This window comes from Aeromonas genomosp. paramedia, from assembly GCF_023093515.1.
GTDB lineage: Bacteria > Pseudomonadota > Gammaproteobacteria > Enterobacterales > Aeromonadaceae > Aeromonas.
The window spans coordinates 1-57,671 of record NZ_JAAROG010000009.1; the positions used below are offsets into that span (position 1 = coordinate 1).

Below are 57,671 nucleotides of genomic sequence, written 5' to 3' on the forward strand. Positions count from 1 at the left end.
AAGGCCATCACCCACAACGGCGAGACCCTGATCTGGCAGGAGGTGCCGGGCAGCAACGGCCACAGCTTCCAGGGGGTGACCGCGAGCGGCACCCTGGTGCTGAGCGTGACCCTGCCGAGCGTGCCGGGCAGCATAGCGGCCCACAGCTCGGCGACCCTGGATTATCAGATCACCGTACACACCAACCTGGATCACGGCGCCGACGACAGGCTCAACCTGACCCTGCCGGTGCAGGTGACCGACAGCGACGGCTCGGTGATCACCGGCAACACCACGGCAGTGATCACCGATGCGGCCAATCCGAGCCTTGGCATCGACAGCGGCATCAGCCTGCAGGAAGGAGGCGCCAGCCACTCCCTGGATGGCCAGCTGCCGGTCAATGTGGGCAGCGATCGCCTGGTTTCCCTCAATTTCGAGGCAAGCCAGCCTGCCCTGGATGGTCTCACCAGCGGCGGCAAACCGACCAGCTATCAGGTCAATGGCAACCAGATCACCCTGCTGGATGCCGGCGGCAAGACCATTCTGACCGTGACACTGGATCTGGATGGCAAGTACCATGTGAAGCTCGATGGCGTGCTGGATCAACCGGTGGGCACCAACAGCGTCAACCTGGGGCTGCAGGTAGTGGGCAGCGACTTTGACGGCGACAAGAGCAACCTCGGCACCCTCAATATCCAGATCACCGACGGCGCCTTGCCCCAGGTCGACCCCGTTTCCCTCACCCTGACGGAAGACAGCGACTGGACGGTCGGTCAGACCCTGACCGGGGATCTCGATATCACCGCCGGCACCGATCCTCTGGTTAATATCAGCTTCGATGCCAGCCAGCCGGGCCTGCAGGGGCTCACCAGCGGCGGGCAACCCGTTGTCATCAACATCAGCGGCAACAGCATCAGCGGCGCGGTCAACGGCCAGAATGTGTTTACCCTGACGCTGGATCAGAAAGGTCACTACATCTTTACCCTGAACCAGCCGCTGGATCAGGGCAGTGCGGACAGCCTGCTGAAGGCGGGCTTCACCCTCACCGACAGCGATGGGGATACCGTGTCCTCTTCCCTGAGCGTCACCATCGGCGACGGCGCCAACCCGGTGATCAGCGCCGTGACCGGCACCGCCATGACGGAAGCCAATCAAGGGGCCAAGGATGTGGTCAGCCACATGAGCTTCACCGTGAGCCACGGCTCCGATGCGCTCGATGCAAGCAGCCTGAAATTCGACATTTCGGCCATCCAGCAGAGCCTGGATGGCAAATACAGCAGCCACGGCAGCCCGGTGACCTTCACCCTGGATGCCAATGGGGATCTGGTGGGCACCAGTGCGGACGGCCGCGAGGTGCTGCGCGCCGAGCTGGGTCTGGTGGACAACAACGGCAACTGGAGCGTCACGGCCAAGGTTGTCCTGAGCGCCGAGCTGGATCACCAGGGTAGCGAGTCTCTGGATCTGCCGCTCACAGTGACCCTGACCGACAAGGACGGGGACAGGGTCTCCACCGACTTGCCACTCACCATCAAGGATGGCAATGCGCCCGGCTTCGTGGCTGGCCCCGGCGTCAATCTGGATGAGCGTGGGCTCGATGGCAGCAATACCCTGACCGGCACCGGCCACTTTACCGTGGACGCGGGCTCGGATCGGGTGAGTGAGGTCTCCTTTGCGGATGTGAACGAGCAGCCGGCCCTGACTGCCCTGGGCCAGAGCGTGAAATACGAACTGGTGGATGGCGATGCCGCCATCCCGGGCAACCAGATCCTCAGGGGCTATGTGGAAGTGAACGGGGTGCGGGTCGAGGTGCTGCAGGTGGAGATCAGCGGCAAGCTCGACAACGCCGCCAGCAACGGCTTTGACTACAAGGTGACCCTGTTCGAGGGGGTACACCAGGCCAATGGCAGCAGCACCGAGCTGCCGTTCAAGATCAATGTCGTCGACAGCGACAAGGGTTCCGGTAACAACGACACTACCTCTGGCACCCTCAATATCAGCATCGCGGAAGGGGACAAGCCGACCCTCAGCCTCACCGGGGTGACCCTGACCGAGGGGCGCTTCGATGGCGCCGCGAGCAACCAGACCGCGGACGATCAGCAGGCCACCGGCACCCTGACCATCAAGGCGGATTCGGATCCCGTGGTGGACGTGCGCCTGACCCTCTCCGGCCAGGTCGTGGATGGGAGTGGCAAGGCCATCACCCACAACGGCGAGACCCTGATCTGGCAGGAGGTGCCGGGCAGCAACGGCCACAGCTTCCAGGGGGTGACCGCGAGCGGCACCCTGGTGCTGAGCGTCACCCTGCCAAGTGTGCCGGGCCGCATTGAGGCGCATACCGACGCGACCCTGGATTACAAGGTCACTGTGCACACCAACCTGGATCACGGCGCCGACGACAAGCTCAACCTGACCCTGCCGGTGCGGGTGACCGACAGCGACGGCTCGGTGATCACCGGCAACACCACGGCAGTGATCAACGATGCGGCTAATCCGGTGATCACCTCCATCGGAAGCGTTACCGTCAAGGAGTCGGATCTCAATGGTGGCAGTGGCCAGCACGTCGGCACCAGCCCGTCCGGGACGGGGGAGATCGCCGTCGGCCAGGTGACGATCGCCGCCGGGAGCGACCGGGTTGCCGCCCTGCAACTGGATGTGGCCCGCTTCAATGCCTTGAACACGCTCAGCTCTGGGGGCAAGGCAGTGACCCTCAGCGCCGACAGCCAGCCGGGTGTCTATCTCGGCAAGGACAGCGGGGGCAAGCTCATCTTCAAGCTGACCCTGGATGTCTCCGGCCGCTATACCTTCGAGCTGACCGGCAACCTGGACCACAGTGCCCAGGGCACGGATATGCTGGATATCCAGCTGCCGTTGCAGGCCCTGGACAGCGATGGGGATCTCAGCGCCGAGGTGATAGGGCACGTGAGCGTGCAGGATGATATTCCGTTTGCAGAACCTTATGTTAGCAAGCTCCAGAATGAAGGAGAGAGAGTGATCGGCGATCTGCTGGCCACCGCTAATGAAGGTGCGGACGATGCCGTGGTCAGGTCGGTCACCATCAATGGCACCGAGCACCCCATCGCCCCCAAGGGCGACACCACCATCACGGTCACAGACAGCACTGGGCAGACCATAGGCACTCTGGTGATCAATGCCGAGGGTAACTTCACTTTCACCGCCAAGGCGGGCATCGATCACAGCAACAATACCCTGGTGCAGAAGGTCGACTTCCACCTGGTGGATGGCGATGGCGACACTGCTGATAGTGTGCTGACCCTGACCATCAAGGACGAGGCGGGCAAGCTCAGCGTCAGCGCCGTCACCGGTGCCGAGGATGCGGGGGCCAGTGACCCCACTCATGGCATTCCCATCACCATGAATCTGGACATAGGCGACTACGATCGGGGCGAGTTTGTCGAGAAATTGCTTATCCAGGCGCCAGCCAATGTTCATGGCACCTTCTACTACAACGGAGTGGCGCTCACAACGGTGACTCAGGGTGGCAAGACCTGGTACCAGGTGCCGCCAGCGGCGATGCAAGCCGTTGTCGGTACCAACGACAAGTTCGAACTCAAGGGCGTGACCTTTGTGCCCGATCACGACTACTCGAGCTACAACGATGGCGGCAATCCGCTGCGCTTCCCGGTGCAGCTTCAGGTCGGCGTCACCGAGGGGAGCAAACCCTCGGTGCTGACCGGCAACCTGGATATCACTGTGCAGGGCATTGCCGACAAGCCGCTCTGGGATGGGGCAAGCACCAACCAGCACTACAGCATCAACGAGGATGGCAGTGGTGTTGCCCTCAATGTGCAGGCCAACCTGACGGATAGCGATGGCTCCGAGACGTTGAGCTACCAGATCACGTGGGCGTCCGGCGAGGGCAGCCTGACCCTGAACGGCAAGGTGCTCACACCCGATGCAAACGGCCTGGTGACCGTCTCTGCGGGGGAGATCAACAAGGTCACCGTGGTGCCCGGCAAGGACTACAGCGGCGACATCAAGCTCATAGTGATCCCGGTCAGCACCGAGAAGACCCCTGTCGTGACCGATAAGGTGACAGCCCTCGGCGATCCCATCGAACTGGTGATCAACGTCAACCCGCAGGCGGATGACGCCAAGCTGACGGTGCGTGACATCCAGGGCAAGGAAGACAACTTGCTGGATCTGGGCAGCAAGATAGTGCTCGCCCATCTGGGGGATACCGCAGATGGCTCCGAGCAGATGTTCGTGCGCATCAGCGGCCTGCCCGCCGGTGCCACCCTCTGGCTCGGCGGCGTGGCGGTCACCCCGGATGCGAACGGTTATTACGAGGTGCCCTATGCCCGCATCGGCGAGCTCAAGCTGGAGCCGCCGAAGGACAGCAACGTCGACTTCGATCTCGGTATCCAGGGGGTGGTGAAAGATACCGCCACCCTGACCGATGCCAACGGCCAGACCCACACAGTGGTCAACGAGAAGGTGACCGGCAGCCAGAACCTGCATGTGGATCTGGTGGGGGTGGTGGATGAGCCTCACTTCAATCTGGACAGCACCGGCTGGAGCCAGGATGGCAAGGGCTATGTCACCACCATAGGAGAAGATGGCAAGGCACCGCTGGACTTCAAACTGGTGTCGGGAGAGACGACGGGCGATGGCTCCGAAACCCTCAACCTGGTGCTGGAAGGCTTGCCGGAAGGAGCCAAGGTGTTTGATGGCAACGGCAAGGAGCTGACCCTGACCTACGCAGGTAAGGATGCCCACGGCAAACCCGTCTATCAGGTCGACGTCTCGAGTCTGGGCAACCTGCAGATCCAGCCGCCCCCCAACAGCACCGCCGACATCCACCTCATCGGCCACGTGGTGGTGACCGAAAACGACGGGGATCACAAGAGCTTCGATGTGCCGCTCACCATCAAGGTGGAGCCGGTGATCGACGCCGGTGACTATGCCAAGACCAGCCAGGGTCTGGAGGATCAGTTCACCGTCCTCGACTGGCAGCCTGACCTGACCGACGGCACCGAAAAAGTGACTCACCTCAGTCTCTCCGGCATAGAGCCAGGTTATGAGATCTGGATCCGCGTAGGTGGGGTTGAGACCCAGCTCACCGTGAACGGCGGCAAGGTGGAGTTGAGTGATGCGGATCTGAAGAGCCTGCTCGGCGGCGGTCAGCTGCTGGTGAAGGGACCGGAGGACAGCGACAGGGACACCACTATCCAGAGCCATGTGACCGTGACCCAGGTCGATGTGGATTCCAGCGTCACGGCCCAGAAGGTGATCGACGGCACCCTGCACGTGGATATCCAGGCAGTTGTGGAGCCTGATGGTCAGTTACAGGTAGACAACCCTGTCTTGTTGGGTTTCCTCGATCAGCCGGTAGATCTGGTAGGGGCTTTCAGTTTTGAAGATCTCGACCCCAGCAGCAGTGAGCGGATCGACTATCTGGTGATCAGCGGCCTGCCTGAGGGATTCGTTGTCAGTGGTGGTATCAGTGATGGTAAGGGCAACTGGACTGTTCCGGCTGGCAATCTGGGCAATTACAGTTTGCAGGCGCCAGATGGCTTTACTGGCCGGGTTAATTTCACGGTCAGTGCTCGGATTCTGGACTACAGCGATGACGGAGATATCAGTGCCCCCGTGGTTCGCGAAATGCCCGTATCGGCAATCTTCATCTTTGCCAATGCGACCGATGAAAAAGCCGCTCAAATCATATTCCAACCTGCTGCCGTAGTCGGGGTTGAGGATCATGCTGTCGATCTCGGGGCTCAGCTCAAATCGCAGATTGTGATTGCGAGCCAGGACAGTAGCCACGATGAAGTGAGTATTGTCATCACAGGGCTCCCGCCGGGAGTCACTTTGCAGGGGCTCAATTTCGACTTCGTCAATGGCGAATACCTGATCAAACTGCCGACCAGTCTGAGTGGTCTGGAGAATTTGATGCTGGGGTTACCCACGGATTACGCCGGCACACTCAATCTGAACGTGCGAGTCGTTAATACCGATACTACCAGCGGCGATACCAAGCTGGTCGAGAAGCTAGTCACTCTCTCCATTACTCCGGAAGTGGATATCAACGGTGGCCAGGATGGTCAGCCCGAACTGACGCTGCAGGTCAAGGATGTGAACGGTCAGCCCAGCAACCTGGAAGACACCAAGATCCACCTCGATCTCTCGGTCAGGCTCGCGGACATCAGCCCCTCGGTGGCCAATGGCGGCCTGGAGACGGTGGAGAAGGTGACCCTGACCGTCGATGCCAAGTATGGCCATTTCCTCGATGCCAACAAAAATCCCGTCCAGTCCCTGGTGGTGGATGCCAACGGCCTCAAGGATCTGGTGTTCGTGCCCAAGCAGCACTTCAGCGGTCAGGTCCCCCTGGGGATCAAGGTGGACATTCTGGACACCGCCACCACGGGGATGGATCGCGGCAGCTGGAGCGGCAATGCCAGCTTCGAGGTGCTGCCGGTCAACGATCCGGCCCAGCTCACGGTGAAGGATGTGAACGGCAACGAGGATGGCAGCGTCAACCTCGGCGGGCTGGGCGCGACCCTGATCGACAATGATGGCTCCGAGCAGATAGTGGCGCTGCAGATCAAGGGCGTGCCGGACGGCTTCACCCTGTCTGCCCCTGCGGTCAACAACGGCGGCGGCGTCTGGCAGGTGCCGGTGGGCACAGATTTCTCCAAGCTGACCCTGATCCCGCCGGCAGACTTCAGCGGCAGCGTGGAGCTCACCCTGAGCGCCTTCACCCTGGACAAGGGGCTGACCCTGCCTCTCGAGACCAAGGGCAGCTTCACCGTCACCGTCAACCCGGTGGGGGATCCCATCATCGCCGACATTCAAGACAAGGCGAGCGGCACGGAGGGGGATGTGATCACCCTGAACCTGGGGCTGGAGTCCAAGGACACCCAGGCCACCGGCGGCAGCGCCACCAATGTTAACGAGAACGGCCCGGAGCAGGTGCGAGTCACCATCGAGGGGGTACCCGATGGCGCCGAAATTCGCCTGCCAAACGGGGTCAATGGCACTGTGGTGGATCTGGGCGGCGGTGTCTGGCAGGTCACCACGGAGGGCACCAAGCTGGGTGCCGTGGAGCTGGTGACCAAGGATGCCAATGGCACCCTGGATCTCAAGGTGACGGCCCAGAGCCTGGACAACGGCGCCCTCGGCCCAGAGGTCAACGGCACCATCCAGGTGGAGGTGAGCCCGGTCAACGACGCCCCCATCAACGTGCTGCCAGCGGATCCCCAGGTGGCCCAGGAGGACAAGCCCTTCGTCATCCAGGGTCTGCAGGTGAAGGATGTGGACGCGGGTAGCGGCACCATGGAGGTGCGTCTGTCGGTGGAACACGGCACCCTCAACCTGCCGGCAGGGAGCGGCGTGACCGTGACCGGCAACGGCACCGGATCTCTGGTGCTGACCGGCTCCCTGGCGGATCTCAATGCTCTGCTCTCCGGTGGTGTGACCTATCAGGGCAATCCGGACTATCACGGCAACGACAACCTGACCATGGTCACCAATGACAATGGCAACACCGGCAGCGGCGGTGCCCTGAGTGACACCGACGTGCTCCCCATCGAGGTGCAGCCGGTCAACGACGCCCCCGTCAACGTGCTGCCGGACACCCCTCAGGTGGCGCAGGAGGATACTCCCTTCGTCATCAAGGGTCTGCAGGTACAAGACGTGGATGCGGGCAGCAGCCCCATGGAGGTGCGTCTGTCGGTCCTGCACGGCACCCTGGTGCTGGCGGACGGCAGCGGGGTGACAGTGGTCGGCAGCGGCAGCAATACCCTGGTGCTGAGCGGATCGCAAGATGCCATCAATGCCCTGCTGGCGGGGGGCGTGACCTATCAGGGCGAGCAGGACTTCAATGGTCAGGATGCCCTGACCATGGTGACCAATGATCAGGGCAACACCGGCAGCGGTGGCGCCCTGGCCGACACCGACGTGCTGCCCATCGAGGTGGAGGCGGTCAACGATGCCCCTGTGACCCAGGTGCCGGGGGCCATGCAGGTGAAGGAGGATGGTTCACTGTCCCTCTCCGGGATCAGCGTGAAGGACGTGGATGCGGGCACGGCCCCCATGTCCATGGTGCTGCGGGTCGAGCACGGCGTGCTGACCCTGCTCGGGGCGGCGGGCGCCGTCTCGGTGCAGGGGGCGGGTACCAGCGAGATCACCCTGGTGGGCTCCCTTGATGATCTTAACAACCTCATCAATGGCAACCTGCATTACGAGCCGGCCAAGGACTTCTGGGGACAGGACAACCTGACCATCACCACCTCGGATCAGGGCAATACCGGGTCGGGCGGTGTCCTGACCGACAGCGCCCAGATTGGCATCCAGGTGACCGCGGAGGCAGACGATCCCCAGCTCAGCCTGGGTACCCACGACATCCATACCCTGCAAGGAGCCTGGGTGCCGCTCAACCTGAGCGCCAGCGTGGTCAACCCGGCGCCGGGAGAACTCTCCATCCGCATCCAGAATCTGGGGGGGGCCCAGGTGGTGGACGAGCACGGCCAGAGTGTGGGCCATGCGGACAGCAACGGCGACTGGCTGCTGCCGGGGGATCAGTCCGTGCCCCTCTACCTCAGCGGTCTGACGGCGGGGGATCATGCCCTGACCCTGAGTGCGGAATCCAGCACGGGTGGCAGCACCCTGAGATCGGCCGAGGAGACTCTCAATATCCACAGCCAGAGCGGCCATGATCTGCTGGGCTCGGATCAGAGCGACTGGCTGTTCGGCTCTACCGGTGACGATCGTATACTGGGTGGCCTGGGGGATGACATGCTCAGGGGCGGTCAGGGCAACGACATCCTGACCGGTGGCGCGGGCAGCGATCTCTTCGTGTGGGGCAGCGGCGATGAGGGGACGGCGGCCTTGCCGGCCATCGACACCGTCACCGACTTCCACCCGGAGGAGGGGGACAAGATAGATCTGGCGGATCTGCTCAAGGGGGTGACCGACAACAGCGTGGATGGCTTGCTGGGCCACCTCTCTGCGTCTGTGACCACGGGCAGCGCGGGCCTGAGCGATGTGAACCTCTCGGTCTCTCCGGCGGGGGATGGTCAGGTGACCCAGCAGATCACCCTGAAGGACGTGGATCTGAGCGGCTGGAACCTGAGCGGCTCCTCCTCTCACGACATACTGCAGTCCATGCTGGATCAGCACAGCCTGATCATCCAGCACCCCTGAGTCTGAGGGAGACAGCACCATAGAAAAGAGCCGGCAATTGCCGGCTCTTCTTTTGCCAGGTTTTTACCCGTCGGCCCCTTTGATGAACGGGCCGTCCGGCCGGATGTTGGAAGAAGATCAGGCCAGTGCCTGGGCCAGCAGATGGATCGGGTGCTTGCAGCGGCAGGTCGGAGTGCTCATCTCGACAAGTCTCTGCCTATGCCCCTGTCTGCTGCCCGCTATACCAACGCCTGGGCCAACAGGTGGCTGGGGTGTTCGCAGCGAGATAGGGACGTGCTCATCTCAAGCCAAGGCTTTGGCCAGCAGGTGGATCGGATGCTCGCAGCGAAACGCCGTGCTCATCTCTATCTGCCACTTGCAGGTCTCGCAGTCGGTGATCACCAGATCGGGCTCCAGCCGGTTTATCTGATCGAACAGCCCTTCGCCTATGGTCTGGCTGGTTTCGTAGTTCTCCGACTTGAAGCCATAGGTGCCGGCGATGCCGCAGCACTGGGACTCCAGTACCGTCACCTTGACCCCGGGAATGGCACGCAAGAGTTCCAGGGTGTAGATGACGCCCCCCATCTTCTCCATGTGGCAGGGAGTGTGGTAGGCGATGTGCAGATTGAGCGGCTTCATCGCCGGCTTGTTGCCCTGGTAGAACTCGTTCCAGATAAAGCGCGTCACCAGCGAGATGCGATCCCGCACCTTGTGGTTGTCCTGCTCCAGCAGGTGGGGGTATTCGTCGCGCAGGGTAAAGCCGCAGGTGGAGGAGGTGGCCAGCAGCGGCATCTCGTTGCCGAGCAGGGAGTTCTCCATCTGCTGGATGTTGAAGGCCGCCTGGCGCTTGGCCTTGTCCATGAAGCCGTTGGCGATGAGCGGCACGCCGCAGCACTTCTCCCGCGCAAGCAATTGGACGCCGATGTTCATGGCGTTGAGCACCTGCACCAGCTCCTTGCCAAGCTGCGGGTGGTTGTAGTTCACGTAGCAGCCGTGGAAGTAGGCTATCTGGCGCGCATAGCTGGCCTGGGTGGCCTTCTGCTTCTTGTACCAGCCGCGGAAGGTGCCCTGGGAGTACTTGGGCAGATCGCGGTGGGAGGAGACCCCCAGCGCCTTGTCCAGCACCAGCTTCATCGGCTTGAGGCCGGTGGTGAAGTTGACCACAGGGGCCATCAGGGTGGACATGCTGCCCATGAGATCCGTGTGGGAGAGCACGAACTCGCGTACTCCCGGTTTGAAGCCGCTGTACTGGTGCTTGGCTTTGGCGATGATGTCGCCGATGCGCACCCCGCTCGGGCAGGCCACCTCACAGCGCTTGCAGTTGGTGCAGTGCTTGAGGGCGCTGTCAAAGAGCTCCGGGCTCTTGATCCGCAGCCGCTCCCCATCCGGGCCCGCCTGTTTGGGGCCGGGATAGGCGGGGTTGGCCTTGGCCACCGGGCAGTAGGCGGTACAGACGGTGCATTTGATGCACTGATCGAAGGTTTGGTTGGCATGATCCAGTAGCATGATTTACTCCTCCCGGGCCGGATAAAAAGCGCAAGGGACGCGGCAATGGGATTGTCGAGCGGGCAGTTGGCTGCCCGCAGTCAGGAAGTGAAGGGGAGGCATCTCAGCCCTCCGCCAGAATATGGCCGGCGGCCTGCCAGCCGGTGGCGACGGCGACCCCGGAGCCCGAGCCCTCTTTGACGGGGTCGTAGTGGGCCAGCACGCTGCCGGCGCCATAGAGGTTGGCAAGGGGCTTGCCGCCGCGCAGCACCCGCAGCTGGTCGTCGGTCTTGACCCCAAAGCCCATGAAGGGGTGGTGGTCGAACAGGCGGCGACCGGCCCAGGCATCGCGCTCGGGCAGGCTCAGGACGTCGGCGTCGAAGATGGGCTCGCGAATGCCCCCGAGGCGGGACTCCAGCCCGCGGCTGAAGAAGCTGCCGGAGGCGAGCACGAAGTGGTCCGCCTCGAACAGCTGATCGTCGCCATTCTGGCTGTGTACGCCTACCACCCTGTCGCCCTCGTAGCGGGCCCCCAGCACCCGCTCGCTGGTGAGGAAGGTGCCGCCGAGGGCCAGGAAGCGGCGCTTGAGGGCCTCCTGCATTCGCATCCCGATGAGGGACGGCGGCATGGTGGCCACCTCCTTGATGGTGCAGCCGGTGCGCTGCTCCAGCTCTGCCAGACGGGGGCCGACCAGCCCCAGGGACAGGCAGGCGGGCAGCACTATATGGCGGCAGCCCGGCTCGCCGCACTCCTGCACCATGCGGCCTATCTCGCGGGCCAGATCCGTCAGCAGGTCCTGCTTGTCGTGCTGCTGTTTGTCAAACAGGCGGGCGATGTCCGCGGAGCGAAATTCGTGGGGATTGCGGCTGAACGCGGCGAGCTGGGGCAGGCGAATTTCACCGGTCAGGATGCGGCTGTGGGCGAAGCGCGAGTGGGTTGCCAGATTGGCTGCCGCCAGCGCCGGGTGGAAGTCGCGAAAGCCCTCGAGGGTGGCCAGCAGCAGGACGTCCGGTGCGGGTGCCTCCGTGACGCAGGCGCAGGTCTCGGGGGAGAGCCAGGTCGATTTCAGGGTGCCTATGGGGGTCAGGCGCTGGTGGTTGCGCTCCTGGCGAAACAGGGGCAAGCCCTGCAGGGCGCAGTGGCGCTGCAGATCCGCGAGGCTCGCCTCTATGCTGGCAAGGCCCACCTTGCTGTAGGGGTGATCCGGATGGGCGGCCATAAAGGCGGGCAGGGCGGCGCGGGGATCTCCCTCGCTTTCGAGCAGATCCACCGAGCCGGAGGAGAAGTGCAGGGCGCTCTGGCCCGAGGCCATCAGTAGCGCCTTCTGGCCCGCCTCGGCCAGGCGCAGGGCCGCCGACAGGCCTGCCATGCCGCCGCCTATCACGATAGTGTCAAATTTCATGGCTGCACTCCTTGGCTGGATGGGCTGGACGGGGTCCGGGCGAGGGGGAAGGGGGGCTCCGCCACCAGGTGGGGCGCCGTCCACTCCCCCAGACCAAAGAGCCCTTCGTAGATCCAGTAGGTAAACTCGGCTTCGCGCAAGGCATCGCCCCAGAGCACGGGGCGGGTCCCCTTGTAGCGCTCCTCGAGGAACTGGCGCAGCATGACACAGGTCTCACGGCCATCGGCCTTGCCGTACTCCTGCATCAGGCCGGCGGCGCGGTAGGCGCACAGCTCCCCCTGACAGGGACCCATGCCGAGGCGGGTGCGGCGGCGCAGATCCACCAGATTGTCCACGTCGAGATCCCGCAGGGCGTATTCGATTTCGCCAGCGGTGACCATCTCGCACTCGCAGATGAGGGCGTTGGCCTTGGGGTTGTCCCTGAAGAAGGCGATGACCCGCTCGCCATGGCGGTACTGGGCCGAGCCTTCCACCGGCACCGAGAGACCGGGGGCGGAGACCTTTTCCGGATCCCGCGAGCCGGGCAGATTGAGTTCGGCGGTGCGGCAGGGCCTGCTATTGCCGAGCTTGCTGGCGACGAGATCCGTGGCCCATTCGGCCATCAGGCGGTAGGTCATCAGCTTGCCGCCGGTGATGGTGTTGAAGCCCTTGAGGCCATCACGCTCGGCATGATCCAGCAGCACTATGCCGCGACTGATGTTGCGGCCGCTCTCGTCGCCGTCCACCGCCACCAGGGGGCGCACCCCGGCGTAGGCGCGCAGCAATCGGGTGCGGGCCATGATGGGGGCCAGTTTTATCCCCTCGCGCAGCAGCACCTCCACCTCGTCGGGCTCGACGGTGAGCTGGTCAATCTTGTGGTAATCGATGCGACTCGACGTGGTGCCGATGAGGGAGATGGTGTCGCCCGGCACCAGGATGTCCGCGTCCGCCGGTTTGCGGGCGCGGTTGAGCACCAGCTGGTTGATGCGGTAATCCATGATGAGCAGGGAGCCCTTGGCCGGGAACATGCGGATGCCGAGGTCGGCGTATTCGCAGATCTGCTGGCCCCAGATGCCGGCGGCGTTGATCACCTCCTGGCACTCCACCTCGAACGCCTCGCCGGTGCGGGTGTTGATGGCCTTGACCCCGTGCACCCTATCCTGAGTGCGGAGCAGCCCCAGCACCTTGCTGTGGGTGAAGATGCGGGCGCCGTGTTCCTTGGCGTCCAAGACGTTTGCGGCGGCCAGGCGGAACGGGTCGACGGTGCCGTCCGGCACATGGATGGCGCCTATCATCGCCGGGTTGGCGTTGGGTTCGAGCCGCAGCGCCTCGCGGGGATCCAGCTGGCGGGTGTCGATACCGGCCTGGGCACAGGCCTCCATGAAGGTGTTTTGGAAATTGATGTCATCTTCCGGCAGGGTGACGAAGAGGCCGCCGGTCGCCTCCACGCAGTGGCTGGCGATCCGCTTGAGGATGCGGTTCTCCTGAATGCACTCGCGGGCGGACTCCGGATCCGTCACCGCGTAGCGGGCCCCCGAATGGAGCAGGCCGTGGTTGCGCCCCGTGGTGCCAGCGGCGATGTCGTCCCGCTCCAGCAGGATGCAGTCGATGCCGCGCAGCGCGCAGTCGCGCATGATGCCGGCCCCGGTGGCGCCACCCCCTATGATGACGACTTCTGTGGTGATTCTTTTCATTCTTGCCCGTCTCATCTCTTCCAGATGAGGCCAGTGTGGCGCCTGTCTGGCTGAAAATGTTTGATATGGGCCAAATTAATGTTCGTAAACGCTCATTGTGTGTGAGGTGATGAGCGAAATGTGATGAGGGTCACGTCACCGCTGAGGCGGGCAGGGGGCTGCGCGAGAAGAGGAGGGGAAGGCCAGCCCGCGGGCTGGCCGGATGGCGGCGTGTGGGGAGGGTCAGCCGCAGCACTTCTTGAACTTCTTGCCGCTGCCACAGGGGCAGGGATCGTTGCGACCCGCTTTGGGCTGCGCCGGATCCTGCTCGCCGTCGGTGTAGACCCAGCGCCCCTGGTGGCGCACGAAGCGGGAGCGCTCGTGCAGACAGTGGCGCTCATCCCCCTCCCAAAACCAGGCCTTGAACTCCACCATGCCGGTCTCATCCGCAGGGCCGCCCTGGGCGGACAGGATCTCCAGCCCCGCCCAGCGGGTGTCGGTCGATGAGAGGTCGGCCGCGGTCAGCCCGTTCAGATAGTCCGGGTGCCAGCTGTAGACCAGGTACTCTCCCAAGCCCAGCACGAAGGCGCTGTAGCGGGAGCGCATCAGCTGCTCGGTGGTGGCGGCGGCCTGGCCGGCGTGAAGCGCGCCGCAGCATTGGGCGAGGGAAAGAGAGGAACCGCAAGGACATTGGCTCATGGGTCAGTTCATCGGGTCGATAATAGAAGGTGGCGGGATTGTAGCGAAGGCACTCCCCCTTCGGCCAGCACTCCATGGCTGAGAGAGCAGGAACGAAGCACCCACAATAAATGGCTAAAGGAAGTACAAGATGACGCTAAAGCAGAAAATTCTGTTGCTGGGGGCCATCCCCGTGCTGCTGATGGCCCTGGTGGTCAACCTCAGCAACTACCTGGTGGCCAGGAGCGACCTGGAGTCCGAGCTGGTGGTGGCGAGAGACAAGGCGGTCAAGGAGCGCAAGGCCCTGCTCAGCAGCTACCTGATGCTCGCCAAGACGGCCATCGAGAAAGAGTATGCCGCGCCGGACAGCCCGGAGGCCCGTGCCCGGGTGAAGGAGCTGCTGCGCCCCTTGCGTTATGGCAGTGACGGTTACTTCTTCGTCTACGACTTCCAGGGCAATACCCTGCTGCTGCCCACTCGCCCCGAGGTGGAGGGCAAGAACCGCTGGCAGGACAAGGATACCAAGGGCACCTTCCTCATTCAGGAGATCGTCAAGGCGGCCCGTGAGGGGGATGGCTACTCGGAGTACTGGACCAACAAGCCCTCCATCGGGCGGGATGCGCCCAAGCTCTCCTTCAACCTGGTGCTCGACAAGTACCAGTGGGTGGTGGGGACCGGCTTCTACATAGATGACATCGACACCGAGCTGGCGGCCCTGCGCAGCGAGCGCGAGGAGAACATGCACGGCTCACTGCAGAGCAGCGTGCTGCTCATTCTGGTGATCCTGGGGGTGACCCTGGCGGTGACAGTGGTGCTCGGCAACCGGGTCACCCGGCCGCTGGCGGATGCGGTCGCAGCCCTCAATGACATCGCCGACGGGGAGGGGGATCTGACCCGGCGCCTCAAGGTGCAGAGTCATGACGAGGTGGGTCAGCTGGCCAGCGCCTTCAACCGCTTCGTGGAGCGGATCCAGTCGGTGGTGAGCCAGGTCGGGGAGACCAGCCATCAGCTGCTGGGGGCCGTGGATCGCCTGCACAGCTTAAGCGAGCACGCCGACCGGCAGATGCAAGGCCACGGCAAGGAGACGGATCAGGTGGTCACCGCGGTGACCGAGATGAGCTCCACCGCCCAGGAAGTGGCGGCCAGCGCCTCCAACGCGGCCACGGCCACCAGCGACGCGGCGCGGGAATCCGATGCAGCCCGCGAGGTGGTGGGCAGCGCCATCGGCAGCATCAACCGTCTGGTGGAGGAGGTGCACACCGCCTCCGGTGTCATCGAGCAGCTGGCCCAGGAGACCGGCAAGATAGGATCCGTGGTGGAGGTGATTCGCGGCATCGCCGATCAGACCAACCTGCTGGCGCTCAATGCCGCCATCGAGGCGGCCCGGGCCGGTGAGCAGGGGCGCGGCTTTGCGGTGGTGGCGGACGAGGTCCGTTCGCTCGCCGGTCGCACCCAGCAGAGCACCAAGGAGATCAACGAGATGCTGCAGCGGCTGCAGGGCGGCGTGCGTCAGGCGGTGGAGGTGATGCAGGCGAGCGAATCGCGCAGCCAGGAGACGGTGCAGGAGGCGAGCCACATCGCCAGCTCCCTCGACAGCATGGTGACGGCGGTCAGCACCATCAACGACATGAACATCCAGATAGCGACCGCCGCCGAGGAGCAGCACGCGGTCTCCGAGGAGATCAACAAGAACCTGGTGGCCATACAGCAGATCGTCAGCGAGCTGACCGAGGCCGCCGGGGAGTCCAACACCACCACCCGGGCCCTGGCCGGTACGGGTGACAAATTGCGTCAACTCGTCTCCCGCTTCCGTTACTAGTCACATTTTTGCCGTCTGGACGTCATTTCCAGACGGCAAATTTGGGGATCGGCGCAGAATGTGGGAAAATCGCGCCATTCGTTCCTTTCGTTAGCCCCTACCCTATGAATGAGATCGTGAAAGGCAGTATCGATTTGATCCGTCAGCTCAACTACGGTCTGGTCTACGCCAGCCTGGAAGAGCACAAGGAACTGTCCCGTACCGATCTGTCCCGTTTGACCGGCCTCTCACCGGCCAGCATCACCAAGATCACCCGCGAACTGCTCGATGGCGGTCTGGTGGTCACCTGTGGCGAGAGCTCGGTGGGCCGTGGCCGTCGTCAGACCTTGCTGCGCATCAACGAGCGCCGCTTCCAGTTTCTCTCCATGCGTCTTGGCCGCGGTTACGTGGACATGGCCCTGTTCGATCTCGCCGGCCACTCCCTGGCGCGTCATCGCCACCTGTTCAGCGAGTCGGAACGCGACGATCTGCTGGCCAGCCTGGTGCGGGCCATCGAGGTTTTCCTGCCGAAGAAGGCCCTGCGGCTGGCCTGTATCGCCCTCTGCCTGCCCGGGCAGGTGGAGCGCCACTCCGGCATGGTCAAGCACTTCCCCTTCTATGATCTGCGCAACTGGCCGCTCGGGCCCAGCCTGCAAGAGGCCTTCGAGGTGCCCGTGCTGGTGAGCGGCGACGTGCGCACCTGGATCCAGGCCGAGCGGGAGTGGGGCGCCGCCAGGAACTGCGCCGATGCGGTGCTGGTGTTCGTCCATAACGACATAGGGGTGGGCATGGTGGTCAACGGCCAGCTCATCGAGAGCGAGTCGGCCCTGCTCGGAGATCTCAGCCACCTGCAGCTGGAACCCTATGGCCAGCGCTGCTACTGCGGCGGCTTCGGCTGCGCCTGTACGCTGGTGACCAACCAGGCCCTGGAGGCCCAGTACCGGGACCTGCGCGAGCGGATGCAGGAGCACGATCTGCCGGCGAGCGTCAATATCCGTGAGCTGTGCGAGCTGGCGCTGGCGGGCAACAGCCTGTGCCAGGACATACTGCATCAGGCGGCGGGCCGGCTCTCCCGGGTGCTGGCCAACCTCATCTGCCTGCTCAACCCGGGCAAGCTGCTGCTGGGGGGGGAGATCACCCGGGCCGATCGGCTGCTGTTCCCCATGCTGCACCAGTCCCTGGCGAGCCAATTGCCGGCGGAATACCTGGTGCGGCTGCAGATAGAGTCCACCCATTTTTACGAAGATCCCACCAAGCCCACCTCGGTGCAGGTGCACAAGGCCCTGCGCGATGGCAGCCTGCTGCTCGATCTGTTGCGAGGTGACAGGGAGGCATGAAGCTGGGGTTGCAAGGACGCATCCTGCTCATGCTCTGCCTGGTCAGCCTGCTGCAACTGGTGCTGCTGAGCGGGGCCAGCTACTACTATGTCGCCGAGCAGCGCTACTGGGAGGTGGGGGATCAGGCCCTGGACGTGGCGCGGCTGGTGGCCCGTGAGCCCGGCGTCATCGCCGGGGTGAAGCGGGTCGATCGGGCGCGGCTCAACGTGCTGGTGGAGCGGATGCGGGCCGAGGTCGGTGCCAGCTACATCGTCATCGGCGATGAGGAGGCGCGCCGCCTGGTGCACCCCAATGCGGACAGGATAGGCAAACCCATGATGGGGGACGATCCTGCCCGTGCCTTGCAGGGGGAGTTCTACATCTCCCGCGCCCAGGGCTCCCTCGGGGTCTCGGTGCGCGGCAAGGGGCCCATCCGGGATGAGATGGGCAGGGTCATCGGCGTGGTCTCGGTCGGTTATCTGGTGCGGGACATAGAGGCGGACCTGCAGGGTTTCCTGCGTTTCGGCCTCGCCATGACCCTCCTCATCGTGCTGCTCAACAGCGCCGCCGCGGCCTGGCTGGCCAAGCGCTACAAGCGGGCCCTGCTGGGGTTTGAGCCCGAGCAGATAGGGCGCCTCTATGCGGAGCTCGACTGCACCCTGCGCACGGTGCGCGAGGGGATACTCACCATAGACGAGCAAGGCAGGCTCACCTCCCTCAATCCCAACGGCATCCGGCTGCTGCGCCTCGATGAGCGGGCCGCGCAGGCCGCCATAGGCCAGCCCGTCACCCGCTTGCTGCCCGGCAGCCGCATGCTCTCCCTCATCCAGGATCCCCGGCCCCAGTATGACGAGGAGATAGTGCTCAACGGCCAGTCCCTCATCGTCAACCGGTTGCCCCTGGTGCAGGAGGGCAGACTGATTGGCGCCGTCTCGAGTTTTCGGCGCAAGGACGAGCTGGCCGAGCTCAGTGCCCAGCTCTCCCAGGTGCAGGCCTACAGCGATCTGCTGCGGGTGCAGACCCACGAACACAACAACCAGCTCGGCACCATAGCCGGTCTCATCGAGCTGGGGGCCACCCGGGAGGCGCTCGCCTTCATCGGCCGGGAGGCGGCCACCGAGCAGACCCTGCTGAGCTTTTTGATGGGGGCCATCGCCAAGCCCAAGGTGGCGGGTCTGCTGCTTGGCAAGTACCACAGGGCCCACGAGCTGGGACTGGTGCTGGAGGTGGACCCGGATTCCCGCCTGCACGACATCCCCGCCCGGGTCAGCGGCTCCCAGCTGGTGACCCTGCTTGGCAACCTCATCGACAACGCCTTCGAGGCGACCCGCCGCCATGGCGCCCCCTATCAGCCGATCCGGGTCTCTTTGAGCGATCTCGGCCAGGATCTCATCCTGGAGGTGGAGGACGGGGCCGGTGGGGTGGATCCCGCCCTGGCGGACACCTTGTTCGAGCGCGGGGTGAGCAGCAAGGCGGAGCCCGGCCACGGCATCGGCCTCGCCCTGGTGCGCAGGACCCTGGATGCCCTGCAGGGGACCATCACCATCGAAGCCACGGCGCAGGGAAGTTGCGTCGTCTGTTACATTCCCAAGGAGGTGTGAGTGATCAAGATCCTGATCGTCGAGGATGATCCGGCCATTGCCGAGATCCACCGTCGCTTCGTGCAGCGGCTGGCGGGGTTCGAGGTGCTGGGGGTGGCGCTCACCCTGTTCGATGCGAGAGAGCAGATAGCCATCCTCAAGCCTGATCTGGTGTTGCTGGACGTGTGGCTGCCGGACGGGGAGGGCTTCTCCCTGCTGCGGGAGCTGCGCCAGTGCGGGGCCCACCTCGACGTGATCCTGCTCACCGCCGCCCGTGAGGCCGCAGCCCTGCAGGAGGCGATGCGCCTCGGGGTGGTGGATTTCATCTTGAAACCCGTGGTGTTCGAGCGACTGCGCGACACCCTCGATAAATATTGCCAGAGCCGCGCCGCCCTGGCCGCCCTGGCGGACATCGATCAGCAGGCGGTGGATGCGCTCTTTGGCACCCCGCTGCAACAGGTGGCGGCGGGCGGCCTGCCCAAGGGAATAGACGCCCTCACCCTGCAAAGGGTGCTGGCGGCCCTCGATCAGCAGGGGGCCAGCGCCGAGGAGATAGGCAACCGGGTCGGGGTGAGCCGCACCACGGCGCGCCGCTACCTGGAGTTTCTGGTGGGCCAGCAGCTTGTGAGCCCCGAGCTCGAATACGGCACCGTCGGGCGGCCGGAGCGGCGCTATCGCCAGCGGTGAGTGGCCGGTTCCAACCCAAAAAAAAAGAGCGCCTGTTGGCGCTCTTTTTGTGATGACTGGGATCAGGTCGGGTCGGATTGCAGGGTCGCCACCGGCGTGCGACGGGCCTGCCACCACTGCCAGAGCGGCAGCAACAGCATCACCAGGGTGACCAGGGTGAAGCCCAGGGTGATGGGGCGCTCCCACAGGAAGCTCAGGGAGCCGTCGTTGATCACCAGGGCCCGGCGCAGGTTGTCCTCCAGCATGCCCCCCAGGATGAAGCCGAGCAGCATGGGGGCCATGGGGAAGTCCAGCAGGCGCAGCCCTATAGCCACCAGGGCCACCAGCACCATCACATAGATGTCCATGGTGTTGAAGGAGACCAGGTAGACCCCGATGAGCGAGAACAGCAGCACCATGGGGATGAGCACGGGGCGCGGCACCTGCAGTACCTTGGCCAGGTAGGGAATGAGCGGCAGGTTGAGGATCAAGAGCACCACGTTGCCCAGATACATGGAGATGATCACCGACCAGAACACGTCCGGGTGCTCCATGAAGAGGCGCGGGCCAGGCTGGATACCGTAGGCGATGAGGGCCCCCAGCATCAGGGCCGTGGTGCCGGAGCCCGGGATCCCCAGGGTCAGCAGCGGCACGAATGCCCCGCTGGAGGCGGCGTTGTTGGCCGCTTCCGGCGCGGCTATGCCGGTCAGGCTGCCCTTGCCAAACTCGTCCCGCTTGCCCTTGCGGGCGAAGTTGCGCTCGGCGCCATAGGCCATGAAGGAGGCGATGGTGGCGCCGGCCCCCGGCAGCACGCCGATGAGGAACCCCAGCACAGAGGAGCGGGCGATGGGGGGGGCTATCTCCTTGACCTCGTCCCGGCTCAGCTTGAGGGAGCCGAGCTGCTGCAGCTTGCTCGCCTCCTCCTTGCTGGTGTCCTTGCCCGGGCGCAGCACCGTCATCAGGATCTCCGCCAGGGCGAAAGTGGCCATGGCCAGCAGCAGGAAGGAGAAGCCATCCCGCAGGTCCGGCAGGCCGAAGGTGAATCTGTCCACCCCGACGCTGCGGTCGATGCCGACGGTGGAGATCATGATGCCAAACAGCGCCATGATCAGCGCCTTGAGCACCTGGCCCTTGCCGGCAAAGGCGGCCACCGCGGAGAGCCCGAGCACCATGAGGGCGAAGTAGTCCGCCGACTGGAAGGCGAGGGAGACCTTGGCGAGCAGGGGGGCCGCCACCATCAGGAAGATGGCCGACAGGGTGCCGCCGACGAAGGAGGCGTAGGCGGCGATGGCCAGCGCCTTGCCTGCGAACCCCTTGCAGGCCAGCGGATAGCCGTCGATGGCGGTGATCATGCTGGCGGAGCAGCCCGGGGTGTTGATCAGGATGGAGGCGGTGGAGCCGCCAAACATGGAGCCGTAATAGACCCCGGCCATCAGTATGATGCCGGAGGCCGGGTCCAGCCCGTAGGTGATGGGGATCATCAGGGCGATGGCGGTGACGGGCCCGAGGCCCGGCAGCATGCCGATGAAGGTGCCGACGAAGCAGCCGACCACCACCATGAAGAGGTTGATGGGCATCATGGCGGTGCCGAGCCCTTGCAGGATTCCGTCTAACATGGGTTCTCCTTATCCCAGCAACTGGGTGAACAGCCGACCCGGCTCGAGATAGACATTGAGCCCCTTGGTCAGCAGGGCCCAGAAAATGAGGGTGAAGGGGATGCTCACCTTGCAGGCGAAGGCGAGGCTCTGCTCGCCCATCAGCAGGATGCCGCCGATGAGGAACAGGATGGTGGCGATGAGGAAGCCGAGCCAGCCGAGGGCTAGGCCATAGACCAGCATCAGCCCCAGCAGGGCGAACACCAACCGCCAGTTGCCGGACTCCTTGCCCAGTCGCTCCCCTCCCGGGGAACAGATCAGGATCAGGGAGAGCAGGACCCCGACACCCGCCAGGGCATAGGGCAGGGTGCTGGCGGTAAAGGGTTCATATTCGTCCCCCGGGTAACCGGGGATCTGGGTGGCGTGATAGCCATAGGCGAGGGAGAGCAGCAAAAACAGCAGCCCCCCGAACCTTTCCTTGGTCAGTCGCATGATGACTCCGATGGGCGGGCCTGGCCCGCCACGGGCTGAAGGTTACTTGATGAAGCCGAGCTCGCGCATCAGGCCGCCAATTTGCTGCTCCTGACTGTTGAGGAAGGCAGTGAACTCGGGGCCGGCCTGATACTGGTTGATCCAGCTGTTGCGCGCGCGCACCACTTCCCACTCCGGCTTGTCGTACATCTGCTTGAGCAGGGCGGCGAACTCGGCGGACTGCTCGGGGCTGACGTCGGGGGAGGCGAAGTAGCCGCGCCAGTTGGCAAAGACGGTGGGGTTGCCCTGTTCGCTGAAGGTGGGCACCTGGCTCGCATCCGGCATCCGCTCGGGGGCGGTGACGCCGAGGATCCGCATCTGGCCGGACTTGACCGCCTCCATCGCCTCGCCAAAGCCGGTGGAGAGCACCTGGGTTTCCCCCGCCAGTACCGCCGCCATGGCGCTGCCACCGGCGTCATAGGCCACGTAGCGCAGCTTGCCGGCATCGGCCCCTGCATTCTTGAAGGTCATGGCGGCCACCAGGTGATCCAGGCTGCCGCGGGCGGAGCCGCCGGCGATCTTCACCTTGGCGGGATTGGCTTCATAGGCGGCCAGCAACTGGGCCCAGTTCTGATAGGGGGAGTCCAGCGGCACCGCCAGCGCCTGATAGTCGGCGATGATGGCGGCAACCGGGGTGAGATCCCGGAAGGATTGCGGCAGCTCCTTGGAGAGGGACTTGACGATGATGGGGGTGGAGTTGACCAGCAGCGTCTTGTCGGACTGGGCCGAGGTCTCGATCAGGTGGGCGATGGCCTTGGCGCCGCCACCGGCCGAGATGTTCTGGTAGGAGGCGGTGGTGATGAGGCCGGACTTGGTCAGGGCCTCGCCGGTGCCACGGGCCGTGTTGTCCCAGCCGCCGCCGGCGCCGCCCGGGATCAGGAAGTGGACTTCGTCTATCTTGGCCTGGACGCCGAGGCTGGCCCCCAGCAGGCAGCAGAGCAGGGTGCGCTTGAAGGTTCCTTGCAACATGGTGTTCTCCTTGTGATTGTTGCAAGGAGGTTAATTAATCGTGTCTGATTGGAAAACAATCTGGCCGTAATGGCTATTAAGGCTGTTCTACCCATTCTGTTCATTCTGGTCATGGGAAGAAGGGCGCTTTTTGCCTAAGAAGAGGCGGGGCTCGCCTCTGCTGAAGAGGGAGCCCCGCCTGCAACTGGCATTGGTCCTGGCTGCCTATGATTTCTCTGCCGCCGAGACTTTCTCGCCCATCTTCTCCTGCTGCTTGAGGGTCTCGGTGGCCTGCTCCTTGAGCTGCAACTGCTCCATCACCAGCTTGTAGGCGATGTAGTACTTGTAGATGTTGCCCACATAGGTCACGGTCTCCGGGCCTATCTTCTCGGCCGCCACGTACTCGACGTTGTGGAACCAGACATTGGGATCCAGCCCCCGCTTCTTGGCCTCGGCCCGCAGCCGCGCTACCCGGGCGGGACCGGCGTTGTAGGAGGCAAACGAGAACAGGGCCTTGTCGAGGGCCGTCATGGGCTCGTCGGCGTAGTAGTGATCTATCATCCAGCGCATGTATTTGACGCCGCCGTGGATGTTGGGCTCGAGCTGGCGTATGTCCCCCACCTTGAGCCCTTTCCCGGTGGCGGGCATGATCTGCATGATGCCGATGGCGCCGACATGACTACGCGCCTTGTGGTTGAGGGCCGACTCCTGATAGCCCTGGGCCGCGATCAGCAGCCAGTCCACGTCGTATTTGTTGCCGTATTCACGAAACAGCTCCACCACCTGCAGGAACTTCTTGCGCTCGGCCTCGGCGGCGCTCTTGATGAACTTGTTCTGCTTGAGGTAGCGGGCCAGGATGGCCTCGCCGGTGGCCTTGCCCCGCAGCGCCTTGATCTGCTCGTTGAGCATGGCGAGCAGCTGGGTGCTCTCCTTGCGTACCGCCCAGGCGATGATGCCGCCGTCGCGGAACACGGGCTCTTCGTGGATCCGGATAGCCGGGAAGATCTTCTGCCAGAAGCGGGCCTTGTGCTCATCCATGACGATGAAGGGGAGCAGGCCGGCATTGACCATCTCCACCAGATCTTCGTCCTCCAGCACCTCGGAGGCGGGCTGGATGTCGATGAGGGGTTCCCCCGCCTCCTTGCGTGCCTGGTTGTAGGCCATCAGGCTCTCGAAGTAGCTGGAGGAGGGCCTGACATAGATGCTCTTGCCCCCGAGATCGGCGGCGCTCTCCACCTTGGGGGAGTCCGGCCCCGAGATGAGCAGCTCGCGCACGTTCTCGATGAGGGGGGCGCTGAACTCCACCCCCTGCTGCCTGCGCTTGTCCGTGATGGTGAGGTTGGCGGCGGCGATGTCCCCCTTGCCGTCGATGAGGGCCTTCAGCAGGTTTTCCCGGGCGACCGGAATGAAGACGAAGTTCAGCTTGAGGTGGCGCTTGATGGCCTTGTCCTTGCGCAGCTGCTCGTTGAGCCGCTTTTCAACCTGCATGAAGGCGTCGTAGGTGACCCCCCGTTGCACCCCCTTGTGGATGAAGTAGCCGGTCTTGTTGTAGGTGGTCAGCACCCTGATGGTGCGCCGTTCCATCATGGCGTCGAGGTCCCCCAACATGGGTTTGGCGAGATCCTCGCTGGCGAAGCTGAGGGCGCTGCGCGCCTCTTCTTCGGTTGCCGCCTTGTCCGCTTCGGCGCTCCAGGCCAGTGGCAGGGAACCCAGCACCCAAACAAGGAAAATCCATAAGCGTTTCATGACGATCACCTCACTCGTTTTACTGAGTGTAAGTGCCGCGCAGGGGGCGCTTTAGCTCTTTGAGTTTCATCGCCGCCAGCCAATAGCACGATTCCAGCTATCTGGCCTGCTGCCCCTCCCAGGTCGTTGAAAGCCCTCAGCCCCGACGACAAAAGAGGGAGCCCATGGGCTCCCTCTTTGCGGATAGTGTCGGGTCAAGGGGAGCTGGGCTAGAACCAGAAACCGATGATGAAGGAGCCCGCCAGGGTCAGCATCACGTTGGCCACCGCATAGGTGCCGGCGTAGCCGAGCGCCGGGATCGAGCTGTTGGCGGCTTCGTTGACCACGTCCATGGCCGGGGCGCAGGTACGGGCCCCCGTGATGGCTCCGAGCAGCAGGGCCGGGTTCATCTTCAGCACCCAGACCCCGAACAGATAGCCCACCAGCACCGGCAAGGTGGTCACCAGCATGCCGGAGAAGAGCACCACCACCCCCACCTCGCTGAGGTGATCCAGGATGCCGCCCCCCGCTTTCAACCCTGTGCTCACCATGAAGACGGCGAGGCCGAGATCCTTGGCAAGGCGCAGGGCACCGGGCGGCACATAACCTACCGTCGGGTGGTTGGCCCTCAGGTAACCCATCAGAATGCCCGCCAGCAGCAGGCCGACGGCGTTGCCGAGGCCAAATTCGATCTGGCCGAACACCAGGGAGACGGAGCCGATGAGCAGGCCGAGCACGAAGAAGGTGGTGAAGGCCACCAGATCCGTGGTCTGGCTGTGGATGCTGATGAAGCCGATCTTGTTGGCCAGCAGCTTGACCCGCTGCTTCTCGCCGCTGATCTGCAGCACGTCGCCTTTTTGCAGCATGATGTTGCGATCGAACGGCATCTCGATCTGGGAGCGCACCACCCGGTTGAGGAAGCAGCCCTTCTCGGTGAGGTTGAGTTCCACCAGATGGCGGCCCACCACGGCGTCGTTCTTCACCACTATCTCTTCGGTGACGATCTGCAGGTCGAGCAGGTTGCGGTCAAACACCTCCTTGCCGTTGCGGTAGTTGACGTCCAGCTTCTCGTGGCTCTCGGGATAACCCACCAGGGCGATCTCGTCCCCCTCCTGGATCACCGCGTCTCCATCCGGGCTTGCCAGTATGCCGTTGCGGCGGATCCGCTCCACATAGCAGCCGGTGTGGGGGTAGATGCCGGTTTCGCGCAGGGTGCGGCCACCTATCCAGGCGGCGAGCTCAGGGCCGACTCTGTAGGCGCGGATGATGGGCAGGTAGGTCTTGCGGCTCTCGCTGTCGGAGAGCCCCCGCTCGCGGGCGATCTTCTGGGCCTCGGTATTGAGGTCGAGCCGTGCCAGGGAGGGGAGGTAGCGCACCACCAGCATCAGCCCCACCAGACCCACCAGGTAGGTCAGGGCGTAGCCGATGCCCATGTTGTCGAGCACGGGCTGCATGTCGGTGCCGTGGGGCAGGTTGAGCAGGCCGCTGCGCAGGGCATCCTGGGCCCCCACCAGCGCCGGGGTCGAGGTGAGCGACCCCGCCAGTATCCCCGCCGCCATGCCGGGTCCCAGATTGAAGAACTTGGCCAGTCCCACCGTGAGCAGCAAGGCGGTCAGCAGGATCACCAGGGTCAGGGTGATGTAGTGGATGCCGTCGCGTAGGAAGACGCTGAAGAAGTGCGGGCCCGCCTCGATCCCCACACAGAAAATGAACAGCATGAAGCCGACGTTCTCGGTGGAGGTGGAGAACTGGAACCCCATCTGGCCAAACAGCAGGGCGGTGAACAGCACCCCTATGGTGTTGCCAATCTGGAAGTTGCCGATGCGCACCTTGCCCAGCAGCAGGCCGAAGGCCAGCACCACGAACAGCAGCAGGGAGTCGCTTTGATGTAGCAGTGTCACGAAATCTATGGTCATGCCCGGAAAAACCGAGGAAAAAAGTGGGGCCGATATTGTGCCGGATCCCTTATCAAGAAAGAAGCGCGAAAGCGGATTAACGGCCAGTTAAGTGCTGGTCTCCCCGGGGAGGGGAGGGGTGCGCAGGCAACTTGGGGAAAATACCTCTATTTTCCGCTGCCGTTCTCGCTGTCAATGAGTGATTTCTGCTGTCGACCAGGGAAGGAGTGACAGCCCTGTGGACAATTTATTACCTGCTGCGCAGGGGGCGATTGAGCATTGTTTTCAGCATTTTTGACTGGCGGGGAGCGAGGGATGCAAAGGAACCCTTCTTGCCGTTCGGTGGAGGCTGACCCATGGCACGGGGCATGGCGAAAAAAAAGTGGCAGGAAGAGGAGGTCTCGCCCCCGCCCGACCCATTTAGGGGGGAGGGCAAAAACAGGAGAAAATGGGGGGCGAGATGTTTCGTCTCGCCAAAGCGGAGACAATCGCTGCCAACCTAGGCCTGCATTGGGTTTGGCATACTTACCCACAGAAACTGTGGATAACCCTGTTCATGAAACTTGGCGATCAGCCTGCAAGCCGCGCCAATACTGGGGTGCAAGGACTGTTCAAAAAATACCGGTAAAAAAATGTTTCTATAAAAATCAAATAGTTATACGCAGCAGAACAAAACGCTGCTGGCCAGGAACCGGGGATCAAATGGGGAGTGTGCCGCGAGGGACGGCTTGTGCATTAAAATTGGCAGAGGAAAGCACTAAAGTGGATAACTTGCACCGAGATGGTGAGGAATTGGCTCCCCCGACTGGACTTGAACCAGTGACATACGGATTAACAGTCCGCCGTTCTACCGACTGAACTACGGGGGAACATCAGGCAAGGAGGAGCATCATACAGAGGTCGCATTTCGGGGTCAATAGCCGTCAGGGGGCGAGAGCGGATACCCAGGCCAGTCAACTCGGGGTACACTGCTCTCTTGCCGTTTTTTGTCGGGAGTCGTCATGAATAAGCCTTTCAAGCTGGCCAGCCAGTTTAAACCCGCGGGGGATCAGCCTGCGGCCATCGCCCGCCTGCTCGATGGCATCGAGTCCGGCCTCGCCCACCAGACCCTGCTCGGGGTGACCGGGTCGGGCAAGACCTTCACCATGGCCAACGTCATCGCCACCCTGAACCGCCCGACCATGATACTGGCTCCCAACAAGACCCTGGCTGCCCAGCTCTATGGGGAGATGAAGGAGTTCTTCCCCGAGAACTCGGTGGAGTACTTCGTCTCCTATTACGACTACTACCAGCCGGAAGCCTATGTGCCGACCACGGACACCTTTATAGAGAAGGATGCCTCCATCAACGATCACATCGAGCAGATGCGGCTGTCGGCCACCAAGGCGCTGCTGGAGCGGCGGGACGTGGTGATCGTCGCCTCGGTATCGGCCATCTATGGTCTGGGGGACCCCCAGGCCTACCTCAGCATGATGCTGCACCTGAAGGTGGGGGATGTGATCAACCAGCGGGACATTCTGCGCCGCCTCGCCGAGCTGCAATACACCCGCAACGACATGGCCTTCCAGCGCGGCACCTTCCGGGTGCGGGGGGAGGTGATCGACATCTACCCTGCCGAATCGGACAAGTTGGCCTTGCGGGTGGAGCTGTTTGACGAGGAGGTGGAGCGCCTCTCCCAGTTCGATCCCCTGACCGGCGCCATCGAGCAGACTGTGGTGCGCTACACCATCTACCCCAAGACCCACTACGCCACGCCGAGGGAGACCATCCTCGGGGCCATCGATCACATCAAGGAAGAGCTCAAGGGGCGCCGCGAGCAGTTGCTCTCCCTCAACAAGCTGGTGGAGGAGCAGCGCATCAGCCAGCGCACCCAGTTCGACATCGAGATGATGCAGGAGCTGGGGTACTGCTCCGGCATCGAGAACTACAGCCGCTATCTGTCGGGGCGTGCCCCCGGCGAGCCGCCGCCCACCCTGTTTGACTACCTGCCGGGGGATGGCCTGCTCATCATCGACGAGTCCCACGTCACTGTGCCGCAGATAGGCGCCATGTTCAAAGGGGACAGATCCCGCAAGGAGACCCTGGTGGAGTACGGCTTCCGGCTCCCCTCGGCGCTGGACAACAGGCCGCTGAAGTTTGACGAGTTCGAGGCCCTGATGCCCCAGACGGTGTTCGTCTCGGCCACCCCCGGCCCCTACGAGCTGGAGAAGTCCGGCGGCGACGTGGTGCAGCAGGTGGTGCGTCCCACCGGCCTGCTCGATCCTGTCATCGAGGTGCGCCCCGTCACCACCCAGGTGGACGATCTGCTCTCCGAGATCCGGCTGCGGGTGGCGGTGGAGGAGCGGGTGCTGGTCACCACCCTCACCAAGCGGATGGCGGAAGACTTGACCGAGTACCTGGCGGATCACGACGTGCGGGTGCGTTACCTGCATTCGGACATAGACACAGTGGAGCGGGTGGAGATCATCCGTGATCTGCGTCTCGGCAAATTCGACGTGCTGGTGGGCATCAACCTGCTGCGGGAAGGGCTCGACATGCCGGAGGTCTCCCTGGTGGCCATTCTGGATGCGGATAAAGAGGGCTTCCTGCGCTCCACCCGCTCCCTCATCCAGACCATTGGCCGGGCGGCGCGCAACCTCAACGGCAAGGTCATCCTCTACGGCGACACCATCACCAACTCCATGAAGGTGGCCATCGAGGAGACCGAGCGGCGCCGTGCCCTGCAGCACGCCCATAACCTGGAGCACGGCATCACGCCCAAGGGCCTCAACAAGTCGGTGGGGGACGTGATGGACATGGGGGGCAGCCGCACCGCCGGCAAACCCGGCAGAGGCAGTCGCAAGGCGGCCGAGCCGCAAGGGGAGTACCATGCCCGCTCCGCCAGCGAGATCGCCAAGGAGATCAAGCGGATGGAGGAGCAGATGTTCCAGCATGCCCGGGATCTGGAGTTCGAACAGGCCGCCGCCATGCGGGATCAGATCCAGCGGCTGCGCGGCGAGTTGATTGAATCATGAGCGGCAAGCGTTGGCTGATCTGGCGGCGCCTGCGTCGCCTCTACGCCGGTTTTCGCCACCCGGACACCCCCTGGTGGGCCAAGGGGCTGGTGATCCTCATCCTCGTCTATGGCATCAGTCCGGTGGATCTCATCCCGGATCTGGTGCCCTTCGTTGGCTGGCTCGACGACGTCAGCCTGCTGCTGTTGCTGCTCTGGGGGTGGGAGTCCTGCCTGCCCGCAACGGTCAGGAAGGGGCTGGATACCCTGGAATGAGGGGAGAGACGATGCCGCAGATTGTCGGGCGCAAGGCATTGGCGTAGACTCCACGCCGTTCACTTCATGGGTATGAGAAAATGGATCTGATCCTGTTTGCAATCGACTTTATTCTGCACGTTGACGTGCACCTGAAAGAGCTGTTCGAGCACTATGGCATCTGGGTTTACGCCATCCTGTTCCTCATCATCTTCTGTGAGACCGGCCTGGTGGTGACCCCCTTCCTGCCCGGCGACTCCCTGCTGTTTGCCGCAGGCGCCCTCACCGTGGGCAGCGTGCTGGACGTGCACACCCTGGCGGGGGTGCTGATCATCGCCGCCGTGCTCGGCAACGTGGTGAACTACACCATAGGCCACTTCTTCGGGGATCAGCTGTTTCGCAATCCCGATTCGAAGATCTTCCGGCGCGACTATCTGGTCAAGACCCACGCCTTCTATGCCAAGCATGGCGGCAAGACCATCATCATCACCCGCTTCCTGCCCATAGTGCGCACCTTTGCCCCCTTCGTGGCGGGCATGGGAGCCATGACCTACCCGCGCTTCCTGGCGTTCAACCTGATTGGCGGCTTGCTGTGGGTGTTGTCGTTCGTCTATGCGGGCCACTTCTTCGGCAACCTGCCGGTGGTGCGCCACAACTTCACCCTGCTCATCTTCGGCATCATCGGCATCTCGCTGCTGCCCATGATTGTCGGCATGGTGAAGGCTCGGATGCACACCGCCAAGGCGAGTTGAGTGCGTGCCTGTGCAACCGAGTACAGAGACTGCGGAGAATGAAAAGGGAGCCGATGGCTCCCTTTTTGTATGTGTTGATGCGTCTTATATGGCTGCGTCAGCGTCAGTTGCAGCAGCGGCCCTTGACCAGGTTGCCGACTGCCACAACCACGAACACCAGCAGGTAGGCGGCGAAGCTGGCCATCAGCCAGATGACAGGGGCATGGAGAAACGAGAGCGGCTTGGGTGGCTGGCACCGCTGATGGAAAAGGGAGCCAATGGCTCCCTTTTTGTGTGCGTTGATGCGTCTTATACGGCGGCGTCAGCGTCAGTTGCAGCAGCGGCCCTTGACCAGGTTGCCGACTGCCACAACCACGAACACCAGCAGGTAGGCGGCGAAGCTGGCCATCAGCCAGATGACAGGGGCATGGAGAAACGGGAGCGGCTTGGGTGACTGGCACCGCTGATGGAAAAGGGAGCCGATGGCTCCCTTTTGTATGGGTTGTATATGGCGGCGTCAGCGTCAATTGCAGCAGCGGCCCTTGACCAGGTTGCCGATGGCGACCACAGCAAACACCAGCAGGTAGGCGGCGAAGATGACGATCAACCACTGCGGCATGGAGAAACTCAGGAACTGCCAGCTGATCTCGCTGCAATCGCCGTCCGGGAAGAAGAGCCAGGGGATCCACTGATCCAGCGGCGCCCAGCTTGGGAAGTCGACGAAACCTTCGCACACATTGAAGGGGGAGGGGTTCACCTGGTAATCCACATGCTTGAGTGCCAGCTTCAGGCCCCAGAAGGCGCTGTAGCCCCACAGCAGCATGGCACTCCAGCGGAGATACCACTTCTCTGGTGCCACCATGCCGAGCAGGCCGGCAGCGAACACCCCGAGGATGGCGATCCGCTCATAGATGCACATCACGCAAGGGTGCAGACCCAGCACATGCTGGAAGAAGAGGGCGCACAGCTCGAAGCAGAGAGCAGACGCAGCCAGCAGGCCCCAGGCCAGACGATGGCTGGCAATACGGCGAAGAAACTCGATCATCTGATTGATCTCACAGAGAAAAATAATGGCTGAATTAGAGCAGAGCCCCATTTAAAAAGAAAGGGGCCTCATGGCCCCTAGCGTCATCAGTGTGCCGCCGGTGCCAGGGTTGGCACAGCGCCCCCCTGCGTCAGCCAGCCGGCCTGGTAGAACCATTCGGTGGCAGGGGCGAGCAGTTGTTCCACCGCAAAGAACCCCACCAGCCCCAGCACCAGGGTGTAGGGCAGAGCCATCCACACCATGCGGCCATAGGAGAGGCGCAGCAGCGGCGCCAGCGCCGAGGTGAGCATGAACAGGAAGGCCGCCTGGCCATTGGGGGTGGCCACAGACGGCAGATTGGTCCCCGTGTTGATGGCCACCGCCAGCAGATCGAAATGCTCGCGGCTGATGGCGCCATTGAGCAGGGCGGTCTTTACCTCGTTGATGTAGACGGTGCCGACGAAGACGTTGTCGCTCACCATGGAGAGCAAGCCGTTGGCCAGATAGAAGAGGGCGAGCTGATCCTCGGGTTTGGCAGCCAGTACCCACTGGATCACCGGTTTGAACAGCTGTTGATCGATGATCACCGCCACCACGCTGAAGAAGACGGTGAGCAGGGCGGTGAAAGGCAGCGCCTCATGGAAGGCCTTGCCGAGGGCATGTTCCTCGGTGACGCCGGTGAAGGAGGTTGCGAGCACTATGACGGTCAGGCCGATCAGGCCCACCGCCGCCAGATGCAGGGCCAGACCTGTGATGAGCCAGATGGCGATCGCCGCCTGAACCAGCAGCTTGGCCTTGTCTTGCGGGCTGCGCCCGGCATCTTCGTCGCGCTCATAGGCTTCCATGATATGGCGCACAGGCTCTGGCAACTTGGTGCCATAACCGAACCAGCGGAATTTCTCCACCAGGATGCAGGTGAGCAGACCGCAGAGGAAGACGGGGATGGTGACCGGGGCCATGCGAATGGCAAATTCACCGAAATGCCAGCCCGCCTGCTCACCAATGATGAGGTTCTGGGGCTCGCCGACCAGGGTGCACACGCCCCCCAGGGCAGTACCGATGGCGGCATGCATCATCAGGCTGCGCAAAAAGGCGCGGAACTCGTTCAGGTGCTGGCGAGACAACTCGTCGATGTCCTCGTCATCCTGATGCTGACCCTCAAACTCGTCGCGGGAGGCCACCTTGTGATAGATGGCGTAGAAACCGGTGGCGACGCTGATGACCACGGCGATCACCGTCAGGGCGTCGAGGAAGGCGGACAAGAAGGCCGACACCAGGCAGAAGGCGAGGGAGAGCAGGGTCTTGGAATGGATGCGGACCAGCATCTTGGTGAAGACGTAGAGCAGCAACTGCTTCATGAAATAGATGCCGGCCACCATGAAGACCAGCAGCAGCAGGACTTCGATGTTGGCCACCAGTTCATGCTTGATCTGGTTCGCTGAAGTCATGCCGATGAGCACGGCTTCGATGGCCAGCAGGCCGCCCGGTTGCAGCGGGTAGCACTTGAGCGCCATGGCCAGGGTGAAGATGAACTCGACAACCAGCAACCAGCCAGCCAGGAAGGGATCAATGTGGAAGACGATCGGATTGATCAGCAGGAATAGAACGATGGCAATTTTGTACCACCGAGGGGCATTACCCAAAAAATTCTTTGCAAAAGCGCGCCCTAGGCTGATTGGCATAATGATGGTTCTCTGTTCTGTTGTTGGTATCTGCGTCTATGCAGTCGAGCCCGACTCGACCCGAACATCCGGATATTCACCTTTATCAAATTGATTGCACATGATTTTAATCAAGGGAGCGCTAACTATAAATAACGCCGCCGTACTTGCCCAGCGGCGAGGCGTCGATATCACCATCATTTGGTGTTGCTTGGCTCCGGCCATATGGCTGTATACATATTTTTAACAAAAAGATCGGGTTAATGTGAGCAGAGGACTGACCTTCTGCTTGCCAGCATGACCGGCTTTGCTATTATTCGTGAGCCTTTTTACGCACTACAACAGAGTCACCACATGGTCATAAAAGCGCAAAGCCCTGCCGGGTTTGCCGAGGAATACATCATCGAGTCCATCTGGAACAATCGCTTTCCTCCAGGATCCATTCTGCCGGCGGAGCGCGAACTGTCCGAGCTGATTGGCGTGACTCGCACTACCTTGCGCGAAGTGCTGCAGCGCCTTGCCCGCGATGGCTGGCTCACCATCCAGCATGGCAAACCGACCAAGGTCAACAATTTCTGGGAAACCTCGGGTCTCAACATCCTGGAGACCCTGGCACGGCTCGATCAGGACAAGGTGCCGGATCTGGTGGCCCAACTGCTGTCGGCGCGCACCAACATCTGCACCATCTTCATCCGTGGCGCCATTCGCAACAACCCGGAGCAAGCCGCCGAGATCCTGCGCGGGGCCGATGAGGTCGAGAACACGGCTGAGGCCTATGCCGAGTTCGATTACCGCCTGCACCACCAGCTCTCCTTTGCTTCCGGCAATCCGATCTACGCCTTGATCCTCAATGGGTTCAAAGGGCTGTACAGCCGGGTCGGCCGCTATTACTTCTCCGACAAGCAGGCGCGCGAGACGGCGGATGCCTACTACAAGACGCTGCTGGGCTTGGCCGAGACCAAGAATCACGAGGCCGTGTTCATGACGGTGCGCCAGTACGGTATAGAGTCAGGTAAATTGTGGACCCGTCTGCGCCAGGACATGCCGAGCAACCTGTGCGATAACTGATGTGTGTCACAACGAAAAAACGCGCCTGATGGCGCGTTTTTTTATGCTCCTTGCCTGCCCATCAGGTCAGGCTCTTGCGATCCGGGCAGCGCCCTATGATGTCCGCGGTGAGCTCGCCGTTATCCTGCTCCAGCACCACATCGAATCCCCACAGCTGGTGCAGATGCTTGAGCACCTCGTGCCGCGACTCGCCGAGGGGGATCCTGTTGTGGGGGACATAACGCAGGGTGAGGGAGCGATCTCCCTTCACCGCCACGTTGTAGACCTGAATGTTGGGCTCCAGATTGCTCAGGTTGTATTGGGCTGACAGGGTGTTGCGCACCAGCCGGTAACCCTCCTCGTTGTGGATGGCGGAGACCTTGAGGTAGTTCTTCAGATCGTCGTCATCGATGGCAAACAGCTTCATGTCGCGCATCACTTTAGGACTTAAAAACTGGCTGATAAAGCTCTCGTCCTTGAAGTTCTGCATGGCGAAGTGCAGGGTGTCGACCCAGTTGGTACCGGCGTAATCGGGGAACCAGTATCTGTCCTCCTCTGTGGGGTGCTCGCAGATGCGGCGCAGGTCGGTGAACATGGCAAAACCGAGGGCATAGGGGTTGATGCCCGAGTAGTAGCGGCTGTTGTAGGGGGGCTGGTACACCACGTTGGTGTGGCTGTGCAGCACCTCTATCATGAAGCGATCGCTGATCTTCCCCTCGTCATACAGGTGATTGAGGATGGTGTAGTGCCAGAAGGTGGCCCAGCCCTCGTTCATCACCTGGGTCTGCTTCTGCGGGTAGAAGTACTGGCTGATCTTGCGCACTATGCGCACCACTTCCCGCTGCCAGGGCTCCAGCAATGGGGCGTTCTTCTCGATGAAGTAGAGGATGTTCTCCTGAGGCTCGGGCGGATAGCGCCTGTCCTCGATACCGGCGGCCTTGTGCTGCTTGGGCAGGGTGCGCCACAGCTCGTTGACCTGGGTCTGCAGGTAATCTTCCCGCGCCTTCTGGCGCCGTTTCTCCTCTGCCAGGGAGATCTTCTGGGGCCGCTTGTAGCGATCCACCCCGAAGTTCATCAGGGCGTGGCAGGAGTCGAGCAGCCGTTCTACGGCATCTATGCCGTGTTTTTCCTCGCATTCGGTGATGTAGTTCTTGGCAAACAGCAGGTAGTCGATGATGGAGGAGGCATCGGTCCAGGCCTTGAACAGGTAGTTGTTCTTGAAAAAAGAGTTGTGGCCATAGCAGGCGTGCGCCATCACCAGTGCCTGCATCGGCATGGTGTTCTCTTCCATCAGGTAGGCGATGCAGGGGTCCGAGTTGATGACGATCTCATAGGCCAAGCCCATCTGGCCGCGCTTGTAGTTGCGCTCGGTGTGGATGAAGCGCTTGCCGAACGACCAGTGCTGGTAGCCGATGGGCATGCCGACGCTGGAGTAGGCATCCATCATCTGCTCGGCGGTGATCACCTCGATCTGGTTGGGATAGGTATCCAGCCGATAAAACTTGGCAACCCGGGCAATCTCCTGGTGATAGGTCTCCAGCAGATCGAAGTTCCAGTCAGGCCCATCGTCCAGCGGCGCTATTTTTCTCGCGGTTTCTACCATATGTGATCCCTCAAGCCGCTTGCTTCTTGAACAACTCCCGGAACACCGGATAGATGTCCTCTACCTTGCGAATGTGCTCCATCGCGAAGTGGGGGTACTGCTCGGCCACCGACTCGTACTCGTGCCACAGGGTCTGATGAGCGCGGGTGGTGATCTCGATGTAGGAGTAGTAGCGCACCCGCGGCATGATGTCGCGCATCAGTATCTCCCGGCACTGGGGCGAATCATCCGCCCAGTTGTCGCCATCGGACGCCTGCGCCGCATAGATGTTCCACTGGTTGGCAGGGTAACGCTCGTTGATGATGTCGTTCATCATCTTGAGGGCGCTGGAGACTATGGTGCCGCCGGTCTCCTGGGAGTAGAAGAACTCGTGTTCGTCCACTTCCTTGGCCTGGGTGTGGTGGCGAATGTAGACCACCTCCACGTTCTTGTAGGTCCGGCTCAGGAACAGATAGAGCAGGATGTAGAAACGCTTGGCCATCTCCTTGGTGGCTTGATCCATGGAGCCGGAGACATCCATCAGGCAGAACATCACCGCCTGGCTGGAGGGCACGGGCCGCTTGACGAAGTTGTTGAACTTGAGATCGAAGGTGTCGATGAAGGGCACCGCCTCGATCCGCCGTTTCAGCTCCCTGATCTCCTTTTCGAGCTGTGCCATCTCGGCAAAATGTTCGTTGGGATCGACGGCCAGCAGGGCCAGCCGCTCCTCCAGTTCACGCAGCTGGCGCTTCTTGCCCGCCTGCAGCGCCATGCGACGCGCCAGCGAATTTTGCAGCGAGCGCACCACGTTGATGTTGGCGGGCACCCCGTTGGAGGTGTAGCCCGCGCGGTAGGTTTTCATCTCCATCAGCTGGTTGAGCTGGGTCTTCTGCAGCCGTGGCAGCTCCAGATCCTCAAACAGCAGGTCCAGGTACTCGTCTTTCGAGATCTGGAACACGAAGTCGTCAGCTCCCTCGCCCTGATCCGAGGCCTGGCCTTCGCCCCCGCCCTGACCGCTGCCCCCTCCCTTGGGGCGGTCAATCTTGTCACCGGAGACGAACTGATCGTTGCCCGGGTGCACCATCTCCCGTTTACCGCCTTGGCCTTGATGGAAATGGGGCTCACCGATGTCCTTGGTCGGGATGCTGATGCTCTCGCCCTTGTCCACGTCCTGAATGCTGCGCTTGGAGACAGCATCCGAGACCGCTTGTTTGATCTGCTTCTTGTAGCGGCGGATGAAGCGCTGCCGATTGACAGCGCTTTTGTTTTTGCCGTTGAGCCTGCGGTCGATAAAATGCGCCATAACTCCCCCTTGAACACGGCAGGGTCAGGATGACTTGCGTACCCTGAGATACCATTCGGAGAGCAGGCGTACCTGTTTGCGGGTATAGCCCTTCTCCATCATCCGTTCGACAAAGTTATCGTGCTTCTTCTGCTCCTCGGCCGAGGTTTTGCTGTTGAAGGAGATAACCGGCAGCAGCTCTTCCGTGTTGGAGAACATCTTCTTCTCGATCACGGTGCGCAGCTTCTCGTAACTGGTCCAGTTGGGGTTACGGCCTGCATTGTTGGCCCGTGCACGCAGCACGAAGTTGACGATCTCGTTGCGAAAATCTTTCGGGTTGCTGATCCCTGCCGGTTTTTCGATCTTCTCCAGCTCGCTGTTCAGCGATGCCCGATCAAACAGCTGGCCGGTCTCGGGGTCACGGTACTCCTGATCCTGGATCCAGAAGTCGGCATAGGTGACATAGCGATCGAAGATGTTCTGCCCGTACTCTGAATACGACTCGAGATAGGCGGTCTGGATCTCCTTGCCGATAAATTCCACGTAGCGCGGGGTCAGATAGCCCTTGATGAACTCGAGGTAGCGATCGTGCAGCTCCTGCGGGAACTGCTCGCGTTCTATCTGCTGCTCCAGCACATAGAAGAGGTGGACAGGGTTGGCCGCCACTTCCGCATGGTCGAAGTTGAAGACACGGGAGAGGATCTTGAACGCAAAGCGGGTGGAGAGGCCGTTCATGCCCTCGTCGACGCCGGCGTAGTCGCGATACTCCTGATAGCTCTTCGCCTTGGGATCCGTATCCTTGAGGCTCTCGCCGTCATAGACCCGCATCTTGGAGTAGAGGCTGGAGTTTTCCGGCTCCTTGAGCCGTGACAATACGGAGAACTGGCCCAGCAGCTCCAGGGTGCCCGGGGCGCATTTGGCCTCGGTCAGCTCGCTGTTGAACAGCAGTTTCTCGTAGATCTTCACCTCTTCCGAGACGCGCAGGCAGTAGGGCACCTTGACGATGTAGACCCGGTCGAGGAAGGCCTCGTTGTTCTTGTTGTTGCGGAACTGCTGCCATTCGGATTCGTTGGAGTGGGCCAGCAGGATGCCGTCGAAGGGGAGGGCGGAGAGTCCCTCGGTGCCGTTGTAGTTGCCTTCCTGGGTCGCGGTCAGCAAGGGGTGCAATACCTTGATGGGAGCCTTGAACATCTCCACGAATTCCATCATCCCCTGGTTCGCCTTGCACAGCGCCCCTGAGTAGGAGTAGGCATCGGCATCATCCTGGGCGTAGTGTTCCAGCATGCGGATGTCGACCTTGCCCACCAGGGAGGAGATGTCCTGGTTGTTGTCGTCCCCCGGCTCGGTTTTCGCGATGGCGATCTGATCCAGGATGGAGGGGTTGACCTTCTCCACCTTGAACTTGGTGATGTCGCCGCCAAACTCATGCAGCCGCTTGGCGACCCAGGGGGACATGATGGGCCTCAGGTAGCGTCGCGGTATGCCGTACTCTTTTTCCAGGATCTCGCCGTCCTCTTCGATGTCGAACAGGCAGAAGGGGTGGTCATTGACCGGCGACCCCTTGATGCGATAGATGGGCACTTTTTGCATCAGGGACTTGAGTTTCTCGGCCAGCGAGGATTTACCGCCGCCGACGGGGCCGAGCAGGTAGAGGATCTGCTTCTTCTCTTCCAGTCCCTGGGCGGAGTGCTTGAGGTAGGAGACGATCTGCTCGATGGCCTCTTCCATGCCATAGAAGTCTTTGAAAGCGGGATAGCGTGCGACGACGCGGTTGGAAAAGAGGCGGCTGAGGCGCGGATTGACGGAAGTGTCGATCATTTCCGGTTCGCCGATGGCAACCAGCAGTCGTTCGGCGGCGGAGGCGTAGCAGGATTTGTCCTGTTTGCACATATCCAGAAACTCCTGGATGCTGTACTCCTCCTCTCTGGCCTTCTCATACCGCTGTTGATAGTGCTCGAAGATGCCCATAACTTAGCCCTCGTTATAGTCGCTTACCCTGAAAAAGAGTGGATCACTACTTTTGTTCTGTTTACCTCTTAAGCCTAGTCAACAGCCCCCAGTAATCCATCGCCATCATTGGTTTAAGTTTGTACGGGAGCTTCCCGATCCTCATGCGGGAAGAGGCAGCCAATGACATCTCTATGTTACTGACTGTTAAATTATTTTTGCCACGACAGTGATGCAAATGTCAAAGACATAAAAAATAAATGTTTGTGTGGCAGGCGCAGAAAATGATGGCTCCCGGGTTTGTCGAATCGAAGTGCAGGCGGGGCAAGGGTGGCAGGGGAGAAGGGATGAAATGTCATGACGCTTACGTTAACGTAATGTGTGTCGTTTGGTGTTTAAGCTCTAATTTTTACATTGACGCTACATTCCGGCTGCTCTAGATTGGCCCTGTGTCGAGCAGTCATCGCTTTAGCAAGAGAGTGGGTGATTGCGCAGATACTAAGCTCTGTTTAAGCACGTTTCCGTTGGCTTGACCCTCGCATCCGCGAGGGTCTTATTTTTTCAGCGTCCGGCAAGCGGGTGATCAAGCGTCGGCAGGATAGATCGCCGACACCGCCGCCAGCACCTCGGCGAAGGGATGGCTCGCCAGCTGGCCAAAACCGGCCAGGTTTCTCGCCTTGATCCGGGTGGTCAGGGGGGTGGCGATACCGCACAGGAAGCGGGTCAGGATCCTGGGATGGCGCTGGTGACACAGGGCAATCAGAGGATCGCACCAGGCGCGCAAGCCGTGCTCGTTGGGCAAGCCCGGAGATGGCAGCGGCGGCAGCACGGCTATCTCCCCCCGGCAGACGGAGCAGTGCCCGCACTGCTCGGGCGCCTCTTCATCGGCAAAATAGCGGGCCAGCTCATGGCTCAGGCAGTGGGTCGAGGTAAAGAACCCCAGCAGGGCCTGGAGGCGGGCAAGCTCGCTCTGCTCTTTCTTTTCAAACAGTCCATGCAGCTCTTCGGCCAGTGCCGTCGGGTCGATATGCTGGCGCACGATCCGATACACCTCCGTCATCTGCTTGCTTTCAAGCTCGATCCAGCCCTGCTGCTGCAGATAATCCAGCGCCGCCGCAGCGCGCTGGCGTTCCCCCTGATAACCCTGCCACAGCGCATCGAAGTCCATGGTGCACCAGCTGCGCGCCTGGGGCGCACAGGCAAACAGCTGCTCCAGGAACTGGCGGCGATCGGGATTGAAGCGAGCCAGGATCTCCCGTTTTTCCAGCACGAACTTGAAACGGTACTCGGCAAAGTAGCTGTAGGCCGGGGCAATGATCCCCGCCATCTCCAGATAGACCAGCAGGGTCTTGAGGGGCAGTTGGCGAATGTTGGTCTCGTTGGAGAGGCGCAGCAGGCCAAATTCCCACTCGGCACCGCTCTGTTGCAGGATCTGGAGCAAGCTCAGGATGGCCTCCCTGTCCGGGGTGTCCCCATAGACGAAGTTTTCCAGCACAGGCAACTGGGCGCGGCTCGCCAGCACCATGCAGCGGGAGGGGAGCCCGTCACGTCCGGCGCGGCCTATCTCCTGGCTGTAGTTCTCGATGGATTTGGGCAGATCGTAGTGAATGACCCGGCGGATATCGGCCTTGTCGATCCCCATGCCAAAGGCGATGGTGGCGACGATGCAGTCGAGTCGGCCGGCCATGAAGTCGTGCTGGATCTGGCTGCGCAGGGCGGGATCCAGCCCCGCATGATAGGCACAGGCGCGAATGCCGATGGCCTGCAGCTGATCGGCGCACAGCTGCGCGCTCTGCTGCAGGGTGACGTAGACGATGGTGGGGGCTGCGGGATCGCGGCGCAACTCGTCACGCAGCCAGCCATCGCGGGCACTGCCGGCCAGCGGGATCACGGCGAGATCCAGATTGGGGCGATAGAAACCTGTCACCACCAGATCCTCGGCCTCGATGGCGAATTTGGCCTGCATGTCTGCCATGACCGCCGGGGTGGCGGTGGCGGTGAGCAGCAGTACCTGGGGAATGGTGAGATCGCGGCGATGGTCCGGCAGCTTCAGATAGTCGGGCCGAAAGTTGTGGCCCCATTCGGAGATGCAGTGCGCCTCGTCCACCACCAGCAGGGAGAGTGGCACCTGGGCGATGAAGCGGCGAAAGCGCTCGTTCTTGAGGCGCTCCACCGAGATCATCAGGATCTTGAGCTGGCCGTCGCTGGCCTGCTGCATCACCCGGCGGCTCTCCTCGGGGGTCTGGCTGGAGTCCAGGGTCGCGGCGGCAATCCCCTTGCTCTGCAAGAAAGCGAGCTGATCGTGCATCAGCGCCAGCAGGGGGGAGATGACCAGGGTCAGATGGGGCAGTGCCAGCGCGGGCAACTGGTAGCAGAGGGACTTGCCTGCGCCGGTCGGGAAGATGGCAGCCGCACTCTTGCCGGCCAGCAGGCGGCTGATCACCGCTTCCTGGCCGGGGCGCAGCCGGTCGAAGCCGAAGTGTCGGGTCAATAAAGAGGTGATCATGGCAACAGGCTCCAGTGCAAAGTGAGCGGCATGATACCACTCTCGCCCCCACATCGGCCGATGATAGGACTGGTTTGGTGACAATTTGACCGTAGTTGATATTGTGTTATCACATTGTTGTAGATTTTTTGTGAGGTAACCCTGATATTTTTCAGTGATTATGTGGAAAAAAACGATGGCAGATGGGATATTCCTTGTCCGCAACCCCACGCGTACTGGACAGATCCAGAAGAAGGTTTGCCAACGGCACCACCGTCCACAGGCCGGTGTCAATGCGCGCGGCAGGTTGCCAACAGGACTAATGATTCACGCACCATGAGTGCACAGGGACTATTTGATGACACAACAACACCCCCTCATAAAACTGGTCAACAGCACCAGTCTGGTTAGCCAGATCCTGGTCGGTCTGGTATTCGGCATCCTCCTTGCCATGTTCATGCCCGAATGGGCCAAGGCGGCGGGTCTGCTTGGCAGCCTGTTCGTCGGTGCCCTGAAGGCGGTCGCCCCGCTGCTGGTCTTCGTGCTGGTGATGTCGGCGATCATCGGTCACAAGCAGGGTCAGAAGACCAACATGAAGCCGATCTTGCTGCTCTATGTGCTGGGGACCTTCCTGGCCGCCGTGGTGGCCGTGATGGCGAGCTTCCTGTTCCCCTCCAACCTGCACCTGGTGGCCAGCACTGCCGAGATCACCCCGCCGGGCGGCATCACCGAGGTACTGCAGACCCTGCTGTTCAACGTGGTGACCAACCCGGTGAAGGCGCTGCTGGATGCCAACTACATCGGTATCCTGGCCTGGGCCATCGGCCTTGGTATCGCCATGCGTCACGCGGGTGACAGCACCAAGGCGCTGATTTCCGATGTGTCCCACGGGGTTTCCAGCATCGTCAGAGCGGTGATCCGCTGTGCCCCGCTCGGCATCCTGGGTCTGGTGGCGTCCACCCTGGCCGAGACAGGTTTCGATGCCCTGTTTGGCTATGCCCAGCTGCTGGTGGTGCTGATCGGCTGCATGCTGTTCATCGCCTTCGTGGTCAACCCGCTCATCGTGTTCTGGAAGATCAAGCGCAACCCCTATCCGCTGGTGCTGACCTGCCTGAAAGAGAGTGGCGTGACCGCCTTCTTCACCCGCAGCTCCGCCGCCAACATCCCGGTCAACATGGCGTTGGCCGAGAAGCTGCGTCTGCCGGAAGACACCTACGCTGTCTCCATCCCGCTGGGCGCCACCATCAACATGGCAGGGGCCGCCATCACCATCACTGTGCTCTCCATGGCGGCGGTGCACACCCTGGGGATGGAAGTGGATCTGGCTACCGCCATTCTGCTCTCCGTGGTCGCCACCATCAGCGCCTGTGGCGCCTCCGGCGTGGCCGGTGGCTCCCTGCTGCTGATCCCGCTGGCGTGCAGCCTGTTTGGCATCAGCAACGACATCGCCATGCAGGTCGTCGCCGTCGGCTTCATCATCGGGGTGCTGCAGGACTCCGCCGAGACGGCCCTCAACAGCTCCACCGACGTGCTGTTCACCGCGGCCGCCTGCATGGCCGAGGATGAGAGCCTGATGGAGGCGGCCCCGCTGCCCAGCCGCGAAGCCTGATCCCCTTAGCTTTTCCCTGAATGCTGGCGCCCTCTTCGGAGGGCGCTTTTTATTGCCTGCAATCTTGTGTCATCAACGCTTGCGCCTTCCTTAATCCAATCTGCCGGTTGCCGCTGTGAGCCTCTTGTCCATGGGTGGACGCGCCTGCCTGCGAGGGCGGTCGTGGCTATCCCTCTGGAAAGGAAGAGCCGCAGGGGCGGCGGGGTCCATAGGCTCAGGCGTTGATGGGCAGCCAGCCGCCGTGCCGCCATCGCGGCAAGGGCTCAAGGCTCGTCGCGGGCAGAGGGGCGCCGACCTGGAGCATCAGAGATTCTGCTCGGCACCGTTGCATCTGAGAGCGGGGCTTGCGATCGACGGCATCCCGCGTATCGGATGCAAAACCAGACCCCTGCGGGGAGGCCCTAGGTGCCCGATGTAGGCGCGGTATAGCGCCCATCCTCCTGCACAGGCACTAGGCAAAGGGCAGAAGGGATCATGGGCGTGGGGGATCACTCGGCAGCATGGGGGTTGACGCCATTCCTGCTTCTAGTCCAAGCGTGGAGCGTGATAAGAGGAGCCGATTGCACGGGCGGCAACGCAGCGGGTGGGTGGGAAAGGTGGCTGATAGGCCGATGGCCTTATCCTGGCCCTTGCCGGTGCCCCGCAATGAAAACAGCCCGGCACGCTGAGCCTGCCGGGCTGTGGGTCTCTGGCAGGGTCAACCGGCGATCCGGTTGACCCTGGCTATCGGGGGCGGGGTTAGCCGACCAGCTGATAGAGGATGGCAGAGATGGCGATGAGGCCCATGGTTGCCACGAACAGGTTGCTGATCTGGCCCTGGTATTTCGCCATGGCCGGGACGCGCTTGATGGCGTACATCGGCATCAGGAACAGGATGGTGGCGATGATGGGGCCACCCAGGGATTCGATCATGCCGAGGATGGAGGGGTTGATCACGGCCACGGCCCACAGGGTCAGGATGAAGAAGGCGATGATGAACAGCTCGATCTTCTTGTGGTTCGGCTCCTTGCCGGAGGAACGCATCTGCTGCATCACCATGCCCTTCAGACCTTCACGGGCACCCAGGTAGTGGCCGAAGAAGGAGGAGACGATGGCGACGAAAGCAACCAGCGGACCGAAGTAGGAGATGATGGGGCTCGCATGCTGGTTGGCCAGGTAGGAGAGCACGGCAATGTTCTGGGACTTGGCTTCTGCCAGCTGGGCCGGAGTCAGGCTCATCACGCAGGAGAAGACGAAGAACATCACGAAGCCCAGCAGTATGATGGCGGTGCGCTTCAAGATGGCGTCGGACTTGGCGACGGCGTTGTCACCGTGATCACGGCGCTGGGCCAGGGCGAAGCTGGAGATGGCCGGGCTGTGGTTGAAGGAGAACACCAGCACCGGGATGGTCAGCCACAGGGTGGTGGCGAAATCCTTGGCGGAGGGCACCTGGGCCAGGGCGGCACCGGTCCAGTCCGGGATCAGGTAGAGGGAGATGCCCGCCAGGATGGCGATGAGGGGGTACACCAGGAACTCGGTGACCTTCAGCATCAGCTTCTCACCGGCCAGCATGACCGACATCATGGCCATGATCAGCACGATGGAGAGGATCCAGCGCGGGGGCGCCGTCATCTGCAGCTGGTTGACCAGGAAGCTCTCGACGGTATTGGTGATGCCCACGCCGTAGATCAGCACTATGGGGTAGATGGCAAAGAAGTAGAGCAGGGTGATTAATTTGCCGGCGCCCACGCCGAAATGCTCTTCCACCACTTCGGTGATGTCCGCATTGGGCTTCTTGGAGGAGAGCACGAAGCGCGCCAGGCCGCGGTGGGCCAGGTAGGTCATGGGGCCGACCAGCAGCGCCATCACCACCAGTGGCCAGAAGCCACCCATGCCGGCGTTGATGGGCAGGAACAGGATGCCGGCGCCGACGGCGGTGCCGAACAGGCTGATAACCCAGGTGGTGTCTTGTTTGCTCCAACCGCGTGATTGGACCGAGCGGATCCCTTGCTCCTGTGCGGCTGCAACGTCCTGTGCGCCAGTGACAGTATTGGACATGTGTCTCACCCCGAATGTGTGGTTTTAATTAGTCGGCGCAAGAATACTTTCTTTTTACCCAAAAATGTTGATCAGATTCACCTTTATGAGGCTGAAACCCGCACTTTCTTATGGAAATGTGATCAAAAGAATAAAAAATCAAAATTTATTTATCATATGCAGTGTTAGTTGAATGTTAACTGGATAATTTCTCACCTCGAAAGGTTATCAATATGTTGTTCTGACAGGTGCTGGGCCAGTTGGCGGATCATGCTGGCGGTGGCCCCCCAGATGAAGGAGTGTTGCCAGGGGATCCAGTAGATGGTGTGGCGCTTGCCCGCCCTTGGCAGGGTCAGGGCTATGTGGTGGGTCGGATCCAGCACATGGCTGAGGGGCACCTCGAAGGCCTGCTCCACTTCGTCGGGGCTGAGGGCAAGCCGGTAGTCGGGGTCTATCATGGCCAGCACAGGCAGGACGTCATACAGGGAGATGGTGTTGAGCGGGGTGAGGCTGCCGATGACCCGGATCTGGGAGGCGGGGATCCCGAGCTCTTCATGGGTCTCTCGCAGGGCCGTGTGGATCAGGCTCTCATCTTCCGGATCCTGGCGCCCGCCGGGGAAGCTTATCTGCCCCGGGTGGTGGCGCAGGGTGGTGCTGCGACGGGTCAGCAACAGGCGCAGCCCCTGGGGGCGATCCACCAGGGGGATCAGCACAGCCGCCGGCTTGAGCCCCGCCAGTGCCAGGCGGTGGGCGGGGGCGGGGCGCTGCAACAGGAAGCGGGTCAGCAGCTCGGCGCGGTTCATCTCGATATCCATCTCGGTCCTGGTCTCCTTGGGGCGGGCGAGGGCAGTCACAGGCTCATTGGCGCAAGGCAGCCAGCAGCGGCAGGATGCGGGCCACCTTGTCGTAGGTCTCCTGATATTCGGCGTCCGGGTCTGAGTCGGCGATGATGCCGCCCCCCGCCCAGCAATGGAGCCGGCCGGCTTCGGCTATCAGGGTGCGGATGCAGATGCTGGTGTCCATCCGGCCGTGCTGGCTCAGATAGCCGATGCTGCCGCAATAGGCGTTTCGGCGCACCGGCTCCAGCTCCTCGATGATCTCCATCGCCCGGATCTTGGGGGCCCCCGTGATGGAGCCGCCTGGGAAACAGGCCCGCAGCAGATCCACCCCCTGCCAGCGCGCATCCAGCTCCCCGTGAATGGTGGAGACCAGGTGATGCACGGCGGGGAAGGACTCCACCGCAAACAGGCTCGGCACGCTGACGGAGCCCGGGCGGCTGACCCGGCCTATGTCGTTGCGCAGCAGATCCACGATCATCAGGTTCTCCGATCTGTCCTTGTCGGCGCTGGCGAGCGACTCGGCCACCTGTTTGTCGATAGCGGGATCCGGATGACGGGGCCGGGTGCCCTTGATGGGCTTGGTCTCGATGTGGCGGCCATCGAGCAGCAGGAAGCGCTCGGGGGAGAGGCTCAACATGGCGCTCTGGGGCAGCCGGACAAAGGCCGAGAAGGGGGCCTTGTTGGCGGCGCTGAGGGCGAGATAGGCGGACCACTCGTCCCCTCCATAGGGGGCGCTGAAGCGCTGGGTCAGGTTGATTTGATAGCAATCCCCTGCCGCCAGATAGGCCTGGATGCGGGCGAACTTTTCGCCGTACTCGGCCCGGCTCATGTTGCTCTGCCACTCGCCCTGCAAGGCGAAGGGGGCACAGGGCCGAGGGGCTTGCGCCACCAGCCACTGCAATCGTCTGACGAGCCCGGCCTCCTCTCCCCAGTGCACCAGCTGCCAGCGACCGGTCGCAACTTCCCGCAGCAGTGCCCAGTCGTAGATCCCCACCGCCATGTCGGGTACCTGGATGTCTGCACTGGCCTGGACGGGCAGACGCTCGAATCGCCGGCCCAGATCGTAGCCAAAGAGCCCCAGGGCGCCCCCGATGAAGGGCAGGTCATGCTCATCCTGCACCAGCTCCCCCAACAGGGCTCGTTGGGTCTCGGCGAGCAGGGCGAGGGGATCGCCGTCATGATGGCTCTGGTGGCCAGCCTGGGTGAGGCAGGTGCTGGCACCCCGGGTCTCCAGGGTGGCAAGGGGATCGGCGCTGATGATGTCAAAGCGGTTGTCGGCGCCCGTTGGGCCTGCCGATTCCAGCAGGATGGCCCAGGCCTGGTGTTGCAAGCGGGCAAACAGGGCGTGAAGCGATGCTTGCGGATCGAAATGGTGGATATGCAGTCTTGGTTTCATTTTTTGTTACACAGGCAACAGTTTGCACCCAGCTCCCTAGCCGGTTCGGGTGCTCAAGCGTATCATGGCCGCCGGCATTTTTAAGAAAAACACCGTTATAAAAACACGCCGTAGTCGCCGGCTCTGTGCGCATTCGCCGCCTGCCGAAGGCCCGGCTCATATGGAAGCCCTTGCTCGCGCAAGCGACGACAAGGACCAGTGAGGATGATATGAGCATCATTAGAAAACAGGACTTTATCGATTCCATTGCTGACGCCCTGCAGTACATCTCTTTCTACCACCCCCTCGATTTTGTCCACGCCGCCAAGGCTGCCTATGACCGCGAGATCAACCCGGCCGCCAAGGATGCCCTGGCCCAGATCCTGATCAACTCCCGCATGTCTGCCGAAGGGCATCGCCCCCTGTGCCAGGACACCGGCATCGTCACCTGCTTCGTCAAGATCGGCATGCAGGTGCAGTGGGACAGCGACATGACGGTGCAGGAGATGGTGGACGAGGGCACTCGCCGCGCCTATACCAATCCGGACAACCCGCTGCGCGCCAGCGTGCTGGCGGATCCGGCCGGCAGTCGCAAGAACACCAAGGACAACGCCCCTGCCGTGGTGCACATCGACATGATCCCGGGGGACAAGGTGGAAGTGAGCATAGCGGCCAAGGGCGGCGGCTCCGAGAACAAGTCCAAGATGGTGATGCTCAACCCCTCCGACGACGTGGTCGAATGGGTGCTCAAAACCGTACCGACCATGGGCGCCGGCTGGTGCCCGCCTGGCATGCTGGGGATCGGCATCGGCGGTACCGCCGAGAAGGCGGCCGTGCTCGCCAAGGAAGCCCTGATGGAGCACATCGACATTCAGGAGCTGATCGCCCGAGGCCCAGAGACCACAGAAGAGAAGCTGCGGGTCGAGCTCTATGACAAGGTCAACCGGCTGGGGATTGGTGCCCAGGGGCTGGGTGGCCTCACCACAGTGCTGGACGTGAAGGTCAAATCCGCCCCGACCCATGCCGCCTCCAAACCGGTGGTGATGATCCCCAACTGCGCCGCCACCCGCCACGTTCACTTCGAGCTCGACGGCTCTGGCCCCGCCGAATTGACTCCGCCGAGGCTGAGTGACTGGCCGGAAATCACCCGTGAAGCGGGCGGCAACGTGCGCCGCGTCAACGTCGATGGAATCACCAAGGCCGAGCTCGCCAGCTGGAAGAGCGGCGATACCGTGCTGCTGTCCGGCAAGATCCTCACCGGCCGTGACGCCGCCCACAAGCGTATTGCCGACATGCTGAAAAATGGCGAAGGCTTGCCGGAAGGGGTCGACTTCACCAACCGCTTCATCTACTACGTCGGCCCGGTCGATGCGGTGCGTGACGAAGTGGTCGGCCCGGCCGGTCCCACCACCTCCACCCGGATGGACAAGTTCACCGACATGATGCTGGGTGAAACCGGCCTCATCGGCATGATAGGCAAGTCCGAGCGGGGTCCGAAAACCGTCGAGAGCATCAAGCAGCACCAGGCCGTCTATCTGATGGCAGTGGGTGGTGCCGCCTACCTGGTGGCCAAGGCCATCAAGAAGGCCCGTGTGGTAGCCTTCGCCGATCTGGGCATGGAAGCCATCTATGAGTTCGAGGTGGAAGACATGCCGGTGACAGTGGCGGTGGACTCCCAGGGCAACAACATCCATGAAACCGGTCCGGCCTACTGGTCTGCCAAAATTGCCGAGCTGGATACCAGGCTCGCCTGATCCGGTACAAGCCCCTGGCGGGGCGCCGGGCAGATGGCAGCCCAGGCCATATGACAGAAGGCGACCCCAGGGTCGCCTTTCTCGTCTTGGTTGCCGCCCTGCCAGACTGACGCTGGGGCGGGGAGCCCTGCCAGCCCGGGTCGGCACGATAAGGCTCAATGGTTCAGGTAGACGTCCTGCCCACCGTAGCAGAGAGAGCCCTGAGAAGGGGTGGGCTCGAAGAAACGGGTCAGGACACCGGCACGCTGCCCCAGGGTGCTGAGGCGGCTGCGATCCAGGGCAACCCGTTCGGGCAGCCAGGTCAAGACGGCGGCACAATGGCCGTTGGCCAGGCTCTGCTCCAGCAGACGTTGCCAGTTCTTGATCTTGGGGCCGTGAACCACCAGTACCCGGGCGGGATTGATTCCCTGTGCCTGCAGTTGCTTGGCCACGGGCAGCCCTGGCGGGGCTATGAGCAGGATCCAGCCGCTGTCGCTTTGGCTCAATCTTCCCAGCGCATCCAGCAACGGGGCTTCATGGAGATCCATGGCCAGTCGATGCTCATGCTCCGCCTTGTTCTGATGGCGGGTGGGCCAGGTGGTGATCACACCGGCAGAGGAGGAGAGTGGGCGGTGACTCAGGGGCTGGCTCATATGTGTGTCCTGTATGAATAACCATGCTGTATGTGTATACAGTAGTTCTATCTCATGCCAGTGACAAGGCGTTTGTGATTAAAAATGTGAGCCGACTAACAGGGGTTTTTATTAAACATTTGAATTTAAACACTATTTATATTGATGATGGGGCGGGTGTTTTTTAACCTGTAGACAAAGCGCGGGCCGGCGCTCATGGTTATACAGTATGTATGGCAAGAGGAGGGACCAAGATGGATGTGAGCACCTTGCAACGGCTGGACGCCAATATTCTGCTCGGGATCATCAACGAGAAGCTGCGGCTGGAGTGCGATGGTCTGGAAGAGTTGCTGGCTTACTACGACATGACGGAGGATCAGCTGGCCACCCGTCTGCAGCAGATTGGTTATCACTACGACCCCATGAGTAACCAGTTCAAGGCCCATGGTTAATTCAGCTCAGGAAGCTGCCCCAATTGGGGCAGCTTCCTTTTATTGCCGTGCTGATACACCAGGCATTGAAAGCGATTTCATCACCGGCCGAGTCGGCGCTTATTTTCACGTATTTTCAGCCGCTGGCAATCATTGAAAACCTATTCATGGATCCAACTTTTTTTATTTCATTCAATAGTTTGATTTTTAAGGTTATTTTTATTTTGTTCAGGGAGGATATAGGAAAGGGTTTTCATGGTGAAACTGTCATTTTTATACGTTAAAGTGTGACTCACGTTAACTTTTAAACCCCCGGCTTTAGCTAGTATGCCCACGCCGGAACATATTCTGAGATAACAACAGCGCCGGTCCCTCAAGGGGATAACATTTTTTATTTGTAACGAAGGAAAATGGTTTATGGCTACCAAGAAGAAGACAGACCAGGATCTCCAACTGGATAAAGATCAGCTCAAGGCGAGTATCGTGCGTCACCTGCGTTCTACCTTGGGTACAAGCGAACAGAAAGCCTCTCCCGAAGCATGGTGGAAAGCGACCGCTGCCGCCGTCAACGAACAGGTGTACGAGCGCCTGACCCGTACTCAGCAGACTCACTTCAAGAAAGATACTCGTGCGATTCACTATCTCTCTGCTGAATTCCTGATGGGGCGTCTGACCTCCAACAACCTGCACAACCTCTCCCTGTACAAGACTTGCGAAGAGGCCCTGGGTGAACTCGGTCTGGAACTGACCGACCTGTGCGAGCAAGAGCCGGACATGGCCCTTGGCAACGGCGGCCTGGGTCGTCTGGCCGCCTGCTTCATCGACTCCCTGGCCACCCTGAATTACCCGGCGGTGGGCTACGGCATCCATTACGAGCACGGCCTGTTCCGTCAGGAGATCCAGGATGGCCGCCAGATCGAGCGCCCGGACTCCTGGCGTGAATATGGCAACCCCTGGGAGATCTGCCGCCCCGAGTCGGTGCAGGAGATCCCGCTCTACGGCTACGTGGAAACCGTGTTCGGTGACAAGGGCGGCCTGAAGAAGGTGTGGCACGCCGGTCGCAAGATCAAAGGGGTGCCCTGGGACATTCCTGTGGTGGGCTTTGGCGGTCACACCGTCAACATCCTGCGCCTGTGGGAATCCCGCGCCTCCGAGTTCTTCGACTGGGACGTGTTCAACGCCGGTGGTTACATCGACTCCCAGGCCGAGAAGGCCCAGGCCGAGACCATCTCCAAGGTGCTCTACCCGAACGACGAGACAGATGCAGGCAAAGAGCTGCGCCTGATCCAGCAGTACTTCTTCTGTGCCTGCTCCATCAAGGACATCATGCGCCGCTACAAGCGGGTCCATGGTTCGGATTTCCGTAACTTTGCCGCCCAGATTGCCATCCAGCTCAACGATACCCACCCGACGGTGGCCATCCCCGAGTTGATGCGGGTGCTGGTGGACGAGGAAGACTTGAACTGGGATGCCGCCTGGGCCATCTGCTACCAGGTCTTCTCCTACACCAACCACACCCTGCTGCCGGAAGCGCTGGAGAAGTGGTCCGTCAGCCTGTTCGAGAAGGTGCTGCCCCGTCATCTCGAGATCATCTACGAGATCAACGCCCGCTTCCTGAACGAGCTGGTGGAGCCCAAGTGGCCGGGCAACGACGCCATCAAGGCCAAGCTCTCCATCATCGAAGAAGGGGACGTGCGCAAGGTACGCATGGGCAACCTGTGCGTCATCGGCTCCTCCAAGGTGAACGGCGTGGCCGAGATCCACTCCAAGCTGGTGAAAGAGGATCTCTTCCCCGAGTATGCCGAGCTGTGGCCCGAGAAGATGTGCAACGTCACCAACGGCGTGACCCCCCGTCGCTGGCTGCTGGCCTGCAACCCCGAGCTTGCCGCCCTCTACAACGAAGTGGTGGGCAAGGAGTGGCCGCTGCAGCTGGACAAGCTGCGCAGCGTGGTCAAGTTTGCCGACGACAAGGCATTCCAGCAGCAGTTCATGACCATCAAGCGTCACAACAAGGAGAAGCTGGTCAAGGTCATCAAGGCGGAAACCGGCATCGATGTCTCGGCCGAGGCGATCTTCGACGTCCAGATCAAGCGTCTGCACGAGTACAAGCGCCAGCAGCTGAACCTCATCCACATCATGGCGCTCTACCGCCGTCTGCTGGCGAACCCGGACTATGACATGCACCCGCGGGTGTTCATCTTCGGCTCCAAGGCGGCGCCCGGTTACAAGCTGGCCAAGGACATCATCTACGCCATCAACAAGCTGGCGGAGCGGGTCAACAACGACGCCCGCATCCAGGGCAAGCTGAAAGTGGTGTTCATGCCGAACTACCGGGTGAGCCTGGCCGAGAAGCTGATCCCGGCGGCGGATGTCTCCGAGCAGATCTCCACCGCAGGTTATGAAGCATCAGGTACCGGCAACATGAAGATGGCACTGAACGGCGCCATCACCATAGGCACTCTGGACGGCGCCAACATCGAGATCGCCGAAGAGGCGGGGGCAGAGAACTGTGCCATCTTCGGCCTGAACGTGGACGAGGTGAAGTCCCTGAAGGCGCGCGGTTACAACCCGTACGACTTCTACTACGCCAACTCCGAGCTCAAGGCTGTGCTGGACTGGTTCGACACCGACTACTTCACGCCGGGTCGCCCGGGGGAGCTCGCCTCCATCAAGCGCTCCTTGCTGGAAGGGGGAGATCCCTACCTGACCTTGGCCGATTTCGCCTCCTACTCGGAAGCGCACAAGCTCATCGATACCTGGTATCGGGATCCGGCGCTGTGGGCGAAGAAGGCCATCATCAACTCGGCCACCATGGGCAAGTTCAACTCCGACCGCTCCATCCAGGACTACGTGGATCGGATCTGGAAATTGAAGAGCTGCAACGTCGGCTGACCACTCCCAATATGAAAAAACCCCGCATCGCGGGGTTTTTTTATCTCATCTGGCTGAGGTGCCTCAGCGCTTGTCGACGATCTCGGTATCGGCCGGTACGCGCTTCCTGCCGGTGATCATGGCCCTGATGAGATCCCCCCGGGTCAGGCGATCGAGGACGATGACCGCCAGCACATGGATGAAGATGGCGATCTGCAGCGCCTTGGCAAAGAATTCGTGGAGCTCCTCCATGAGCTCCTCATCAAACAGCTGCTCGTACCCCGTCATGATCCCGGTGACGGCCGTCCCCACCAGACAGGTCAACAGCAGCAGTATCATCAAGGCGCCCAGCGGATTGTGGCCGGCATGATAGGGGTGTCTGCCCTGCCAGCTGGCCTGCAGGTAGCGGCCCAGGCGGGCCGGGGTCGGAAACCACTGGGCAAACCTGGCGTAGTCGGAGCCGACAAATCCCCACAGGATGCGCAGCACCAGCAATCCGGCCAGGGCGTACCCGACATAGCGGTGATTGCGTCTGCCCTCCTCCAGGATGAACAGGTTGAGCACGCACAGCAGGACGGTTGCCCAGTGAAACACCCTGATCAGGGGATCCCATACCCTGATGGCCCTGCCGCTTCCCATCGCTTTCTCCATGATTTTTTCCTCTCGTTGTGATGCACACCGACTTTCCATGCGCCTGTTGCCGGCGCGCCCTTGTCCGGATCATGGAGGCACTTTCTTAAGGCCGTGTTAATGGTCCGGGGTGCGTCACAGGGCAGGGCCAGTGGCAGAGAGAGGGAGAGAGGCTGGGGGGAGGCGCTGGGGGGAAGAATAAACAGAGCCCCGACGGTGCGGGGCTCTGGTGTTTCAACGGGCCTGGTGGGCGACGGCTCAGGGACTTGCTCCGTCAGCATCCTCAGGCCCATCTGCCTGGCCGGGGATCAATGGAGGATGTCACCCATGAAATAGGCCAGCAGGGTCAGGATGACGGTGAACACCAGGTTCAGCACCAGACCGGCCCGCATCATCTCCCGCTGCTGGATGTGACCGCTGGCGAAGACGATGGCGTTGGGCGGCGTGGCCACCGGCAGCATGAAGGCACAGGAGGCCCCGACGGCGATCAGCACGGACACGACGATGGGGGAGACCCCCAGCGCCTCGGCCACACCGGCGAACAGCGGCACCAGCAGGGCGGCGGTGGCGGTGTTGGAGACCAGCTCGGTCAGGAACACCACGAAGGCGGCAAGGCAGAGCAGTATGATGAAGATGGGCATGGTGGCGAGTGCACTGGAGAGGTGCTCCGCCAGGAAGGCGTTGGCGCCGGTCTGCTTGAGGATGGCGCTTAAGGTCAGGCCACCCCCGAACAGCAGCAGCACGCCCCAGTCGGTGTTCTGGTTGATGTCATCCCAGCTGGCGACCCGGCTGACGGCGATGGCCAGGATGGCGCCCATGGCGATCAGAGTATCGAACTGGGGAATGCCGCCGAGCGCCGCGGCGATGGGCTGGGATCCAATCCACAGCAGCACTGTGGTCAGGAAGATGAGCAAGGTGGTCTTGCGCTGGCCGGTCCACTCTATGGTGACCTGCTCGGTGCTGACCTGGTGCGACAGGTTGGGGCGCGTCACCCAGTAGAGCAGGCCTATGCCCACCGGCATGAAGATGAGCACCACCGGGATGCCGAACTTCAGCCAGTCGGTGAAGCCAAGCCCCATCTGGGCGGCGGCGATGGCATTGGGGGGGCTGCCCACCAGGGTGCCGATCCCGCCGATGCTGGCGCTGTAGGCGACGCCAAGCAGCACGAAGACCAGGGTGCGACGCTCCTTGTGAACGTCGAGTCCCTTGAGCATGCCGAGGGCGAGCGGCATCATCATGGCGGCGGTGGCGGTGTTGCTGATCCACATGGAGAGCGCCGCCGTGATGGTGAACAGCACTATGGCTGCCCAGCCCAGGTGACCCTTGGCCAGCTGCATCACCTTGGCGGCGATCTGGGTATCCAGTCCCTGCTTGGAGAGGGCCGCCGCCAGGGCAAAGCCGCCGAAGAAGAGGAAGAGGACAGGGTTGGCGAAGTCGGTCAGCGACTTGCTCATGTCAAACACCCCGAGCAGGGTGGCGAGCACCGGGATGGACAAGGCCGTGATGGTGATGTTCACCGCTTCGGTCAGCCAGAGGATGGCGATGAAGATCAGGATGCCGAGGCCTTTGTTGATCATGGGATCAAACGGAAGCCAGGCGAGCATGGCACAGAGCAGCAGGAGATCCAGAATGACGATCCCGGCCTTGATGTCCAGCCAGCGTGTAGGGGCGGAAGGGACTGCAGAGGTATGCATGTTGTTCTCTCGGTTAATTTATGGTTGTTGTTGTGTTGCCGAGGTTACATTTATCCCCCTGTTTGAAACAGGGGGATATGGTCAAAGCATGTGGCGACTCACAGAGTCAAGTGACAATGGATCTGGGATTAAACAGAAATTAAACATTTCGTTTTCATTTGGGCGCTGCCGTGACGGACAGCAGCCACTCCTTGAACAGGCTCTTGGGCAGGGAGCCGCTGCGCTGAGCCAGGATCTGCCCCCCTCTGAAGACCATCAGGGTCGGTATGCTGCGAATGGCATAGCGGCTGGCGATGGCGGCCTCCTGTTCGGTGTCGAGCTTCACGAAGCGGATGCGGGGTTCGAGCTCCTGGGCTATCTCTTGAAAGACGGGGGCGAACTGCAGGCAGGGGCCGCACCAGCTGGCCCAGAAGTCGACCACCACCGGTATGTCGGACTGGATCAGGGCATCAAAGTGCGCCATGCGACCCGACACCGGGGAGTGGGAAAACAGGGGCTGGTGGCAGCGACCGCACTTCGCACTGGCGTCCAGCTTGTCGCCGGGCAGGCGATTGCGGGTAAAGCAGTGGCTACAATAGGTAGTGACAAGTGACATAATTGGCTCCTTTATTCATGGCCCGGCAACATCTTTATTGCATTCACAGAGCAGACTAACGGTAACATAGTGTTCAGTTGTTTTTCACACTCGGCTGTCTGGCCCTGACCCAGGGTCACTGGATGGCCGACCATGACATGAGAATCGAGACGGGATGAAGAGTGTTGCACGGGACAATGGTGTTGTCTTTGGCCTTATCATCGTATCGCTGCTGGCGTTTTCTGCCTATTGCTGGCAGTTGCTGAGCCAGCAGCAACGTGCCTCCGATCTGAGCGTGGCCGCAGAGCTGGTCCTCAACCGGGTCAATACCGACACCGTCTATCTGCTGGGACGCGAGAAGGCCAGCGATGGCAGCGTACAGCAGCGCCTCAGCCTGCTGTCGAGCAGCCTGGATCGCTTCGTGAGCCAGGTGCGCGAAGATCCGGGGTCGGTGGATGATCCCAAGTCCCAGGCGCTGCAACGGGATATAGATGGTTATCTGCTGGATCTCGCCAGGCTCTACACCATGGAGATGACCATCGAATACCTGGCGCCCCGTTTCCAGGGCCAGCTCAAGGCGCTGCTGGCAACCCTGCCAGCCGGGGCCGAGCAGGCCCGCGATCTCACCGAGCTCGCCCGCCTGAGCCACTACCTCAGGCGCAGCTGGGACACGAGCGAGCTGCGTCAACTGCAGCAACTGCAACGGCGGCTGATGGAGACCTACTCCGGGCAGTCCAAGGTCATGGCCCTTACCCGGCTCAGCCAGGAGCTCAACCAGCAGGTGATGGAATACCATCGCCTGCGCAACCAGATCGTCGAGATGAAGGGCCTGGCCTCGCTGCCGGCTTGGAAGCAGAGCAAGCTGGACTTGGCCTCCTCCCTCAAGAGCCGCTTCTACCTGATAGTGCTGGGGGGCGCGCTGCTCTGTTTCTCGCTGGTGGCCGCGACCCTGTGGCGCCGCAACCAGAAGCTGAGCGAGCTGTCCAGCCACGCCGCCTTGCTAGCCCAGGCCAAGAGCGACTTCCTGGCCAACATGAGCCACGAGATCCGCACCCCCATGAACGCCATCATCGGCTTCAGTGCCCTGGTGCTGCAGACCAAGCTCGATCAGCAGCAGCGGGACTATCTCAACAAGATAAAGTCATCGTCCGATACCTTGCTGCTGCTCATCAACGACATCCTGGATCTCACCAAGGTGGAGTCCGGCAAGCTGACCCTGGAGGAGATCGACTTCGATCTCAGCGAGCAGCTCGACTCCCTGGCCGCCATGTTTGCGGATCTGGCGGAGCGCAAGCAGCTCGAGGTCATCATCAACAAGTCGCCTGCGGTGCCCGACTTCCTGCGCGGCGATCCGCTGCGCCTCGGCCAGGTGCTGGTCAACCTGGTCAACAACGCCATCAAGTTCACCGAGCGGGGGGAGGTGGAGGTGGCCATCACTCTAGTCAATCAATACCCGATGCGGGTCTGTTTCAGCGTGCGGGACACCGGCATCGGCATAGCGCCGGAGAAGCAGGCGCAGCTGTTCCAGCCCTTTACCCAGCTGGAGGCGGGCAACACCCGCAAATATGGCGGCTCGGGGCTCGGGCTCAACATCTCCCAGCGGCTGGTGGGGCTGATGGGGGGGGAGATCAGGGTGCAGAGCAAGCCCGGGGTGGGCTCCACCTTCCTGTTCGAGATCCCCCTGTCCCAGGCGGTCTATGGGGTCTCCGGGCGCCGGGTCTTCTTCGATCACCAGCCCCTCATCCTGATGATGGATGACAACGAACTGGTGCTGGAGCTCGCCAAGGACATACTGGGCCGGGCCGGCGCCTCGGTGATCGCGGTCAACAGCCTCTCCCGCGCCCGCCAGGCGCTGCGCGAGGAGGGCCAC

The 57,671-nt window shown here is 61.9% G+C and carries 36 protein-coding genes and 1 tRNA gene (1 of these 37 running past the window's edge); 14 read left to right on the forward strand and 23 right to left on the reverse strand.

The window, feature by feature from the left end:
* Nucleotides 1-42 precede the first annotated feature (42 nt).
* A complete protein-coding gene (locus HB860_RS05520; protein WP_247625994.1) occupies nucleotides 43-9,141 on the forward strand; it encodes a type I secretion C-terminal target domain-containing protein in 9,099 nt (3,032 codons plus the stop codon).
* A 282-nt stretch (nucleotides 9,142-9,423) separates the two neighbouring features.
* Here the strand turns inward: HB860_RS05520 and glpC are convergent, their stop codons facing one another.
* The 4 genes from glpC to HB860_RS05540 form a co-directional block, all read right to left on the reverse strand.
* Nucleotides 9,424-10,626 carry an anaerobic glycerol-3-phosphate dehydrogenase subunit GlpC gene (gene glpC, locus HB860_RS05525; RefSeq protein WP_247625995.1) on the reverse strand — a complete coding sequence of 401 codons (1,203 nt, stop codon included), beginning with the start codon at nucleotides 10,624-10,626 and terminating at the stop codon, nucleotides 9,424-9,426.
* Between the two features lie 103 nt (nucleotides 10,627-10,729).
* A complete protein-coding gene (glpB, locus tag HB860_RS05530; RefSeq protein WP_247625996.1) occupies nucleotides 10,730-12,007 on the reverse strand; it encodes a glycerol-3-phosphate dehydrogenase subunit GlpB in 1,278 nt (425 codons plus the stop codon).
* On the reverse strand, nucleotides 12,004-13,680 hold the full coding sequence (gene glpA, locus HB860_RS05535; RefSeq protein ID WP_247625997.1) for an anaerobic glycerol-3-phosphate dehydrogenase subunit A: 1,677 nt from the start codon (nucleotides 13,678-13,680) through the stop codon (nucleotides 12,004-12,006). The genes glpB and glpA overlap by 4 nt, the downstream gene beginning before the upstream one ends.
* A 222-nt stretch (nucleotides 13,681-13,902) precedes the next feature.
* The gene (locus tag HB860_RS05540) at nucleotides 13,903-14,358 is read right to left on the reverse strand and encodes a YchJ family protein (RefSeq protein ID WP_247625998.1); all 456 of its coding nucleotides are present in this window, start codon (nucleotides 14,356-14,358) and stop codon (nucleotides 13,903-13,905) included.
* Nucleotides 14,359-14,488: 130 nt separating this feature from the next.
* Between HB860_RS05540 and HB860_RS05545 the strand changes: the two genes are divergently transcribed.
* From HB860_RS05545 to HB860_RS05560, 4 genes are all read left to right on the forward strand, one after another.
* Nucleotides 14,489-16,156 carry a methyl-accepting chemotaxis protein gene (locus tag HB860_RS05545; protein WP_139434279.1) on the forward strand — a complete coding sequence of 556 codons (1,668 nt, stop codon included), beginning with the start codon at nucleotides 14,489-14,491 and terminating at the stop codon, nucleotides 16,154-16,156.
* Between the two features lie 104 nt (nucleotides 16,157-16,260).
* Nucleotides 16,261-17,472, forward strand: coding sequence for an ROK family protein (locus HB860_RS05550; protein ID WP_139434280.1), 1,212 nt, complete (start codon nucleotides 16,261-16,263; stop codon nucleotides 17,470-17,472).
* Complete coding sequence (locus HB860_RS05555; protein ID WP_247625999.1) at nucleotides 17,469-19,052, forward strand: ATP-binding protein; 1,584 nt, start codon at nucleotides 17,469-17,471, stop codon at nucleotides 19,050-19,052. The genes HB860_RS05550 and HB860_RS05555 overlap by 4 nt, the downstream gene beginning before the upstream one ends.
* Entirely contained in the window at nucleotides 19,053-19,718 is a 666-nt protein-coding gene (locus tag HB860_RS05560; RefSeq protein WP_247626000.1) for a response regulator, read from the forward strand.
* 62 nt (nucleotides 19,719-19,780) lie between these two features.
* On the opposite strand, the gene HB860_RS05565 is transcribed toward HB860_RS05560, so the two are convergent.
* The 6 genes from HB860_RS05565 to HB860_RS05590 form a co-directional block, all read right to left on the reverse strand.
* Entirely contained in the window at nucleotides 19,781-21,313 is a 1,533-nt protein-coding gene (locus HB860_RS05565; RefSeq protein ID WP_139434283.1) for a tripartite tricarboxylate transporter permease, read from the reverse strand.
* Nucleotides 21,314-21,322: 9 nt separating this feature from the next.
* Complete coding sequence (locus tag HB860_RS05570) at nucleotides 21,323-21,784, reverse strand: tripartite tricarboxylate transporter TctB family protein (protein WP_139434284.1); 462 nt, start codon at nucleotides 21,782-21,784, stop codon at nucleotides 21,323-21,325.
* Between the two features lie 42 nt (nucleotides 21,785-21,826).
* Entirely contained in the window at nucleotides 21,827-22,792 is a 966-nt protein-coding gene (locus HB860_RS05575) for a tripartite tricarboxylate transporter substrate binding protein (protein WP_005327879.1), read from the reverse strand.
* Nucleotides 22,793-22,996: 204 nt separating this feature from the next.
* Nucleotides 22,997-24,517: a lytic transglycosylase F gene (locus tag HB860_RS05580; RefSeq protein WP_247626001.1), complete on the reverse strand. Its 1,521-nt coding sequence runs from the start codon at nucleotides 24,515-24,517 to the stop codon at nucleotides 22,997-22,999.
* A gap of 209 nt (nucleotides 24,518-24,726) precedes the next feature.
* Nucleotides 24,727-26,412: an aspartate:alanine antiporter gene (locus HB860_RS05585; protein ID WP_139434287.1), complete on the reverse strand. Its 1,686-nt coding sequence runs from the start codon at nucleotides 26,410-26,412 to the stop codon at nucleotides 24,727-24,729.
* Between the two features lie 772 nt (nucleotides 26,413-27,184).
* Nucleotides 27,185-27,260: transfer RNA gene (locus HB860_RS05590), tRNA-Asn, on the reverse strand.
* 132 nt (nucleotides 27,261-27,392) lie between these two features.
* Here HB860_RS05590 and uvrB point away from each other — a divergent pair.
* The 3 genes from uvrB to HB860_RS05605 all read left to right on the forward strand — a co-directional run bounded on the left by uvrB (nucleotide 27,393) and on the right by HB860_RS05605 (nucleotide 30,390).
* On the forward strand, nucleotides 27,393-29,405 hold the full coding sequence (gene uvrB / locus HB860_RS05595) for an excinuclease ABC subunit UvrB (RefSeq protein ID WP_139434289.1): 2,013 nt from the start codon (nucleotides 27,393-27,395) through the stop codon (nucleotides 29,403-29,405).
* A complete protein-coding gene (locus HB860_RS05600) occupies nucleotides 29,402-29,659 on the forward strand; it encodes a YkvA family protein (protein WP_025327135.1) in 258 nt (85 codons plus the stop codon). The genes uvrB and HB860_RS05600 overlap by 4 nt, the downstream gene beginning before the upstream one ends.
* An 80-nt stretch (nucleotides 29,660-29,739) precedes the next feature.
* Complete coding sequence (locus tag HB860_RS05605; protein WP_139434290.1) at nucleotides 29,740-30,390, forward strand: DedA family protein; 651 nt, start codon at nucleotides 29,740-29,742, stop codon at nucleotides 30,388-30,390.
* Between the two features lie 502 nt (nucleotides 30,391-30,892).
* On the opposite strand, the gene dsbB is transcribed toward HB860_RS05605, so the two are convergent.
* A complete protein-coding gene (dsbB, locus tag HB860_RS05620; protein ID WP_247626002.1) occupies nucleotides 30,893-31,414 on the reverse strand; it encodes a disulfide bond formation protein DsbB in 522 nt (173 codons plus the stop codon).
* Nucleotides 31,415-31,500: 86 nt separating this feature from the next.
* A complete protein-coding gene (gene nhaB, locus HB860_RS05625; RefSeq protein WP_247626003.1) occupies nucleotides 31,501-33,075 on the reverse strand; it encodes a Na(+)/H(+) antiporter NhaB in 1,575 nt (524 codons plus the stop codon).
* A 333-nt stretch (nucleotides 33,076-33,408) separates the two neighbouring features.
* On the opposite strand from nhaB, the gene fadR reads away from it, so the two are divergent.
* Complete coding sequence (fadR, locus tag HB860_RS05630) at nucleotides 33,409-34,122, forward strand: fatty acid metabolism transcriptional regulator FadR (protein ID WP_139434293.1); 714 nt, start codon at nucleotides 33,409-33,411, stop codon at nucleotides 34,120-34,122.
* Nucleotides 34,123-34,183: 61 nt separating this feature from the next.
* On the opposite strand, the gene HB860_RS05635 is transcribed toward fadR, so the two are convergent.
* The 4 genes from HB860_RS05635 to HB860_RS05650 all read right to left on the reverse strand — a co-directional run bounded on the left by HB860_RS05635 (nucleotide 34,184) and on the right by HB860_RS05650 (nucleotide 41,418).
* Nucleotides 34,184-35,704 (reverse strand): SpoVR family protein, encoded by a 1,521-nt coding sequence (locus HB860_RS05635; RefSeq protein ID WP_139434294.1) that lies wholly within the window; start codon nucleotides 35,702-35,704, stop codon nucleotides 34,184-34,186.
* A 10-nt stretch (nucleotides 35,705-35,714) separates the two neighbouring features.
* Nucleotides 35,715-36,986 (reverse strand): YeaH/YhbH family protein, encoded by a 1,272-nt coding sequence (locus HB860_RS05640; RefSeq protein ID WP_202045859.1) that lies wholly within the window; start codon nucleotides 36,984-36,986, stop codon nucleotides 35,715-35,717.
* A 24-nt stretch (nucleotides 36,987-37,010) separates the two neighbouring features.
* Nucleotides 37,011-38,933 carry a PrkA family serine protein kinase gene (locus HB860_RS05645; RefSeq protein ID WP_139434296.1) on the reverse strand — a complete coding sequence of 641 codons (1,923 nt, stop codon included), beginning with the start codon at nucleotides 38,931-38,933 and terminating at the stop codon, nucleotides 37,011-37,013.
* 562 nt (nucleotides 38,934-39,495) lie between these two features.
* Nucleotides 39,496-41,418 (reverse strand): RecQ family ATP-dependent DNA helicase, encoded by a 1,923-nt coding sequence (locus HB860_RS05650; RefSeq protein WP_247626004.1) that lies wholly within the window; start codon nucleotides 41,416-41,418, stop codon nucleotides 39,496-39,498.
* A gap of 337 nt (nucleotides 41,419-41,755) precedes the next feature.
* Here HB860_RS05650 and sstT point away from each other — a divergent pair, with 337 nt between their 5' ends.
* Nucleotides 41,756-43,006, forward strand: a complete 1,251-nt coding sequence (gene sstT, locus HB860_RS05655; RefSeq protein ID WP_247626005.1) for a serine/threonine transporter SstT — start codon at nucleotides 41,756-41,758, stop codon at nucleotides 43,004-43,006.
* A gap of 738 nt (nucleotides 43,007-43,744) precedes the next feature.
* On the opposite strand, the gene HB860_RS05660 is transcribed toward sstT, so the two are convergent.
* The 3 genes from HB860_RS05660 to pabB all read right to left on the reverse strand — a co-directional run bounded on the left by HB860_RS05660 (nucleotide 43,745) and on the right by pabB (nucleotide 47,257).
* Nucleotides 43,745-45,043 carry an HAAAP family serine/threonine permease gene (locus HB860_RS05660; protein WP_247626006.1) on the reverse strand — a complete coding sequence of 433 codons (1,299 nt, stop codon included), beginning with the start codon at nucleotides 45,041-45,043 and terminating at the stop codon, nucleotides 43,745-43,747.
* Between the two features lie 191 nt (nucleotides 45,044-45,234).
* Entirely contained in the window at nucleotides 45,235-45,825 is a 591-nt protein-coding gene (locus HB860_RS05665) for a CoA pyrophosphatase (RefSeq protein WP_247626031.1), read from the reverse strand.
* Nucleotides 45,826-45,880: 55 nt separating this feature from the next.
* Entirely contained in the window at nucleotides 45,881-47,257 is a 1,377-nt protein-coding gene (pabB, locus tag HB860_RS05670; RefSeq protein WP_247626007.1) for an aminodeoxychorismate synthase component I, read from the reverse strand.
* Between the two features lie 209 nt (nucleotides 47,258-47,466).
* On the opposite strand from pabB, the gene HB860_RS05675 reads away from it, so the two are divergent.
* Nucleotides 47,467-48,990, forward strand: a complete 1,524-nt coding sequence (locus HB860_RS05675; protein WP_202045854.1) for a fumarate hydratase — start codon at nucleotides 47,467-47,469, stop codon at nucleotides 48,988-48,990.
* Between the two features lie 155 nt (nucleotides 48,991-49,145).
* Here HB860_RS05675 and HB860_RS05680 read toward each other — a convergent pair whose 3' ends face one another.
* Nucleotides 49,146-49,622 carry a cell division inhibitor gene (locus HB860_RS05680; RefSeq protein WP_247626008.1) on the reverse strand — a complete coding sequence of 159 codons (477 nt, stop codon included), beginning with the start codon at nucleotides 49,620-49,622 and terminating at the stop codon, nucleotides 49,146-49,148.
* Nucleotides 49,623-49,855: 233 nt separating this feature from the next.
* Between HB860_RS05680 and HB860_RS05685 the strand changes: the two genes are divergently transcribed.
* Both HB860_RS05685 and HB860_RS05690 read left to right on the forward strand, forming a co-directional pair.
* Entirely contained in the window at nucleotides 49,856-50,053 is a 198-nt protein-coding gene (locus HB860_RS05685) for a DUF4250 domain-containing protein (protein WP_005323525.1), read from the forward strand.
* Nucleotides 50,054-50,449: 396 nt separating this feature from the next.
* A complete protein-coding gene (locus tag HB860_RS05690) occupies nucleotides 50,450-52,924 on the forward strand; it encodes a glycogen/starch/alpha-glucan phosphorylase (RefSeq protein ID WP_247626009.1) in 2,475 nt (824 codons plus the stop codon).
* A gap of 63 nt (nucleotides 52,925-52,987) precedes the next feature.
* Here the strand turns inward: HB860_RS05690 and HB860_RS05695 are convergent, their stop codons facing one another.
* From HB860_RS05695 to trxC, 3 genes are all read right to left on the reverse strand, one after another.
* Nucleotides 52,988-53,542, reverse strand: coding sequence for a cytochrome b/b6 domain-containing protein (locus tag HB860_RS05695; RefSeq protein WP_139434649.1), 555 nt, complete (start codon nucleotides 53,540-53,542; stop codon nucleotides 52,988-52,990).
* A gap of 299 nt (nucleotides 53,543-53,841) precedes the next feature.
* Nucleotides 53,842-55,227, reverse strand: a complete 1,386-nt coding sequence (locus HB860_RS05700) for an SLC13 family permease (protein WP_139434304.1) — start codon at nucleotides 55,225-55,227, stop codon at nucleotides 53,842-53,844.
* A gap of 154 nt (nucleotides 55,228-55,381) precedes the next feature.
* Nucleotides 55,382-55,822, reverse strand: a complete 441-nt coding sequence (gene trxC, locus HB860_RS05705; RefSeq protein WP_247626010.1) for a thioredoxin TrxC — start codon at nucleotides 55,820-55,822, stop codon at nucleotides 55,382-55,384.
* Nucleotides 55,823-55,976: 154 nt separating this feature from the next.
* Here trxC and HB860_RS05710 point away from each other — a divergent pair, with 154 nt between their 5' ends.
* A protein-coding gene (locus HB860_RS05710) for a response regulator (protein WP_247626011.1) crosses the window boundary here: on the forward strand, nucleotides 55,977-57,671 show its 5' portion. 1,104 nt of this gene lie beyond the right edge of the window; 1,695 of the gene's 2,799 nt are visible here — the first part of the coding sequence; the start codon lies at nucleotides 55,977-55,979; the stop codon falls past the right edge of the window.

What these genes read in the sequence shown, in the direction of transcription:
- uvrB (WP_139434289.1), top strand. Translation starts at nt 27,393, where the DNA reads ATGAATAAGCCTTTCAAGCTGGCCAGCCAGTTTAAACCCGCGGGGGAT.
- HB860_RS05555 (WP_247625999.1), top strand. Translation starts at nt 17,469, where the DNA reads ATGAAGCTGGGGTTGCAAGGACGCATCCTGCTCATGCTCTGCCTGGTC.
- HB860_RS05700 (WP_139434304.1), bottom strand. Translation starts at nt 55,227, where the DNA reads ATGCATACCTCTGCAGTCCCTTCCGCCCCTACACGCTGGCTGGACATC.
- glpB (WP_247625996.1), bottom strand. Translation starts at nt 12,007, where the DNA reads ATGAAATTTGACACTATCGTGATAGGCGGCGGCATGGCAGGCCTGTCG.
- glpC (WP_247625995.1), bottom strand. Translation starts at nt 10,626, where the DNA reads ATGCTACTGGATCATGCCAACCAAACCTTCGATCAGTGCATCAAATGC.
- HB860_RS05685 (WP_005323525.1), top strand. Translation starts at nt 49,856, where the DNA reads ATGGATGTGAGCACCTTGCAACGGCTGGACGCCAATATTCTGCTCGGG.
- HB860_RS05600 (WP_025327135.1), top strand. Translation starts at nt 29,402, where the DNA reads ATGAGCGGCAAGCGTTGGCTGATCTGGCGGCGCCTGCGTCGCCTCTAC.
- HB860_RS05585 (WP_139434287.1), bottom strand. Translation starts at nt 26,412, where the DNA reads ATGACCATAGATTTCGTGACACTGCTACATCAAAGCGACTCCCTGCTG.
- sstT (WP_247626005.1), top strand. Translation starts at nt 41,756, where the DNA reads ATGACACAACAACACCCCCTCATAAAACTGGTCAACAGCACCAGTCTG.
- HB860_RS05605 (WP_139434290.1), top strand. Translation starts at nt 29,740, where the DNA reads ATGGATCTGATCCTGTTTGCAATCGACTTTATTCTGCACGTTGACGTG.
- HB860_RS05650 (WP_247626004.1), bottom strand. Translation starts at nt 41,418, where the DNA reads ATGATCACCTCTTTATTGACCCGACACTTCGGCTTCGACCGGCTGCGC.
- HB860_RS05540 (WP_247625998.1), bottom strand. Translation starts at nt 14,358, where the DNA reads ATGAGCCAATGTCCTTGCGGTTCCTCTCTTTCCCTCGCCCAATGCTGC.
- nhaB (WP_247626003.1), bottom strand. Translation starts at nt 33,075, where the DNA reads ATGCCAATCAGCCTAGGGCGCGCTTTTGCAAAGAATTTTTTGGGTAAT.
- HB860_RS05675 (WP_202045854.1), top strand. Translation starts at nt 47,467, where the DNA reads ATGAGCATCATTAGAAAACAGGACTTTATCGATTCCATTGCTGACGCC.
- glpA (WP_247625997.1), bottom strand. Translation starts at nt 13,680, where the DNA reads ATGAAAAGAATCACCACAGAAGTCGTCATCATAGGGGGTGGCGCCACC.
- fadR (WP_139434293.1), top strand. Translation starts at nt 33,409, where the DNA reads ATGGTCATAAAAGCGCAAAGCCCTGCCGGGTTTGCCGAGGAATACATC.
- HB860_RS05645 (WP_139434296.1), bottom strand. Translation starts at nt 38,933, where the DNA reads ATGGGCATCTTCGAGCACTATCAACAGCGGTATGAGAAGGCCAGAGAG.
- HB860_RS05640 (WP_202045859.1), bottom strand. Translation starts at nt 36,986, where the DNA reads ATGGCGCATTTTATCGACCGCAGGCTCAACGGCAAAAACAAAAGCGCT.
- HB860_RS05550 (WP_139434280.1), top strand. Translation starts at nt 16,261, where the DNA reads ATGAATGAGATCGTGAAAGGCAGTATCGATTTGATCCGTCAGCTCAAC.
- HB860_RS05635 (WP_139434294.1), bottom strand. Translation starts at nt 35,704, where the DNA reads ATGGTAGAAACCGCGAGAAAAATAGCGCCGCTGGACGATGGGCCTGAC.
- HB860_RS05695 (WP_139434649.1), bottom strand. Translation starts at nt 53,542, where the DNA reads ATGGGAAGCGGCAGGGCCATCAGGGTATGGGATCCCCTGATCAGGGTG.
- dsbB (WP_247626002.1), bottom strand. Translation starts at nt 31,414, where the DNA reads ATGATCGAGTTTCTTCGCCGTATTGCCAGCCATCGTCTGGCCTGGGGC.
- HB860_RS05545 (WP_139434279.1), top strand. Translation starts at nt 14,489, where the DNA reads ATGACGCTAAAGCAGAAAATTCTGTTGCTGGGGGCCATCCCCGTGCTG.
- HB860_RS05565 (WP_139434283.1), bottom strand. Translation starts at nt 21,313, where the DNA reads ATGTTAGACGGAATCCTGCAAGGGCTCGGCACCGCCATGATGCCCATC.
- HB860_RS05680 (WP_247626008.1), bottom strand. Translation starts at nt 49,622, where the DNA reads ATGAGCCAGCCCCTGAGTCACCGCCCACTCTCCTCCTCTGCCGGTGTG.
- HB860_RS05690 (WP_247626009.1), top strand. Translation starts at nt 50,450, where the DNA reads ATGGCTACCAAGAAGAAGACAGACCAGGATCTCCAACTGGATAAAGAT.
- trxC (WP_247626010.1), bottom strand. Translation starts at nt 55,822, where the DNA reads ATGTCACTTGTCACTACCTATTGTAGCCACTGCTTTACCCGCAATCGC.
- HB860_RS05575 (WP_005327879.1), bottom strand. Translation starts at nt 22,792, where the DNA reads ATGTTGCAAGGAACCTTCAAGCGCACCCTGCTCTGCTGCCTGCTGGGG.
- HB860_RS05570 (WP_139434284.1), bottom strand. Translation starts at nt 21,784, where the DNA reads ATGCGACTGACCAAGGAAAGGTTCGGGGGGCTGCTGTTTTTGCTGCTC.
- pabB (WP_247626007.1), bottom strand. Translation starts at nt 47,257, where the DNA reads ATGAAACCAAGACTGCATATCCACCATTTCGATCCGCAAGCATCGCTT.
- HB860_RS05660 (WP_247626006.1), bottom strand. Translation starts at nt 45,043, where the DNA reads ATGTCCAATACTGTCACTGGCGCACAGGACGTTGCAGCCGCACAGGAG.
- HB860_RS05665 (WP_247626031.1), bottom strand. Translation starts at nt 45,825, where the DNA reads ATGAACCGCGCCGAGCTGCTGACCCGCTTCCTGTTGCAGCGCCCCGCC.
- HB860_RS05580 (WP_247626001.1), bottom strand. Translation starts at nt 24,517, where the DNA reads ATGAAACGCTTATGGATTTTCCTTGTTTGGGTGCTGGGTTCCCTGCCA.